Genomic DNA, 56,335 nt, shown 5'->3' on the forward strand with positions numbered 1-56,335 from the left:
GCATGGCGCTCTCTCCAAAAATGCGATTGGGGGGTTGGCTGCACCTGCTTGGCCGTTGGCGGCTGAGTAAGGTGAGTACTTCGTGAATCGGTAAGGCTTAAATGCTCCAGCGAGCACTCAACAAACGTTCATTCAACACATGCGGGTCCAGCGGTTTCGGGCGACGGGCCATGGCGGCGTAGAAAGTTTCCAGAGCCTCGCTCAAGCGTTGTTCGAGGACCGGCACCAGTTGCGCCTGGGCACTGCCCTCGCCGTAAGCGATCTGGCTGTCTTCGGCAAAGATCCCGTGGAGCAATTCCTGGGCTTTGAGCGCCGACAGCACCGGCTTCAATGCGTAGTCCACCGCCAGCATGTGGGCGATGCTGCCGCCGGTGGCGATGGGCAATACCACCTTGTGGGCCAGGGCGCGTTCGGGCAGCAGGTCGAGCACGGTTTTCAGCGCGCCCGAGAACGAGGCCTTGTACACCGGCGTGGCGATCACCAGGCCGTCGGCATTGGCCACTTGTTGCAACAAGTCGATGACTTTGGGGCTGTCGAAGCGCGCATGCAGCAAGTCTTCGGCCGGGAAGTCCCGTATCTGATAACTCACCACTTCCACGCCCTGCTGTTGCAGCCACTGACGGGTTTTATCCAGCAAGACCCCGGAGCGGGAACGCTGACTGGGACTGCCTCCAAGTGTTACGACCAGCATGTAGGAAATTCCTTTAGCAAGTGTCGGCGGTTCGCTGTGTGGCGATGGCGCCAAGATGGAACAGACCATATCAGCAGATTTATATATCCATAAATCTTATTTTTTCATTTGTTTATTCCTTAAAAGAATAAACCATCCATCAATCGCCAGGCGAAAAAAAAGGCCGTCGAAACGGCCTCAAAACCCCTGCCATGTGAGTACACAGCGTCTATCTGTAGGAGCGAGCCTGCTCGCGAAAACCGTCAACGATGACGCAGGCTTTCTGGATGTCCGCAGTAACCGCGCATGCTTCGCGAGCAAGCTCGCTCCTACAGGTAATTCAGCGATTGGGTTGCGGTGTCAGCCGCAGATACGGCTTCACCGCCCGGTACCCTTTGGGAAAGCGTTTCTTGATTTCTTCCTCGTCCTTGAGCGACGGCACGATCACCACTTCATCGCCGTCCTGCCAGTTGGCGGGCGTGGCAACTTTGTAGTTGTCGGTCAGTTGCAACGAGTCGATGACCCGCAGGATTTCGTGGAAGTTGCGCCCGGTGCTGGCTGGGTAGGTGATCGTCAGGCGGATTTTCTTGTGCGGGTCGATCACGAACAAGGAACGCACGGTGAGGGTGTCACTGGCGTTCGGATGGATCAGGTCGTAGAGGTCCGAGACCTTGCGGTCGGCGTCGGCCAGGATCGGGAAGTTGACGACCGTGTTCTGGGTTTCGTTGATGTCTTCGATCCACTTGAGGTGCGAGTCCACCGGGTCTACCGACAGGGCGATGGCCTTGACGCCACGCTTGGCGAATTCGTCCTTGAGCTTGGCGGTGAAGCCCAGCTCGGTGGTGCATACCGGCGTGAAGTCCGCCGGGTGGGAAAACAGCACACCCCAGCTGTCGCCCAGCCACTCGTGGAAACGAATCTTGCCGGCGCTGGAATCCTGTTCGAAGTCGGGGGCGATGTCGCCCAGTCTTAGGCTCATGGTGTGGCTCCTGATGAGTGCTTATGGAGCCCACTGTGCATGGATTACGGATTATTTAAAAAGAATAAATATCGATTTATTTAGACGATATAGGAATATTAAAAATGTGTTCACTGGACCTTGAAACAGGCGAGAGTCAACATTCCGTCCAAGGTTCGAGAAGGCCTTGAGACGCTGTAAAAAGAGGGGTTCAGGAAGGGCTTGCGGGGGTTGAGCCCGACTTGAAAAGCAAGACACCTTGCCCGGCATTGCGCCGGGCAAGGTTTTACAGGCTTACAACAGTGGGATCGAGTAGCTGACGATCAGGCGGTTTTCGTCCTGGTCGCGAGTCGCAACGTCGGTGCGCCACATAGCGTTTTTCCAGGCAACACCGAGGTTTTTCAGTGGGCCTTGTGGAATAACGTAAGCCAGGCTGATGTCACGTTCCCATTCAGACTTGTCACCAGTGGTGGTCTGAATGTTGGTGCCTTTCAGGTAAACCACACCCGCGGTCAGGCCAGGCACACCCACTTGGGCGAAGTCATAAGCGTAACGCGCTTGCCAGGTACGCTCGCCGGCACGGGCGAACTTCTGGATTTGCATGTCGGTAGTGATGCTGGCCGACGAACCGTCACCTTGGTTCAGCCAAGGGAAGTCACTGTCACCCTTGGTGTACTGATAACCGCCACCGAAGGTGTGGCCGCTGACCGAGTACAGTGCCAGGTAGCTGTACAGGTCGTTGTCGACCTTACCGCTGGTAACCGGCTTGGCGCCATCGTTGTAGTAACCGCTGGTGTAGTACGCAGAGTTGTTAGCGTTCTCACCGTTGTCGCGGCTGCGGTAGTAGCGCAGGTCACTTTTCAGCACGCCCGGGCCGATTGCCCAGTTGTGTACCAGGCCCAGGAAGTTCTGGGAGTAGAAATCTTTCAGCTCGCCGAAGTAGTACGAAGCGGTCAGATCCTTGGTGATCTTGTAGTCGGCACCGGCGTAGTAGAACTTGTTGCTGAATTTGCCGGTGTCATAGTTGGAGCTTTTGTTCGCGCCAGCAATCGACAGGTTTTCGTTGTTGCTGGAGTTACGGCCCTTGGCCGACTCGATTTGACCAGCGGTCAGAGTCAAGTCTTTGATTTCGTTAGAAACGATCTCGCCGCCCTGGAAGGTCTGAGGCAACAGGCGACCGTCGTTGGTCTTGATCACCGGGTTGTTTGGCTGCAGGGTGCCCAATTTTGCCACGGTCTGGGAAATCTTGATCTTACCGGTCAGACCCAGGCTAGCGTAGTCGTCGACAGCCTTGTTGCCGTCGCTTGGGAAGACGGTGCCGCCGGACGCAGTGCCGGTGTAGTTGCCGTGGTCTGCGCGGCTGGAGTCCAGACGCAGGCCGTACAGGCCAATGGCGTCAACGCCGAACTGAACGGTACCTTGGGTGAAACCCGAGATGAAACGCAGATCGAAGCCTTGGCCCCATTCGGCGTTCTTGCTACGGGTGTTCGAGGTAGACGATGGCTGGCCATCACGGTTGTCAGTGTTGATGTAGAAGTTACGCAGGCCCAGTGTGGCCTTACTGTCTTCGATAAAACCGGCGGCGCCTGCATGCTGGGCGATTGCCCCGAGTGCTACAGCCAATGCCAAGGTGGACTTCTTCATGTACCGCTCCTCTCATTTCTAATTTTTGTATTTCTTTGGTCTCAGGTCTAACGCCGGAGATCCACAGATGCGCGATTAGCGCCAGATAGTGACCGCCAAGTCAATCGTAACCTTGTGTGTCTACTACCTTCGTCTAATCGCAGTTTGTTTGGTCCTTGCAGGGTAATGAATTTTTCATACACCCAAAAAGAATTATTTCATTCTTTTTCATATGCTTTTGGAATAAGTCTCTGCATAAAGCAAGACGCGTCAGCATAGACGAACCTTTGCACAAGCTAATTCCTAAAAGGCATTTCTTGATCGCTTTTTAGATCTTTTTAGCTGAACGCACCGTCACATACGTCACCCAGGATCAAAAAGGCGACGCCATCATGGCCAAACGCCCATCTTCCCGTCAATTTGTTACAGTTTTTGTATCGCTAATATTTCATGCCGGCCTGAGAGCCGCTGATCGAGCCGTCTGGCAGCGAAAGCTTCGCGCAATTTATCCCTCTACGCCTTGATCGTATCGGCTCAAAATCAAGAATCCTTAAACTTTAGTAGGGGGCACGGGTGGCACGATGACGCACCCCGGGGTTTGATCGGCCACGTCATCGCTACGCCCTTCGCCCGTGGGACGTACCGATCTTCGAAGTGACGAGCTGGTTTGGCGGCGAACGCATCACCTCGGGTTAACGCAACGACCGAGGCCTGCATCGCAGGCAAACCAGCTCAGAGGCTGGGAGGGCGGGGTATTACAGGGCCTTCTCGAAAATCTTCGAGTTACGCTGATAGTTGTACAGCGATGCCCGCGCCGAAGGCAGGCGATCCACGCTGCTGGGCACAAAGCCGCGCTCGCGGAACCAGTGCGCCGTGCGCGTGGTGAGCACGAACAGGGTCTTCAACCCCTGCGCCCGGGCGCGCGCCTCGATGCGCTCGAGCAGTTCATCGCCGCGCCTGCCGTGGCGATACTCCGGGTTGACTGCCAGGCACGCCAGCTCCCCCGCGTCCGAATCGGCGATCTGATACAGCGCCGCGCAGGCGATGATCATGCCTTCGCGTTCGACCACGCTGAACTGCTCGATCTCGCGCTCCAGCACTTCCCGCGAACGGCGTACCAGGATGCCCTGCTCTTCCAGCGGGCTGATCAGGTCGAGCAAGCCGCCGACGTCTTCGATCGCCGCCTCGCGCACCAGCTCGAATTGTTCCTGGGCCACCAGCGTACCGCCGCCATCACGGGTGAACAGTTCGGTGAGCAACGCACCGTCTTCGACATAGCTGACGATATGGCTGCGGCCTACCCCGCCCCGGCAAGCTTCGGCAGCCGCATCGAGCAATTCAGCCTGGTAGTTGCTGCCCAGGCGTTGCAGATGCGCCGGCACTTGTTGCGGGCGCAGTTCACGCACCAGGCGGCCATTTTCATCGATCAGGCCAGGATCGGCACCGAACAGCAGCAACTTATCGGCGGCCAGGTCGATGGCGGCGCGGGTGGCGACGTCTTCGCAGGCCAGGTTGAAGATCTCGCCGGTGGGCGAATACCCCAGGGGCGACAGCAGCACGATGGAGCGCTCGTCCAGCAGGCGATTGATGCCTTTGCGGTCGACCCGACGCACTTCGCCGGTGTGGTGGAAGTCCACGCCTTCGAGCACGCCGATCGGGCGCGCCGTCACCAGGTTGCCGCTGGCCACGCGCAAGCGCGAGCCCTGCATCGGCGACGAGGCCATGTCCATCGACAGGCGCGCTTCAATGGCGATGCGCAGATGGCCGACCGCATCGATCACACACTCCAGCGTGGCGGCATCGGTGATGCGCAGGCCGTTGTGGTAAACCGGGTTGAGCCCGCGCGCTTCAAGGCGCGCTTCAATCTGTGGGCGCGAACCGTGGACCAGCACCAGTCGCACTCCCAGGCTGTGGAGCAGCACCAGGTCGTGGACGATATTGCCGAAGTTCGGATGATCCACACCGTCGCCGGGCAGCATGACCACAAAGGTGCAGTCGCGGTGGGCGTTGATGTAGGGCGAAGCGTGACGAAGCCAATTGACGTAGTCGGGCATGGAACCTGGGCCTGTAATAAAAAGCAGCCGAAAAAGGATGAGTCGTGAAAACGCACAGCAGGCTGATGGTTATCGTCGGAACAGGCTTGGCAACACGCTCGCTCTCCTTATGTACGCATGGGCAGGGATTAATTTATGCAGGTGTCAGGCAGTAATGTTCGATCAGTTCCCGCAATAGACGCACTGTAGGCGTCAAGCGTGACATTTCGAGGTACTCGCCCGGCTGGTGGGCGCAGGCAATATCGCCAGGGCCAAGCACCAGGGTTTCACAACCAAGGCGCTGAAGATAAGGCGCTTCGGTGCCGAACGCTACTGCTTCGGCGCGATGACCGGTCAATTGTTCGGCGACCCGCACCAGCTCTGCGTCTTCGGCCTGCTCGAACGGCGGCACTTCGGCGAACAGCGGCGCATAGTCGATCTTCACCTTATGGCGCTCGGCCACTGGTTCGAGTTTCTGCCGGATCGCCGCGCGCAGCACCTGCGGGTCCATGCCGGGCAAGGGCCGCAGGTCGAACTCCAGGGAACACTGGCCGCAGATGCGGTTGGGGTTATCGCCGCCGTGGATGCAACCGAAATTCAGGGTCGGTTGCGGCACGCTGAACTGCGGGTTGCGGTACTCGCGCTGCCAGGCCAGGCGCAGGCCGCGCAGTTCGCCGATGGCATCGTGCATGGCTTCCAGCGCACTGTGGCCCAGGCGCGGGTCCGACGAATGACCGCTGCGGCCGAGGATGTCGATGCGCTCCATCATCACACCTTTGTGCAGGCGGATCGGCTTGAGGCCGGTCGGCTCGCCGATCACCGCCGCACGCCCCAGCGGACGCCCGGCCGCCGCCAATGCACGGGCGCCGGACATCGAGCTTTCTTCATCGCAGGTGGCAAGGATCAGCAACGGCTGCTTGAACGGTTGGTCGAGCAGCGGCAACACCGCTTCGATGGCCAGCGCGAAAAAACCCTTCATGTCGCAGCTGCCCAATCCTACCCAGCGACCGTCGACTTCCGTCAACTTGAGAGGGTCGGTCTTCCACAGCGCGGCGTCATACGGCACGGTATCGCTATGGCCGGCCAACACCAGGCCGCCGGGGCCCGTGCCGAAACTGGCGAGCAGGTTGAACTTGCCGGGGCTGACGGGCTGGATGTCGATGGCGAAGCCCAGATCGCCCAGCCAGCCGGCGAGCAGGTCGATCACCGGGCGGTTGCTCTGGTCGAGAGACGCTTGGGTGCAACTGACCGACGGTGTGGCAATCAAGGCGGCGAATTGCTCTTTCATGGACGGTAACGGCATGCGCGGTCTCCCTACTTCCCGGATGAACCTCACTATAGAGGCATCTGCACGACACAATAAACCGTTGCGGCGCGTTGCCGGGCTCAGTCCTGTACACTGCACGACCTTGGCAGCCACTCTTTTTCCCGGCTGCGCTCCCGATCCTGGATTTTCCGGCCATGCAGAAAGAAACCGAAATCAAGCTCCGCGTCAGCCGCGAAACACTCGCCGCGCTGCGTGAGCACCCGCTACTGAAAAAACGCAACAAAAGTGGCTGGGAACGCCGTGAGTTGATGAACCAGTACTTCGACACCCCCGAGCGCGACCTGGCCAAGGCCAAAGTCGCCCTGCGTTTGCGCAAGGACGGTGACGACATTATCCAGACCCTCAAGACCCGCGGCCAAAGCGTCGCCGGCTTGTCGGAACGTAACGAATACAACTGGGAATTGCCCAAAGCCAAGCTCGACGTGAAGAAACTCGACGGCGAATGCTGGCCCGAGGAACTCGCCGAGCTGGACAAAAAGACCCTCAAGCCGATCTTCACCACCGACTTCGTGCGCGAACGCGCCGAAATCGCCTGGGGCCGGGGCAAAGCCAAAGTGGTGATCGAAGCCGCACTGGACCTGGGCCATGTAGTGGCCGGCAAGCAGAAAGAAGAAATCTGCGAACTGGAACTGGAACTGCGCGAAGGCGAACCGGCCGCCCTGCTGGAACTGGCCGCCGAACTGGCCGCCACCCTGGCACTGATGCCATGCGACATCAGCAAGGCCGAACGCGGCTATCGCCTGTATGACGCCAGCAGCTACTCCCTGAGCCTGCCGGCGCCGCAACTGCACGCCGAAATGCCACTGGACGACGCCTTCGCCGCGATCATGTGGCACCTGCTGGGCAGCAGCCAGCGCCTGGCCGAGCAATACCGTTTCAATGGCCACTGGCGCCTGTTGCAGGACTGGGTCGACAACCTCGGCGAACTGCGCGCCCTGCTCGGCAGCCTCGGCCAGGCCGCGCCGCGTCAATCCACCAGCGAACTGCGCAGCGCACTCGATGCCCTGCTGGAAGACTGGCGCCCGCTGGTCCAGGCCGGTGACGACGATGAAGACATTCGCAAAGCCGCGCCGGAGCAATTCGCCGAAGAATTGACCGACGTGCGCTGGGGCCTGTTCTCGCTGAACACCTCCCGCTGGCTGCTGAACCGCACCTGGACCGCCGACCGCAACGTGCGCGGTAACCGTCAGGGCGCCGCGCAAATCACCAACTGGTTGCCACGCCTGCTGGCCGAAGACGCCGTCGCCCTGCAACTGCCGCGCTATCAGCAGCAACCGGAAGACCTCGCCGAGCAACTGCCGCGCATCGAGCGCATCCAGGCCTGGCTGCACCACGCACGCCAGGTGGTGGACATTGCGGAACTCGACCGCCTGTACGGTGAGCTGAACAAGCTGGCGCAACTGGCCAACCAGCCGATCACCGATGAATCGCTGGATGCGCGCATGCATCAGGCGATCGCGGTGTATCAGAACCGTGCCTGGAAGACCCTGCTGCGTCTGTAATATCGCCATCGGGAGTAAGCCACTTCCCACTCCAATGTGGGAGGGGGCTTGCCCCCGATGAGGCCAGCCCTGTCAGCCCAATACTGGCAGGCTAGTGGTGGACTTGATCTCCGACAACGCCACGATCGAATTGACCTCCTGAATCCCCGGCACCATCGACAACTTCTCGAAGAAAAACCGCTCGTAAGCCTCGATGTCCGACGTGACAATGCGCAGCAGAAAATCCACCGCCCCCATCAACACATAACACTCCAACACTTCCGGAAAACCGCGGATCGCCTCGGTGAACTCGGTGAAGTTGGAACGCCCGTGGGCATTGAGTTTGACCTCGGCAAAAATCTGCGTATTGAGGCCGATCTTCTTGCGGTCCAGCAGCGTGACCTGGCTGCGGATCACGCCCTCGTCCTTCAGCCGTTGGATACGCCGCCAGCATGGCGATTGAGACAGGCCGACCTGCTCGGCGATCTGCGCGCTGGAGAGCGAGGCATCCTCCTGCAGCAGGGCCAGGATACGGCGGTCGTAGACGTCCAGCTCGCTGCGCATAGAAATACCTTTAATACGGGTTGTCTTGAATTGATTTGTGCATCTATCGACGAATCAGGCTCATCTTAGATAAGAAATCTCCTTTCGCGAATGTAAGAATTTCTCCAATCGAATCTGGAGAGTCCGCATGCACGCCGTCGAAACCACCTGCCCTGTTACCCGCGTCGATGCGTGGGCCGTCGACAGTGCCCATTGCCAGGCCCATTACCAGATCGTCGCCGAGGCCGAACCCGATGTGCTGTGCCGGGTGCTCAACTATTTCGCGCTGCAGTTCCTGACGCCGCGCCAGGTCAGTGTGAATCGCCAGGACGATGTGCTGACCGTGGATATCGTGATGGATGGCGTGAGCTGGCACCGAGCCCAGGTGATCGGTGAAAAGATTCGAAACCTGATCAGCGTGTGCTCGCTGGAGATGTGGTCGGCTGATTCCGTGCGGCCTCAGGCGCTGGCGGCCGGCGCCCAGTAAAAGCCTGCAATACACGCGCAAGGCAGCGGGTCAGGGGCTGACTAGCCTGGGAATACACCCGGCGCCCCAGGAAAGCCTCAATGTCCGTTGACCAGCGATTGGAATTGCCCCCGTTGTTACCGGCCCTGGTCGAGCAGGGCGTGATCACCCTCGATGTGGCCCGGCGCTTGTCGACGCTGCCGGCCAGCCACACTCAGCATCCCCTGGAATGCATCGCGGCCCAGGGGCCTTGCCTGGAAACCCTGACGCAATGGCTGGCGCGGCACAGCGGGCAGCCTTACCTGCGTATCGACCCGCTGAAGATCGATGTGGCGACGGTGGTGCCGCTGATGTCCCACGCCTTCGCCCAGCGCCACGGCATTCTTGCGGTGGCCGTGGATGCGCAGAGCGTCACGGTCGCCAGTGCCGAGCCTTACGTCACTGCCTGGGAAGCCGGGCTGGCGCAGGTGCTCAAGCGTTCGATCAAACGCGTGGTCGCCAACCCACAGGCCATCCAGCGCTGCATCGGCGAGTTTTATCGCCTGGCGAAGTCCGTCAGCGGCGCCGATCAAACAACGCCCGCGCCGGCACATTTCGAGTTGCTCAACCTCGGCGCCGGCGACCAGGCGCCGGACGCCAACGACGCGCATATCGTCAATATCGTCGACTGGCTGTTGCAGTACGCGTTCGGCCAGCGGGCCAGCGATATCCATATCGAGCCATGTCGCGAGCAGGGCCGCGTGCGTTTTCGCATCGACGGGCTGCTGCATGACGTCTACCAGTTTCCGCCCCAGGTCACGATGGCGGTGGTCAGTCGCCTGAAAAGCCTGGGCCGGATGAACGTGGCAGAAAAACGCAAACCGCAGGACGGGCGAGTCAAGACCAAAAGCCCGGCGGGCGCGGAAGTGGAATTGCGCCTTTCAACCTTGCCCACGGCGTTCGGCGAGAAACTGGTGATGCGGATTTTCGACCCCCAGGTACTGCTCAAGGACTTCGACCAGCTTGGCCTGTCGGCCCAGGACCAGCAACGCTGGCACAGCCTGACCCGCCAGACCCACGGCATCATCCTGGTCACCGGCCCTACCGGCTCCGGCAAGACCAGCACCCTCTACACCACCCTCAAGCGCCTGGCGAGCCGCGAGGTCAACCTGTGTACGGTGGAAGACCCGATCGAGATGGTCGAGCCGGCATTCAACCAGATGCAGGTGCAGCACAATATCGACCTGAGCTTCGCCAGCGGCATCCGCGCACTGCTGCGCCAGGACCCGGACATCATCATGATCGGCGAGATCCGCGACCAGGAAACCGCCGAGATGGCGATCCAGGCCGCGCTGACCGGGCATCTGGTGCTGTCGACCCTGCACACCAACGATGCGCCGAGTGCGATCAGCCGATTGCAGGAACTGGGCATTGCTTATTATTTGATCAAGGCCACACTACTGGGAGTGATGGCGCAACGCTTGGTGCGGCTCTTGTGCCCACGCTGCAAACGCACAACCAGCAGCAACGACACTGAAGCCATCGGGTGCGCGGAGTGTCGTGACAGCGGTTATCGCGGGCGCGCCGGGGTCTACGAAATCATGGTGCTGGACGACGCGCTCAAGTCGCTGATCACCCCCGGCACCGACGTGCAGGCCTTGCGCCGGGCGGCGCTCCAGCAAGGGATGTGCAGCCTGCGAATGGCCGGCATGCACAAGGTCGAAGCCGGGTTGACCAGCCTGGCGGAAATCCTGCGCACCACGCCTGGGGATTCAGAAACAAATCCGTTGGCTGTCGGGCGGTGAAACCCTTCTTATCGCAGACAACCCCGTTACAATCGGCCGAACGTCGTTTCACTGACATCTTCAGATAGGGAATCGCTATGCAGATCGGAACCGTACTGCTTCTTTTCGTGGGATTGGCCATCGCCATCCTGTTCATGGGCTTCAAAGTGGTGCCCCAGGGCTATCAGTGGACGGTCGAGCGCTTCGGCCGCTACACCAATACGCTCAAGCCCGGCCTCAACATCATCATCCCAGTCATGGACCGCATCGGTCGCAAGATCAACGTGATGGAAAGCGTGCTGGATATCCCGCCCCAGGAAGTGATCACCGCCGACAACGCCACCGTGCAGATCGACGCCGTGTGCTTCTTCCAGGTGGTCAACACCGCCCAGGCCGCCTATGAGGTGAACAACCTCGAACACGCCATCCGCAACCTGTTGCAGACCAACATCCGTACCGTACTCGGTTCTATGGAACTGGATGCGATGCTCAGCCAACGTGACGGCATCAACGAAAAACTGCTGCGCACCGTCGACGAGGCCACGGCGCCGTGGGGCATCAAGATCACCCGGATCGAGATCAAGGACATCAGCCCACCCGCCGACCTGATGGCCGCCATGTCGGGCCAGATGAAAGCCGAGCGGATCAAGCGCGCACAGATCCTCGAAGCCGAGGGCCTGCGGGCATCGGCGATCCTGACCGCCGAAGGCAAGAAGCAGGCGCAGATCCTCGAAGCCGAAGGTGGACGCCAAGCCGCGTTCCTGGAGTCCGAAGCCCGCGAACGTCAAGCCGAGGCAGAGGCCCGCGCCACCCAGGTAGTGTCCGAAGCGATCGCCACCGGTAACGTGCAGGCCATCAACTACTTCGTCGCCCAGAAATACATCGACGCGCTGGGCAAACTGGCCTCGGCCAACAACAGCAAGGTGATCCTCATGCCGCTGGAAGCCAGCCAGGTGATCGGCGCTGTCGGTGGTATCGGCGAAATCGTCAAAGCGACTTTCGACAACAAGAAAGGCTGAGGCCATCGCCATGTGGGATTTCCTGCAGCATCTTTCGTTTTGGGATTGGCTGGCACTGGGCACAGTGCTGCTGATTCTTGAAGTGTTCGGCGCCGGCGGCTACCTGTTGTGGATGGGGATCGCCGCGGCCGCCGTGGGCGTGATCAAGTTCCTGGTACCGCCGCTCGGGCTGGAATGGCAACTGCTGCTGTTCGCCGTGTTGTCGATATTGACGGCGGTGTACTGGTGGAAACGCCAGCGCAGCAGCGCCAAGGCCAGCGACCAACCGGGACTCAACGAGCGCGGTTCAGAGTTGATCGGCCATACGTTTGTCGTGCATCAGGCAATTGTGGATGGTCGCGGCAAGATAAAAGTCGGTGATGGCGTGTGGATCGTGACCGGCCCGGACACCCCCGTAGGCGCTCATGTATGCGTGGTTGCACAGGAGGGGACGGTTTTGCAGGTTGAAACTGTTTAGTCAGTGATGGAACTCGATTGGGCTAACTACAATCATAGAGTACAGATAACCCACCCGGAGTCACCCGCCATGCGTCTCAAATATGCTGTCGCCACCCTCGCTGTGCTTTCCCTACCTGTCGGCTCAGCCATGGCCGACAGCTTCTGGCGTAATGTCATCTCGTCGGGCGCCACGACCGGCTCGACGTACCTGACCTTCAAGGACCACAAGCTGGTGGTTGCCGCCCAAGACGACGCAGGCAGCTTCGTTGCCAGCGACGGCGGCATCCGCGGCCCGTACCTGGAAGCCGCCATGCAGAAAGTCCGCGCCGATAACCCTGGCCTCCAGGCCACGGACATGGAATTGGCCAACGCCATCCTCGCGAAAAACGCTGTCACCGAGTAATCCTCGCCCCATAAAGAATGCCGCTTCCCAGCGGCATTTTTTTTGATCATTTCCTACAGTCATCGCCCCCGGGCACTACGCAGATAGTCTATTTTTTCCAGCCGCGGGCAGAGAAGTCCTGTCGAGCCCTCAAGAGCCAGGCAACAAGCTAAGGATTCCTTTTCCATCGAGCGAATCCCTTCCATGCAAAAACTCGCCTACGCGCTGCTGTTCTCTGTGTTCTTTACCCCCCATGCCCATGCAGAAAACGGGTACGGATCGTTGAAGCTCAACCACGCCCGTCAGAACCTCTCCAGCGCCCTGCTGACCAGCCCACGCGTCACCGAACGGGTGGAGGCGCCCGACAGCAGCAAGTCAATCGTCGCCTCTTTCGCCGTGGGTTATGCGTTTGCCGATGGCTGGCGCCTGGAAGGGGAATACACCATGCCGAAGCATTCGACCTTCAAATCCTACTGGGCGCCCTTCAATGCCAACGTCAACAGCCAACAGGTCCACAGCCAGCGCTTGATGCTCAATGGCTACAAGGACATCCCACTCAATGATTGGCTGTCGTTTTACGGCATGGCCGGCGTGGGGGTGGCGCGGATCGACGCCGAGGGCTACCAGACCAACGAGACCCGGCGCTTTGCCAGCCATCGCCAGCACAATTTCGCCTACAGCGTCGGCATGGGGCTGGAGGCCAAGGTCAGCGAACAACTCACCCTCGGCGCGGGTTACCGTTACACCGCCATGGGCGATGTGGAAACCGGCTACAACACCTTCGCCAACCGCGTGAACGCACGGGATGAGCAGCTCAAAGGCAAGCTCAAAGAGCAGAATATGTTTCTGGAAGCGCGCGTGTCCTTCTGACTCGCAGCAGAAAATGCCGCGCTCGATGCGGCATTTTTCATCGTTTGGGTGACGTTTCGTTCACAGAAGACAGGCTATATTCAGTCACGCCGTGCAACCATGCCGGTACTGATATGCCTTCTCTCATCGTCTATCTGAAACGGATGCCTTCGTCGTCATGAGCCAACAGCCCTTTCTGCCATTTTCCAAACCTACCATTGATGAAGCCACCATCTCGGCGGTCGGTGATGTACTGCGTTCGGGCTGGATCACCAGCGGGCCGAAAGTGCAGGCATTCGAAGCGCAACTGTCGGAATACTTTGGCGGGCGACCGGTACGCACCTTCAACTCGGGCACCTGCACCATGGAGATTGCCTTGCGCATCGCCGGTATCGGGCCGGGCGATGAAGTCATCACCACGCCGATCTCCTGGGTTGCCACGGCCAACGTGATTCTGGAAGTCGGCGCTACGCCGGTGTTTGCCGATATCGACCCGGTAACCCGCAATATCGACCTGGCCCAGGTCGAAGCGGCCATCACCCCGCGCACCAAGGCGATCATCCCGGTATACCTGGCCGGCCTGCCGCTGGATATGCCGATGCTTTACGCACTGGCCAACAAGTACAACCTGCGTATCGTTGAAGATGCCGCCCAGGCCCTGGGTTCGAGCTGGGACGGTGAGCGGATCGGCGCCACCGGCGACTTCGTGTCGTTCAGCTTCCAGGCGAACAAGAACATCACCTCTTCCGAGGGCGGCTGCCTGGTGCTGAACAACGCCGACGAAGCACGCCTGGCAGAGAAGTACCGCTTGCAGGGCGTGACCCGCACCGGCTTCGACGGCCTGGACGTGGATGTGCTGGGCGGCAAGTTCAACATGACCGACATCGCCGCCGCCATCGGCCTGGGGCAATTTGCCCATATCCAGGAGATCACCGCCCATCGCCAGAACCTGGCGCGGCACTACTTCAAGTGCTTCGGCAGTGATTTTGAAGAGCAATACGGTGCGCAACTGCCACCGGCGGATTTCGAAAACAGCAACTGGCACCTGTTCCAACTGGTCCTGCCGGAGCGCCAGGACGGGCTGCCGGCCCGCGCCACGTTCATGGAGCAGATGCAGGCCCACGGCGTCGGCATTGGCTATCACTACCCGCCAATCCACCTGTTGAGCCTGTATCGGGCACGCGGGTTCAAGGAAGGCATGTTCCCTGTAGCAGAACGTGTTGGGCGTTTGATCGTGTCGTTGCCGATGTTCACAGCAATGACAGAGGCAGATGTGGAACGCTCGGTAGCGGCGGTGAAGGCCGTGCTGAAGCGCTGAAAGGCTGTTGCAGGAGCCGGATGACCGGCTCCTGCAGCGGGATCACTCGCCGATGGCGGCTTTGTAGCCGGCGGCATCGAGCAGTTTTTCCAGGTCGGCCGGGTTGCTGGGCTTGAGCTTGAAGATCCAGGCGCCGTAAGGGTCGCTGTTCAACAACTCAGGGCTGCCGCTCAGTTCCTTGTTAACAGCAATCACTTCGCCAGCAACTGGCGAGTAGATGTCCGAAGCCGCTTTAACCGACTCCACGACACCCGCCGCGTCCCCCACCGCAAACGCTTTGCCGATTTCGGCCAACTCAACAAACACCACATCACCCAAGGCTTCCTGGGCATGGTCGGAGATGCCGACGGTCACAGTGCCGTCAGCTTCCAAACGGGCCCATTCGTGACTTTCGGCATAACGCAGGCCGGCAGGGATATCGCTCATAGTCTATGTCCTCAAGAAGAAATGTCAGCGGCCACTGGCCTGCCGGAATAGTTAGATCAAGGTTTTACCATGGCGCACGAAGGTCGGTTTGACCACTCGAACCGGATACCACTTGCCGCGGATCTCCACTTCGGCCCGATCGGCAGTCGCCGTCGGTACACGCGCCAAAGCAATGGATTTACTCAGCGTAGGAGAGAAACTACCACTGGTGATCTCCCCTTCGCCAACATTGGCGATACGAACCACCTGGTGAGCGCGTAAAACCCCACGTTCTTCCAGTACCAAACCGACCAATTTGGTCTGCACTCCGGCCGCCAGTTCGGCTTCCAGCGCGGCGCGGCCGATGAAGCGGCGCTCGGCCGGTTCCCAGGCAATGCTCCAGGCCATGTTGGCCGCCAGGGGCGAAACGTCCTGGTGGATATCCTGGCCATACAGGTTCATGCCGGCTTCCAGGCGCAGGGTGTCGCGGGCGCCGAGGCCGATGGGGGAAATCCCCGCGCCCACCAGGTCGTTGAAAAAACCCGGGGCCTGATCGGCCGGCAGGACAATTTCCAGGCCGTCTTCGCCGGTGTAGCCGGTACGGGCGATAAACCAGTCGCCATCGGCCTGACCTTCGAAGGGCTTGAGCTGGTGGATCAGGGTGCCACGCGACTGGGTCACCAGTTCGGCGATTTTCTGCCGGGCGTGGGGGCCTTGGATAGCGAGCATGGCCAGTTCGGAGCGCTCGTGCAGTTGCACCGGGTAAGAGCCCAACTGCGCCTGCATCCAGGCCATGTCCTGGTCACGGGTGGCGGCGTTGACCACCAGCCGATAACCGGCTTCGGTACGGTAGACGATCATGTCGTCCACCACCCCGCCGTGCTCGTTGAGCATGGCGCTGTACAACGCACGGCCGCAGCCGTGCAAACGGTCGACGTCATTGGCCAGCAGGTACTGGAGCCATTCCTTGGCCTGGGGGCCGGTGACATCGATCACGGTCATATGAGATACATCGAACACCCCGCAGTCGCGTCGCACCTGATGGTGTTCTTCAACTTGCGAGCCATAGTGCAGAGGCATATCCCAACCGCCAAAATCGACCATTTTCGCGCCGAGGGCGAGATGCAGGTCATACAAAGGCGTGCGCTGTCCCATGGGTTTCTCCTTCCGGGCTTGGCGAAGGTACGCAGGGCTGCAGGATGGGCTTAACCCCTTGAATCAAAGGGCTTACAGCCACATCCGACGAGCCGGTCCGAAACACGGAGCGTACCGAATGCCGCGCATTGTAGCCTCAAGCCGTAGGACTGGCACCTAACCGATTTGCCGAGCGGAACGTCGTATCAGCCCGACCACCGGCAACAGGCCCACCAGCACCAAGGTCAAGGCCGGCAATGACGCCCGCGCCCACTCCCCTTCACTGGTCATCTCAAAGATCCGCACCGCCAGGGTGTCCCAGCCAAACGGGCGCATCAGCAGGGTCGCCGGCATTTCCTTGAGTACATCGACGAACACCAGCAACGCTGCGCTCAGGGTGCCCGGCAGCAACAGCGGAAGATACACTTTGCAAAACAGTCGTGGACCGCTCACCCCAAGACTGCGCGCCGCTTCGGGCAACGATGGACGGATACGCGCCAGGCTGTTTTCCAGCGGCCCGTAAGCCACCGCCAGGAAACGCACCAGATACGCCAGCACCAATGCCGCCAAGCTGCCCAGCAACAAGGGCTTGCCCGCGCCACCGAGCCAGCCCGACAACGGCACCACCAGCTCACGGTCCAGGTAGCTGAACGCCAACATGATCGACACCGCCAGTACCGAGCCCGGCAACGCATACCCGACACTGGCCAGGCTGATGCCGGAACGAATTGCCCGGGTCGGCGCCAGGCGGTTGGCGAAGGCCAGTATCAGGGCCACGCTGACCGTGACCAGCGCCGCGATACCGCCCAGGTACAGGGTGTGGACGATCAGGCCGGTATAGCGCTCGTCCAGATCGAAACGGCCGCGCTGCCAGAACCAGGCGAGCAGTTGCAGCATCGGAATGACAAAGGCACAAGCAAACACCAGGCCGCACCAACCACTGGCCGCCGCCGCCTTCCAGCCGCGCAGGTGATACAGCGCCTTGCCGCGCGGCCGCTCATTGCTCGGCCGACTGGCACCGCGGGCACGACGCTCGCCGTAGAGCACCAGCATCACCACCAGCAGCAACAGGCTGGCCAGCTGGGCCGCGCTGGACAGGCTGAAAAAGCCGTACCAGGTCTTGTAGATCGCGGTGGTGAAGGTATCGAAGTTGAACACCGAGACCGCACCGAAATCCGCCAGGGTCTCCATCAGCGCCAGGGCCACGCCGGCGCCAATCGCCGGCCGCGCCATGGGCAGGGCCACGCGCCAGAAGGCTTGCCAGGGCGATTGCCCCAGCACGCGCGCCGCTTCCATCAAGCCCTTGCCCTGGGCCAGGAACGCCGTGCGCGCCAGCAGGTAGACGTAGGGATAGAACACCAGCACCAACACAATGACCACCCCACCGGTGGAACGCACGCGGGGCAGCCGCACGCCGCTGCCGAACGCGTCACGCAGCAGGGTTTGCACCGGCCCCGAGAAGTCCAGCAGGCCGACAAACACAAACGCCAGCACATACGCCGGGATCGCGAACGGCAGCATCAGCGCCCAGTCGAGCCAGCGCCGCCCGGGAAATTCGCAGAGGCTGGTCAGCCACGCCAGGCTCACACCCAGCAAGGTCACGCCGACGCCGACGCCGAGCACCAGGGTCAGGGTATTGCCCAGCAGGCGCGGCATCTGGGTTTCCCACAGATGGGACCAGATCTGCGCGTCGATGCTTTGCCAGGACAGCAACAGCACGCTCAGCGGCAGCAACACCAGGGCGGCGACGCTGAAGACCGGCAGGTACCAGCGGCGTTGGGCGGGGTGGGCCAAGAGCAAATTCCCTGGGAATGGATGATCTACAGACAGACACAAAACAGTGTGGGAGGGGGATTACTCCCTCCCACAGACACATTCAGTTCCAGCCGGCCCGATCCATCAGGCGAATCGCCTCGGCCTGGCGCTTGCCCGCCACTTCCACCGGCAAGGTGTCCGCCACGAACTTGCCCCAACTGGCCACTTCAGCCGACGGTGCCACCGTCGGGTTGGCCGGGAACTCCTGATTCACGTCGGCAAAGATCTTCTGCGCCTCAGGCGTGGTCATCCACTCCACCAGCGCCTTGGCTGCTTCCGGGTGCGGCGCGTATTTGGTCAGGCCGATGCCGGACAGGTTCACATGCACGCCACGGTCGCCCTGGTTCGGCCAGAACAGCTTCACCGCCAGGTTCGGCTTCTGCTTGTGCAGGCGGCCGTAGTAGTAAGTGTTGACGATGCCCACGTCGCACTGCCCGGCGTTGATCGCTTCGAGCACGGCGATGTCGTCGGAGAACACATCGGTGGACAGGTTATTCACCCAGCCCTTGACGATTTCTTCGGTCTTGGCCGCGCCATGGGTTTCGATCAGGGTGGCGGTCAGCGACTGGTTGTAGACCTTTTTCGCCGTGCGCAGGCACAGGCGGCCTTCCCATTGTTTGTCGGCCAGGGCTTCGTAGGTGGTCAGCTCGCCTGGCTTCACCCGGTCGGTGGAATAGGCGAGGGTCCGCGCACGCAGGCTCAAACCGGTCCAGGCGTGGGTGGACGAGCGGTATTGCAGCGGAATATTGGCGTCGATCAGCTTGGAGGTGAACGGTTGCAGGATGCCCATCTGCTCGGCCTGCCAGAGGTTGCCGGCGTCGACGGTGAGCAGCAGGTCGGCGGTGGCGTTCTCGCCCTCGGCCTTGATGCGCTGCATCAGCGGGGCTTCCTTGTCGGTGATGAACTTCACCTGCACCCCGGTTTTCTGGGTGTAGGCATCGAACACCGGCTTGATCAGTTCGTCGATGCGCGAGGAGTAGACCACGACTTCGTCGGCCGCCTGCACGGTGGTGCTGCCGATGAGGGTGAGTGCCAGGGCAGTCAGGAGGCGCTTGGGTGCCGACATGGGTGCGGTCTCTCGTGAACAAAAGAGTACAAATGATAAGGACTCACATTTAGCATCTCAATCACTCACTCGAGTAAGGCGTTACGAGATGTTGCAAAGCCGCGTTCGGCACTGCGACGTATCGCCTCATCGCGGGCAGGCCCGGGCTGCAGGGTGTGTCAGGGCCTGGCCAGTTCCGGCAGATCCCCGCTCAAGCCAAGGGCCTGGCGCACGAAGATCGCCTTGGCTTCCGGCATCTGGTCGACCACCTTCAAGCCGGCATTGCGCAGCCAACGCAACGGCAGCTGGTCGGCCTGGAACAAGCGCTCGAAACCTTCCATCGCTGCCATCAGCGCCAGGTTGTGCGGCATGCGTCGACGCTCGTAACGGCTCAGCACTTTCACATCCGCCAGGCGTTCGCCGCGTTCGCTCGCCGATAGCAGCACCTCGGCCAGCACCGCCGCATCGAGAAAACCGAGGTTCACCCCCTGCCCCGCCAATGGATGGATCACGTGGGCCGCATCGCCGATCAACGCCAGGCCTTCGGCCACATAACGTTTGGCGTGGCGCTGGCGCAGGGGCACACACACACGCGGGTCGGCGCTGAGCACCGTGCCCAGGCGCCCTTCGAAGGCACGCTCCAGCTCACGGCAGAAGTTTTCCTCATCCAACGCCATCAGGCGCGCGGACTCAGCCGGCGTGGTCGACCAGACGATCGAACACCAGTCCTCCTGCCCATCCCGCACCAGCGGCAAAAACGCCAGCGGGCCGGTGTCGGTAAAGCGTTGCCAGGCGGTGCGCCGGTGCGGTTGGCTGCTGCGCACGCTGGTGACGATAGCGTTGTGCAAGTAATCCCATTCGCGGGTCGCGGTGCCGGTCAGACGGCGCACCGCGGAGTTGGCGCCATCGGCGGCGACCACCAGCGGCGCACGCAGTGTGCGGCCGTCGGCCAGGGTCAGCAGCCAGTCATCGCCGGAGCGGCGCATCTGTTCCAGGCGCGCATTGGCCAGCAGGCCCAGGTCGCAGTCGTGCAGGCGATCGAGCAAGGCATCCTGGACCACGCGGTTTTCGACGATATGCCCGAGCACTTCGGCATGCACGCTGGCCGCCGAAAAATGGATCTGCCCGGTGCCGCTGCCGTCCCACACCTGCATCTCGCCATACGGGCTGGCGCGCCGTGCGACGATGCCATCCCACACGCCAAGGCGCTCAAGGATGCGCTGGCTGGCGGCCGACAAGGCGCTCACCCGCGGCTCGAAAGCCGCGTCAGGCTCGAACGGCTTGACGCTCAGCGGGCTGCCGTCGAGCAGCAGCACCTGCAGGCCACTGCCCTGCAACGCCAGCGCCAGGGCGCTCCCGACCATTCCGGCCCCGACAATCAGCACATCTGCGCGCATATCCATGCTTTAAGCCTGTCTCGCTGGCGGCTTGCGCCGCACGTAAAGGGTTAATCTCATCCCGTCCCGAACGATGTAGTCGCGGCTACGCATCGGGACGCGTGCCCAGGCCCATGGCTTGACGGGCGAACCAGCGTTTCGCCGGCGGCAGCAGGTCGAGGCCCAGCAGGCCCATGTTGCGCCCCAGTGCGACCAGCGGCTGGGCGCTGCCGAACAGGCGCGTGACCTGATCGGAGAAACCCACGGTCAGCGTTTGATCCATGCGCTGCCGCTCGCGATATGCCTGCAAGGTCGCCAGGTCACCCGGCACCGCCGGCCCGGCCAGCAAGGCCTCGGCCAAGGCATTCGCATCGCGCAGGGACAGGTTGAAGCCCTGCCCGGCAATCGGGTGCAGGCTGTGGGCGGCATTGCCGAGGATCGCCAGGTGCGAGCGCACTTGTTCTTCGGCTTCCACCAGGGTCAGCGGGTACAGATGCCGCGCACCGACCTGCTTCAAGGTGCCCAGGCGGTAGCCGAACACGCCCTGCAATTCACTGAGGAAACTGCGCTCATCCAGGTTGGCCAGGCGCTGGGCGTCCATGCCGGCACGGGTCCAGACCAGCGCGCAGCGGTTGTCCGGCAGCGGCAGCAGGGCCATCGGGCCTTCATCGGTGAAGCGCTCGAAGGCTTCGCCGTTGTGGGCTTCGCTCGGGGTGATATTGGCGATCAGCGCGCTCTGGTTGTACGGGCGGGATTTCACGCCGATCCCCAGTTGCTCGCGCAGGCCGGAGCGACCGCCGTCGGCCAGCACCGCCAGGTCGCACTCCAGCACGGTTTCGTCGTTGAGGGTCAGGCGATAGCCATCGGGCAGCGGCTCCATGCGCGTGACTTCGGCCGGGCAACGCCAACTGACCACGTCCTTATCCAGGCCTTGCCACAGGCATTGGCCGAGCCAGGCATTCTCCACCACGTAGCCGAGGGCCGGCACGCCCTCTTCCATGGCGGATAAGCGCGCGGTGGAGAAGCGCCCGCGGTCCGACACATGGATCTGCTTGATCGGCTCGGCGCGGCGGGAGATGGCCTGCCACAGACCCAGACGCTGATAGATCTGCCGCGCGCCATAGGACAGCGCCGAAGAGCGTGCGTCGTAGCTCGGCTGGTAGCTGTCGCCCGGTGCGAAGGGTTCGATCAGCAGGATCTTCCAGCCCCGCGCCTTGGCCCCGTCCTGCAGCGCCAACGCCAGGCTCGCGCCCACCAGGCCGCCGCCGATAATGGCCAGGTTGACCCGGCTCATCGGGCGGCCGCCATCAACGCTTCGATGTCGGCGACGGTCTTGGGCACGCCGCCGGTCAGAATGTCACAGCCTTGCTTGGTCACTACCACGTCGTCCTCGATGCGTACGCCGATGCCACGCCATTTCTTTGCCACGCTCTGGTTGTCCGGCGAAATATAGATCCCCGGCTCCACGGTCAACGTCATGCCGACCTCCAGCACACGCCATTCACCGCCCACTTTGTACTCGCCGACATCATGCACATCCATCCCCAGCCAATGGCCGGCGCGGTGCATGTAGAACGGTTTGTAGGCTTCGCCGGCGATCAGTTCGTCAACGTCCCCTTGCAGCAACCCCAGCCTCACCAGCCCGGCAGTGATGACCTGCACGGTGGCCTCATGGGCCTGGTTCCAATGCTTGTTCGGTGCAATCTCGGCGAAGGCGGCTTCCTGGGCGGCCAGCACGACTTCATAGATCGCCTGTTGCTCGGGCGAAAACTTGCCGTTGACCGGCCAGGTGCGGGTGATGTCGCTGGCGTAGCAGTCGATCTCGCAACCGGCGTCGATCAGCACCAGGTCGCCGTCCTTGAGCAGCGCGTCATTCTGCTGGTAATGCAGGATGCAACTGTTGCGCCCGGCGGCGACGATGGAGCCATAGGCCGGCATCTTCGCGCCGCCTTTGCGGAACTCGTAATCCAGCTCGGCTTCGAGGCTGAACTCGCGCAAGCCGGCGCGGCTGGCCTGCATGGCCCGCACGTGGGCGGCGCAGGAAATCCGCGCAGCTTCGCGCATCACCTTCACTTCCGCCGCCGATTTATACAGGCGCATATCGTGGAGCAGATGATCCAGGGCAACGAATTCGTTCGGCGGCTGGGCGCCCAGGTGCGCTTTGGAGCGGATGATGTTGATCCACTCCATCAGGTGCCGGTCGAACTCGGCATTGCTGCCCATCGCCGAATACACCCGGTCGCGGCCTTCGATCAGGCCGGGCAGGATGTCGTGGATATCGGTGATGGGGAAGGCATCGTCGGCGCCGAAATCACGGATCGCGCCTTCGGTACCGGCACGCAAGCCGTCCCACAGTTCGCGCTCGGCATTGCGTTCGCGACAGAACAGCACGTACTCGCCGTGCGGGCGACCGGGCATCAGCACGATCACCGCTTCGGGCTCGGGGAAGCCGCTCAGGTACTGGAAATCGCTGTCCTGGCGGTAGACATGTTCGACATCGCGATTGCGGATGGCCACCGCGGCGGCCGGCAGGATCGCGATACTGTTGGGTTCCATCTGCGCCATGAGCGCCTTGCGGCGACGGGTGTATTCCGCTTTCGGGATATGGATCATGGGCAGACGGGCTTCCTTTCTCAGTGCAGCGACGGCTTGGGGGTGGCCGGTTCAGCGGACTTCTTGGTCTCGGTGAACAGCAGCAGCGGCGCGACGCGCAGGTATTCCATGACTTCCATGTAGTCGCCTTCGCCGTCTTCGGATTCTTCCAGGGCATCTTGCACCTGGGAGATGGCCGCCAGGTCCTGCAGCACTTCCTTGGCGTCGGTGCTCAGCTCCAGGCCGCCGGCATTCACGCCAAAGCCATGGAGGAAGCCCTGGCACCATTGGCCCAGCGCGGCAGCACGTTCGGTGAGCGGTGCATCGTCGGTCGGCAGCAGCAGGACCACGGTGACGTCATCACCGGTCAGCTCGCCCTTGACCATTTCCTGCAGGCCGATCAGCGCGTTACGCACGTTCTCGGAGGGCTCGGTTTCCAGCAGTTCAGCCACATCGGCCAGCCAGTTGTCGGCGTCAAAGCCAACACCGGTGCAACTGCGGCCCAGCAACACGCCGTGCAGTTCGGCGGGCGAGCAAGGATGACCGCTGGAGCTCAGCAGTTTGGTAAAAGCATCGTACGGGGAGTTCTGAATGGGCATGGTGAGCTAGGCGCCAGACGGCGCAATGTCTAGAATGAAGCGCTGTATCCTAGCACCGGCAGACGCACCAGACTATCAAGGGCGTCAGATCGTTTATCCTGCAGTTGCCATTCATCAGACAAATCCAGTGGAACCCAATGGAAGACACCGACCTGCAAGCGCTGATGGCCAGACTCGAATTGCTAATTGATCGGGTCGAGCAACTAAAGAGGCAAAACGGACTCCTATTAGCTCAGGAAAAGACCTGGCGCGAGGAACGCGCTCACCTCATTGAAAAAAACGAAATCGCCCGGCGTAAGGTCGAGTCGATGATTTCGCGCCTGAAGGCCCTGGAGCAAGACTCATGAGTTCAAGCAATAGCGTCACCGTGCAGATTCTCGACAAAGAATATTCGATCATCTGCCCCCAGGAAGAGCGCAGCAACCTGGTGAGCGCCGCCCGCTACCTGGACGGCAAGATGCGTGAAATCCGCAGCAGCGGCAAAGTGATCGGCGCCGACCGCATCGCCGTGATGGCCGCGTTGAATATCACCCACGATCTGCTGCATAAGCAGGAGCGCCCGGACGTGCAGGCCAGCGGCTCGACGCGCGAGCAGGTACGTGACCTGCTGGAGCGTGTGGACCTGGCACTGTCCAACGATTCCGACACATCCAAGGGCTGATTGCCGCATCTGTTTAAGGTATACTCGCCCCACTCCCTGGCGTGCTTGCCAGTCGGCGATGTCCCGGAGCCGATTCGCACTACCCTGGAAGTTGCACGTTTGGCTGGTGTGCATGTCCGCTAGACGGAAAGCCTTAAAGCCTACTGCTTCTTCCACCTTGAACTTTCGGGTTCAAGGGCTTAGTCGACAGCGGTTCTGTCGGGGAGCCTGAATCCCAAACTCAATGCCAGTCCCAGGACTGGCATTGTTTTATGAGCCGAAAAACCATGACCGAACCTGCGCCGCTTTCCCGTCCGCAACTTCGACGCATGTTGCGCAACGCCCGCCGCGCACTCACGCCAAGCGAGCAGCGAAAAGCCGCCCAAGGCGTGTATCGGCAACTGGCACAGCACCCGCTGTTTCGCCGGGCCAAGCATATTTCCCTGTATCTGCCGACGGACGGTGAAATCGATCCGCGCTTGCTGCTGCGTGCGGCTCAGCGGCGGGGCAAGGCCACTTACCTGCCGGTGCTCAGCGCCTGGCCACGGACCAAGATGGTGTTCCAGCGCGTTCGCCCCGGGGAGAAGTTGCAGCCCAATCGCTTTCGCATACTTGAACCACGAGTGAATGTCCGCCGCCAGCGCAAGGTCTTGGCGCTGGACCTGGTGCTATTGCCGTTGGTGGGGTTCGATGACGCGGGGGGACGGCTGGGCATGGGTGGCGGTTTTTATGACCGCAGCCTGGCTTACCTGGCGCGCCGCCAGCACTGGCGCAAGCCGACGCTGCTGGGCCTGGCCCATGAATGCCAGAAAGTCGAACAGCTGGTGCAGGCGAGTTGGGATGTGCCGTTGGCGGGCACCGTCACCGATAAGCAGTGGTATATCGCACAGGCGTCGCTGGAACCCGCGACGCCCTGAAGAAGGGTTAACGCTTGAACGGTTGTAGCGGCTGCTGGGTCAGTTCAACGGGCGCATCGGTCTTGTTCGACCATAAGCTTTGCGCATACCCGGTGGTCACGACGCCCAGACCAAACAAAATAACCAGTATCCATAGTAAATCCGGTTTGCGTTGCATCGATTGCCCCCCTTCAGGCACCTCGTACACGATGACAACAACGTTCCAAAGTAGTCCGTTGCAGCTGCGTCAAGCTTAAAATCCCGGCATTCTGCGTTAACGTGAACCAACACGCAAACCTTGACGCCAACCGACCGTCGGTTTGTCATGCAATTGCCCCACAACCTGTCCAACGCCTTTTTCAGGAGCCCCCCAATGGCCTACTGGCTGATGAAATCCGAGCCCGACGAACTCTCCATCACCGGCCTGGAACACCTCGGCGAAGCGCGATGGGACGGGGTTCGCAACTATCAGGCGCGCAACTTTCTGCGTGCGATGGCGGTGGGCGATGAGTTTTTCTTCTACCACTCCAGCTGCCCCGAGCCTGGCATTGCCGGCATCGGCAAAATCGTCGTGGCGGCGTATCCCGACCCCACCGCGCTGGAACCTTCCAGCCACTATTTCGACGCCAAGGCCAGCCCGGACAAAAACCCGTGGAGCGCGATCGACGTGGCCCACGTCCAGACGTTTCCCAAGGTGCTCGGCCTGGGCTATCTGAAGCAGCAAATCGCCCTGGCCGAACTGCCCCTGGTGCAAAAAGGCAGCCGTCTGTCAGTGATGCCGGTGACCGCCGAGCAATGGTCGGCGGTCCTCGCGCTGGGCTGAACCGCAGAACCTTGCAGTCACGCGCCCGACGCATGCATCTGCAGCGCAACCGGGTTAGGCTTGCGCTTCATTTGACCCGCATCAAGCGCCCTCGGGCCGAACCCGTCAGACTAGGACGCTAACACCGCAGGAAGCATCTATGTCCACGAACCACCGCACCTCCCAGCTGTTTGCCACCCTCCTGATTGTGTTGCTGCTCGCCGCCGGCGGTTTCGGTTACTGGAAATCCACCCAGGACCGTCTGCCCGAAGGCTTGAGCATGGGTAATGGCCGCCTGGAATCCACCGAAGTGCAGATCGCCGCCAAGATCCCCGGGCGTCTGGAAGAAGTGCGGGTGGATGAAGGCGACAAGGTACTCAAGGGCCAACTGCTCGCGCGCATGGACACCCGCACCCTGGAAGCCCAGCGCGCCCAGGCCGAAGCCGAAGTGCTGCGGGCCAGGGAAAACCTCGCCGCCGCCGAGGCCAATGTGCAATTGCGTCAGAGCGAACAACTGCTTGCCCACCAGGAACTCCAGCGGACCCAGGAGCTGTACAAACGCGGCTTCGCCAGTGGCCAACTGATCGACCAACAACAGTCGCGCCAGAACACCGGGAATGCGGCCGTGGTCGCCGCCCAGGCCCAGGTCAATTCGGCCAAGGCCGCGATCGGCGCCGCCCAGGCCCAGGTGGCGCAGCTCACCAGCGAAATCGACGACAGCAGCCTGCGCGCGCCCATCGACGGCATTATCCAACTGCGCCTGGCCGAGCCGGGCGAAGTGCTCGGCGCCGGCGGGCGCGTATTGCTGCTGATCGACCCCGAGGATCAGTACATGAACCTCTACCTGCCCGCCTCGGTGACCGGCGCCCTGACCGTCGGCAGCGATGCGCGCATCCTCCTCGACGCGCTCCCCGGCCAATCGCTGCCGGCCAAAATCAGCTTCGTCGCGGCCAAATCGCAGTTCACCCCCAAAGAGGTGGAGACCCGCGATGAACGCCAGAAACTGGTATTCCGCGTCAAATTGCGCCTGACCCAACCCAGCGCCGTGCCGCAGGCCAAACCGGGCATGCCCGGCGCCGGCTACATTCGCACGGCTGACATCCCATGGCCGGCCAACCTGCAATGACCGATCTGGCGCTGCACGCCACCGGCATCCAGCACCGCTACGGCAAACAACAGGCGCTGGTCGATATCGCCTTCAGCCTGCCCGCCGGCACGCGCTGCGGGCTGATCGGCCCGGATGGCGCCGGCAAGTCGAGCCTGCTGGGCTTGATCGCCGGGGTTAAAAAACTCCAGGACGGCCAACTGGAGGTGCTCGGCGGCTCCATCGCCAACCGCCGCCACCGCAACAGCCTGTACCCGCGCATCGCCTTCATGCCTCAAGGCCTGGGCGGCAACCTGTACCCCGAACTGTCCATCCGCGAAAACATCCGCTTCTTTGCGACGCTGTTCGGCCTGTCCAAAGCCGATTGCGACCAGCGCATGCACAACCTGCTGCTGGCCACCGACCTCGAGCGCTTCGCCGAACGGCCGGCCGGCAAACTCTCCGGCGGGATGAAGCAGAAACTCGGCCTGTGCTGCGCGCTGATCCACGACCCGGACCTGCTGATCCTCGACGAGCCCACCACCGGGGTCGACCCGCTGTCCCGTCGGCGCTTCTGGGAGCTGGTCGAAACCGTGCGCAGCGAGCGCCCGCAACTGACGCTGCTGGTGGCCACGGCCTACATGGAAGAGGCCGAGCAGTTTGAGCATTGCCTGATGCTCGACCGCGGCAAACTGATCGCCGACGGTTTGAGCAGTGAGCTGGCGGCAGTGACCCCCAGCGGCAAACTGGACGAAGCCTTCACCCACTTCCAGGGCGACAGCGCCCACGACAATCAGCCGCTGGTCATCCCGCCGCGCGCAGGCAACAACACCGATATCGCCATCGAAGCCCACGACCTGACCCTGCGCTTTGGCGACTTCACTGCCGTCGATAAAGTCAGCTTCGCCATCGGCCGGGGCGAGATCTTCGGTTTTCTCGGCTCCAACGGCTGCGGCAAGACCACCACCATGAAAGTCCTCACCGGCCTGATGCCGGCCACCGAGGGCAGTGCCACGTTGCTGGGCAACCCGGTGAACGCCAAGGACCTGGCCACCCGCAAGCGTGTGGGTTTCATGTCGCAGAGCTTTTCGCTGTATGGCGAACTCAGCGTGCTTCAGAACCTGGTGCTGCACGCGCAGTTGTTCGATTTGCCCAAAGTCGACAGCGGCAAGCGGATCGACGAGCTGATCCAGCGTTTCGACCTCAGCGAGGTGGCCGAGCAGCCGTCGGGCGAACTGCCCCTCGGCTTGCGTCAGCGCTTGTCGTTGGCCGTGGCGGTGCTGCATCGTCCTGAAGTGCTGATCCTCGATGAGCCGACCTCGGGCGTCGACCCGGCGGCGCGGGATGACTTCTGGCGGCTGCTGATCGAACTGTCGCGCGAACAAGGGGTGACGATCTTTCTGTCCACCCACTTCATGAACGAAGCCCAGCGTTGCGACCGCATCTCCCTGATGCACGCCGGCAAGGTGCTCGCCTGCGACACGCCCGACGCGCTGCAGCAGCAATTCCACGGCGACACCCTCGAAGCCGCGTTCGTCACGTGCCTGGAGCAAGCCCAGGGCGAGGCCGAACCTACCGCGCCCACCGCCACCGTCAGCGAAACCAGCACGCCGCCGGTGAGCAAGCGCGGCTTCAGCCTGTCGCGCCTGCTGGCCGTGGCCAGCCGTGAAGGCAAGGAACTGCTGCGCGACAAGGTGCGTATGGCCTTCGCCCTGCTCGGGGCGATGTTCATGATGGTGATCTTCGGCTACGGCATTTCCCTGGACGTGGAAAACCTCGCCTTCGCCGTCTACGACCAGGACCAGACCCCGCAAAGCCGCGCCTACCTGGAGGCGTTTCGCGGCTCACGCTATTTCGCCGAACAAACGCCGATCCAGGATGCCAACGAGCTGCACCGGCGCCTGCAACGTTCGGAAATCAAACTGGCCCTGGAAATCCCGCCCGGTTTTGGTCGTGACCTCTACGCCGGCCGCCAACCCAGCGTGGCGGCCTGGCTCGACGGCGGCATGCCGTTTCGCGCGGAAACCAGCCGGAACTATGTAGAAGCGGTCCACCAGGCCAACCTGCAGCAACTGGCCGAGCTGAGCAGCCAGCCGCAGAACAGCCAAGGCGCGGCCAAGCTCGAAACCCGCTTTCGCTACAACCAGGATGTGGTCAGTGTGAACGCCATCGGCCCAGGCGTGATGGCACTGATCCTCGCCTTCATCCCGGCGATGCTCACCGCCCTGGGCATCGTGCGCGAAAAGGAGCTGGGTTCGATCACCAACTTCTACGCCACGCCCCTGACCCGCCTGGAATTCCTGCTGGGCAAACAGACCCCGTACCTGGCCGTGAGCCTGATCAACCTGGCGGTGCTGGTCGCGATGAACCGCTGGCTGTTCGGCGTGCCGTTCAAGGGCAGCGGCCTGACCCTGGCGTTCGGCGGCCTGCTGTACGTGCTCGCCACCACCAGCATGGGCCTGCTGATTTCCGCGTTCACCCGCACCCAGATCGCCGCGATCCTCGGCACCATGATCATCACCAGCCTGCCGACCATTCAGTTCTCCGGGCTGATCGTGCCGCGTTCGTCCCTGGAAGGCGCGGCGGCGGTGATGGGCACGCTGTTTCCGGCGGGGCACTTTCTCGATATTGCGGTGGGCACGTTCACCAAGGCCCTCGACCTGCGGCAACTGTGGCCGCAGTGCCTGGCGCTGTTCGGGTTTTTCCTCGGGTTTACCGGGCTTAGCCTGATCATGCTGAAGAAGCAGGAGGCTTGATGCATAAGTTCGCGCACATCCTGCGCCTGGGGATCAAGGAACTGACCAGCCTGCGCCACGACAGCGTGCTGCTGCTGTTTCTGTTCTACGCCTTCACGGTCGCGATCTACATGCCCGCGGCCGGCTCGGTGATTGGCGTACACAACGCCAGCGTGGCGTTTGTCGACGAGGACCACAGCGCGATCTCGCGGCAGATGGCCGAGGCGTTGCAGCCGCCCGAGTTCCAGTCACCCGTGCCGTTGGCGTATGACCAGTTGGATAAGGTCATGGACAGCGGCCAGTACACGTTCGTGATCAACGTACCGGCGAATTTCCAGGCCGACCTGTTAGCCGGTCGCGAGCCCGATGTGCAGGTGAACGTCGATGCCACGGCGATGAGCCAGGCGTTCATGGGCGCCGGCTACATCTCACGGATTTTCCAACGCGAGCTGCTGACCTACAGCGGCCAGGCCGACTCCGCCAGCAAAGCGCCGGCGTTGCTGACAACGCGGGCGCTGTTCAATACCAACCTGGAGGGCGGCTGGTTCCTCGCAGTCATCCAGATCGTCAACAACATCACCATCCTCGCCATCGTGCTCACCGGCACCGCGCTGCTGCGCGAGCGCGAACATGGCACCCTCGACCATTTGCTGGTGCTGCCGCTGACGGCGCTGGAAATCATGCTGGCGAAAATCTGGAGCAACCTGCTGGTGGTGGTGCTGTGTACCTGGGTGTCACTGGAAGTGGTGGTCAAGGGCATGCTCGGCGTGCCGCTGGCCGGGTCGCTGAGCCTGTTTCTGTTCGTGACCGCGCTGTACCTGTTTGCCAGCACCGCCCTGGGGATCTTCCTCGCCACCCTCGCCCGCTCGACGCCGCAGTTCGGCTTGCTGGCAATCCCAGTGATCATCCCGATGCTGTTGCTCTCCGGCGGCAGCACGCCGCTGGACAGCATGCCCGAATGGTTGCAGTGGGTGATGCAGGCCTCGCCGTCGACGCACTTTGTGAGCCTGAGCGCGGCGATCCTGTTCCGCGATGCGGGCATGAGCGTGGTGTGGCCGGACATGCTGGCGCTGGCGGGAATTGGCTTGCTGTTCTTTTTGGTGGCGCTGGCGCGGTTCCGCAAGAGCCTGGCGTCTTGAGGTGCCTGCCCGGCCGCTATCGCAGGCAAGCCTGCTCTCACAGGTGGAACGCATTCCCTTGTGGGAGCGGGCTTGCTTGCGATCGTCGCGCCGTGACTATTGGATGATCAGGTTGTTGAACAACAGGTCTTCCACCACCGGCTTGCCGGTTTCGTCGTTCATCACTTGCTGGGTCTGCTTCAGGGCTTCCTGGCGCAGTTTTTCCTTACCCTCAACCGTGCTCATGGTCTCGTTGGTTTGCTGGGTGAACAGCGCCACCAGTTGATTACGAATCAACGCATCGTTGGCTTTGATGGCGGCGGCCGCTTCGGTGCCGGTCACGCGCAGAGCGATATCGGCCTTGTACACCTTGAGCTTGGACGTACCGTCCAAGCCATAGTTGCCCACGAACGGCGGGGCCAGGCTGATATAGCTGACCTTCGGCGCCTCGCCTTCTTTCGCCTCTTGCGCCTGGGCCGCCATTGGCAAGGTCAGGGCCAGCATCAACAGAATCCACGCTTTCACAGTTCATTCCTCACATTCGGTAGCCCAGTAGCATAACGCTAGCAAGGCAGAGCACAAGCTTATGGCGACTTATCAGGCCCGGGCATGCTCGTTGACCCACGGGCATACCCTCCTACACTTATCGGCCACGACACCAAAAGGAATAGTCCGATGAAAGCTGTGCTGTGCAAAGCCTTCGGCCCCGCCGAAACCCTGGTGCTGGAAGACATCGCCAGCCCGGCGATCAAGAAGAACGAAATCCTGTTGGACGTGCATGCCGCCGGGGTCAACTTCCCGGACACGCTGATCATCGAGGGCAAGTACCAATTCAAGCCGCCGTTCCCGTTCTCGCCGGGTGGCGAAGCGGCGGGCGTGGTCAGTGAAGTGGGGGAAAAGGTCAGCCACCTGAAGGTTGGAGACCGCGTGATGGCCCTGACCGGCTGGGGCAGTTTTGCCGAGCAGGTCGCGGTGCCCGGCTATAACGTGCTGCCGATCCCGCCCAGCATGGGCTTCAACACCGCCGCCGCGTTCAGCATGACCTACGGCACCTCGATGCATGCGCTGAAGCAACGGGCCAACCTGCAACCCGGCGAAACCTTGCTGGTCCTCGGCGCCTCCGGCGGCGTGGGCCTGGCTGCCGTGGAAATCGGCAAGGCCATGGGCGCCCGGGTCATCGCCGCCGCCAGCAGCGCCGACAAACTGGCGGTGGCCAAGGCTGCCGGCGCCGATGAGCTGATCAACTACAGCGAAGCCAGCCTGAAAGATGAGGTCAAGCGTCTGACCGACGGGAACGGCGCCGACGTGATCTACGACCCGGTGGGCGGCGACTTGTTTGACCAGGCCATCCGCGCCATCGCCTGGAACGGCCGCCTGTTGGTGGTGGGTTTTGCCAGCGGGCGCATTCCGGAGCTGCCGGTGAACCTGGCGCTGCTCAAGGGCGCGGCCGTGGTCGGAGTGTTCTGGGGCGCGTTCGCCCAGCGCCAGCCGCAGGACAATGCGGCAAACTTCCAGCAGCTGTTTGGTTGGTATGCCGAGGGCAAGTTGAAACCGCTGGTGTCGCAGGTGTATCCGCTGGAACAGGCGGCCCAGGCGATCAATGACCTGGGGCAGCGCAAGGCGGTGGGTAAGGTGGTCGTGCAAACCCGCCTGCCGAGGTGAAATGCGCTTGAATGTGGGAGGGGCGGTGTCCTCGACCATCACCTGTCTATTCGCGACATGTTCGTAGAGAACATGCATTGGCTCATATTTCCTGCGTTTGGCGCGTTAATCGCCTGAGCAATCCTTGGCACAACGCTTGAGCCGCGCCTCCAGGTTTTTGTCTGGCATGGCGTGGCTGCGCAGGGCGTTGACGGTCTGCTCGACATAATCGCGCGTCGTGCCGTAACGCCCGCAAGCGCTTTGCAGCACGTGGCTGAGCACGATGTCGGGCAGATTGCCAGCGTAGCTCGGCAGGTGCCGCTCCAATACAAACCCCAATGCCTGCACCCGACTGCCATCTTCCAGACGGCAACTGAGCCAGTGCGGCCGATAGGAGGGGTAAGGCATTTCGCGCTGCCACAAGGCGTACAGCGAGGCTTCTAACTGATCTTCCGGCAGGCGGTAGGCAAACCCGCTGCACGAGCCGCCACGATCCAGGCCGAACACCAACCCGGGCAACTCCGGCGTACCCCGATGCTCGTGGGACCACAGGTACAAACCACGGTGATAGCCATGGACTCGCGCCCGAACCCGCTCGGTCGATGAACATTCCGGCCGCCAGATCAGCGAACCGTAAGCGAATAGCCAGACCGGCCCGCCCTTATGCCGGGCCATGGTGGCCTGCATCGAGTTCATCAACTGTTCGTGCGTGAGTTGCGGTCCCAGATCGAGCCGCGGAGGGTAAGCCAATTGCAAAAGATCGGATTCGATGGCGGTCATGGCGAAAAGTGGCTCGCCTCCTATGTGTTACCAATTGTTAGCAACTCTACCGTAATAAAACGCGCTGCTGTGACCATACGGCAAAAAAGTACAATAGGCTGAACGACCACCGCATTCTCCAGAAGCAATCCCAGTATTTTCAGCTCCGGTTCAGCCCGGCAAAGCGCTTGACCGTCAAAATAGCGCAGCTGGCACGACTCAGTCGGTCACCCCTCACACCGATTACTCGAGGTCGCACCTATGAAAAAATTACGATTGCCGGGCCTGCTGCTCCTGGCCCAGGCCACCACCGCTCTCGCTGTCGAAACCCCGCCCGTCGACGATGACAAGGGCTTCTGGTATGCGCAGACCAGCGTCTACACCCGGCACTTCTCCCCCGACCCGGACCACAACAACAACCAGGATTTGCTTGGCCTGGAGCGCAATGAAGCGTCAGGTTTGGTGTATGGGGCGGCGACGTTCCGCAACTCGTTCAGCCAACGCTCGTACTACGTCTACGCGGGCAAACGCTATGACATGACCGACTATCCGGTGTATCTGAAACTGACCGGCGGGGCGATCCAGGGCTATCGCGGCAAGTACCGCGACAAAATCCCGTTGAACCGTTTCGGCGTGGCGCCGGTGATCATACCGTCCGTGGGCACCCATTACGGGCCGGTGGCGGCGGAGTTGGTGCTGCTGGGGTTCAATGCGGCGATGATCACGACCGGCGTGCGTTTCTGACAGCAACGCCAGCTCCTCCACCAGAGCCGGCGTAGGTTTCAGGGCCGCGGGGCGTAGGCGAATACGTCGGCGCGCATCTGGTGTGCATCCATGCCCGCAGCCACCAGCGCATCCAATGTGCCGTAGATCATCGCCGGTGAACCGCTGGCGTAGACATGCACGCCTTTGAGGTCGTGGATGTCTTCGCACACCGCTTCATGCAACAGCCCACAGCGTCCTTCCCAGCCGCACAGGTCACTGACCACTTTGTGCAAGAACAGGTTGGGCAGCTGCTGCCATTGATCCCAATGCTCGATCTCGTAGAAATCTTCCGGACGCCGCACGCCCCAATACAGATGCACCGGGTGTTTGAAGCCGGTGGCGCGGCAGTGCTCGATCAGGCTGTGCATCTGCGCCATGCCGGTGCCCGCGGCGATCAGCACCAACGGCCCATCGGGCAGCTCGGCCAGGTGGGTATCGCCAAACGGCAGCTCAATGCGGGCCATCCGGTTGCGCTGCAATTGCTCGATCAGATTGCGCGCGCTGTCCTCGCGGGCCAGCACGTGCAGTTCCAGTTCGCGTCCGGCGTGGGGCGCCGAAGCCAGGGAAAACGCCGACTTCTCGCCGTTATCCCGTTCAATCATCAGGTATTGCCCGGCGTGGTAACGCACGGCCTTGCCGGCCGGGGCGAGCAAGCGCACGCGCCATACATCGCCACCGACTTGCACGCATTCACTCACTTGGCACGACAACTTGCGCAACGGCAACTCTCCCGGCGCCAGCACGCCATCCCACAACACCACACAATCCTCCAGCGGCTCGGCGATGCAGGTGTAGAACTCCCCGTGGTCGCGTATTTCACCGGACTGCCGCACCCGGCCGTCCACCAACAGCGCCGCGCACACGTGGCACACGCCATTGCGACAGGCTTGCGGGCATTCGTAGCCCAGGCGGCGCGCACCTTCGAGGATTCGCTCACCGGGGACCAGCTCCAATACGGCGCCGGAAGGTTGCAGGGTCACACGCATCAATCTATTCCCAACTCTTTCCAGATCGCATCGACACGCGCCGTCACGGCTTCGTCCTTGACGATCACCCTGCCCCACTCGCGGGTGGTCTCACCCGGCCATTTGTGCGTGGCATCCAGGCCCATCTTCGAGCCCAGGCCCGAGACCGGCGAGGCGAAGTCGAGGTAGTCGATCGGCGTGTTGTCGATCATCACCGTGTCGCGCTTGGGGTCCATGCGCGTGGTGATGGCCCAGATCACGTCGTTCCAGTCGCGGGCGTTGATGTCGTCGTCGGTGACGATAACGAACTTGGTGTACATGAACTGTCGCAAAAACGACCACACGCCGAGCATGACCCGCTTGGCATGGCCTGGGTACGACTTCTTCATGGTCACGATGGCCATGCGGTACGAACAGCCTTCCGGCGGCAGGTAGAAGTCGGTGATTTCCGGGAACTGCTTCTGCAGGATCGGCACGAACACTTCGTTCAGCGCCACACCGAGAATCGCCGGCTCATCCGGCGGACGGCCGGTGTAGGTACTGTGGTAGATCGGCTTGATCCGATGAGTGATGCGCTCGACGGTGAACACCGGGAAGCTGTCGACTTCGTTGTAGTAGCCGGTGTGGTCGCCGTAGGGGCCTTCGTCGGCCATTTCGCCGGGGTGGATCACGCCTTCGAGGATGATTTCCGCGGTGGCCGGCACTTGCAGGTCGTTGCCACGGCACTTCACCAGCTCGGTGCGGTTGCCGCGCAGCAGGCCGGCGAAGGCGTATTCGGACAGGCTGTCCGGCACCGGGGTCACGGCGCCGAGGATGGTGGCCGGGTCGGCGCCCAGGGCCACGGAGACCGGGAACGGCTTGCCGGGGTGCTTTTCGCACCATTCACGGAAGTCCAGCGCGCCGCCGCGGTGGCTCAGCCAACGCATGATCACCTTGTTGCGGCCGATCACTTGCTGACGGTAGATGCCGAGGTTCTGGCGATCCTTGTTCGGGCCCTTGGTGACGGTCAGGCCCCAGGTGATCAGCGGGCCGACATCGCCGGGCCAGCAGGTCTGCACCGGCAGCATGCCCAGGTCGACGTCATCGCCTTCGATGACCACTTCCTGGCACACCGCGTCCTTGACCACCTTGGGCGCCATGGCAATGATCTTGCGGAAGATCGGCAGCTTCGACCAGGCGTCCTTCAAGCCCTTGGGTGGCTCGGGCTCCTTGAGGAACGCCAGCAACTTGCCGATCTCGCGCAATTCGCTGACCGACTCGGCGCCCATGCCAAAGGCCACGCGATCGGGGGTGCCGAACAGGTTGCCGAGCACCGGGATATCAAAACCGGTCGGGTTCTCGAACAGCAGCGCCGGGCCCTTGTTGCGCAGGGTACGGTCGCAAATCTCAGTCATTTCCAGCACCGGCGAAACCGGCACGTGGATGCGTTTCAACTCTCCGCGCTGCTCAAGTTGCTGCACGAAATCCCGAAGATCCTTGAATTTCATTAACCATGCCACCCGTAAAATAGGCGTACATCCTACCTGCTCTGAGGACGGCTGGCAGCTTAATTGGCCGTCAGCCCCCGTGATTGCAGCGAACGGAACAGCGGTTCCAGGAACGCCTGGACGTGTCGCGCGCCGACGTCGGAGAGGTGGTTATCGTCGGTGTACAGCGCGCGGCCGTCGAGCTCGACCCGGCACAGGCCGTCGGCGCCGCACAGCAGGGGCGCGGGGTCCAGCACGGTGACGCCACTGTCGGCGGCGGCCAGCTCGTCAAACAGTCGAGTGATAAAGGCCTGGCGCTTCTCGTGCTCCGCCACGGGGAGCCCTTCGCCGTCCACCGGCCGGTGCATCATGGCCAGGCGACTGAGGCGGTACGGCACGATGATTTCCTGCAGCGGTGCTTCCTTGATCAGCCACACATGGTGCCCGGCGGCACGCAGCCCCTGGATGCGTTCACGCAGGCCCTGTTCGAAACGCTGCTCGGCCACGGCACGCACGTACTTGCCGGTGCCCGGGTCTTTGAGCGCATGTTCCTTGTCGCCCGATATCTGCCCATAGAGGTACAGGCTCCAGCGCGCCGCCAGCACCACATCGCTGAACGACTGTTCGGCCAGGGCCTGCTCGACGCGCTGGTTGAAATGCGCGCACTGGGTGATGTTCTCCAGACCGTCCAACGGTACGCAACCGGCGAAACTGGCCTGGACCAGACTGATATCGTGCCGTTTGGCCGCATCCTTCAGCGCCGGAATCAATGCGGTGGCGTGGCTGTCGCCCCAGACCAGCGCGGACACCGAGTGGCTTTGTGGGCCGAAATGGCAGAACAGCCGCTCATCCGGGGTGTTCTTGTCCGCCAGGCAGGCCGTCAGCTCCGGGCTCCACTTCTTCGCCTGGGCATAACGCAATGCCTGTTCGGACAGGCGCCACGGCACGCCATCAGCTTCCCGCAATGCCAGGCCAGTAAGGCCGAGACACAAAATGCCGGCCGCGGCGCCAGCCAGGATCGCCTTGCGCCCGGCCAGCAGGCGCTTTTCCCGGAACGGCGTCTCCACGAAGCGCCAGGACAAATAACCCAGCACCAGGCTCAGCAGCATCAACCCGGCCAATTCAGCCACGCTCAAGCCATCAACCGCTGCGTAGTTGGCGTACACGAACACCGGCCAATGCCACAGGTACCAGGAATAAGAAATAAGCCCCAGGCCCACCATCAGCCGCGAACTCAGTAGCCGCCCGACCCAGGTGGCTTGCTGCCCATTGGCCCAGATCAACCCGACCACGCCCAGCACCGGCAGCAAAGCGGCCGCGCCAGGGAACGGTGTATGCCGGTCGAAACCGAATATGGCGGCCAGGATCAATGCCAGGGAAGCCAGGCTGACCGCTTGCGCCAGGGGCGGCGAGGCGCGCCACTCAACCTTCGGCATGACCGCCAGCATGGCGCCGGCCAGCAATTCCCAGGCACGCATATGCAGCAGGTAGAAGGCTTTCTGCGGCTGATGGGAAACCGCCCAGACACTCATGCCAAACGACACCAGCAGCACCGCGAACAACGCCAGGCGCCAGTGTTTCAAACGGCTTGAAAGCAGGGCCAGCAGCAGCGGGAACAGGATGTAGAACTGCTCCTCCACCGCCAGCGACCAGGTGTGCAGCAAGGGCTTGATGTCGGAGGCAGCATCGAAATAACCGTGCTGGCGTGAAAACAGCAGGTTAGAGGTGAAGATCACCTGGTAGTGCGCCGACCGCCCCAGCTCTTCATAGTCCTTGGGCGCCAGCAAAAACCAGCCCACGGCCAGTGTCGCGGCCATCATCACGAACAACGCCGGCAAGATACGCCGGGCACGGCGCGCCCAGAAGCCCACGAAACTGAAACGCCCGGCCTGGCGTTCGCGCCAGATGATCGAGGTAATCAGGAAGCCGGAAATCACAAAAAAAACATCGACCCCCACAAAGCCGCCAGTAACACCCGGAACGCCAAAGTGGAACAGCACGACTGCGAGGACAGCGACAGCACGCAAGCCATCAATGTCTCTTCGGTAAGCAAGAATGGTCATAAATCCAGAGTCAGCCAGAAACGAATGGGAACGAGCGTAGCCTCGCTCATCCTTTTGTTTCTTAACTGACACTTTAAGCGCTCAAACCTCCCTTTCTAGATACAAAAAAAATGGCGCCCCGAAGGACGCCATTTTTTTGGACCTGAAACGTCGTATTACTTACGCTTCATCGACAGGAAGAACTCGTCGTTGGTCTTGGTGGTTTTCAGCTTGTCGATCAGGAACTCGATGGCCGCGACTTCATCCATCGGGTGCAGCAGCTTGCGCAGAATCCACATGCGCTGCAGTTCGTCGTCGGCTGTCAGCAACTCTTCACGGCGGGTGCCGGAGCGGTTGATGTTGATCGCCGGGAACACACGCTTTTCAGCGATACGACGGTCCAGGGGCAGTTCCATGTTGCCGGTACCCTTGAACTCTTCGTAGATCACTTCATCCATCTTCGAGCCGGTTTCAACCAGCGCGGTGGCGATGATGGTCAGCGAGCCGCCTTCTTCGATATTCCGCGCGGCGCCGAAGAAACGTTTCGGTTTCTCCAGGGCGTGGGCATCGACACCACCGGTCAATACCTTGCCGGAGCTCGGGATCACGGTGTTGTAGGCACGGGCCAGACGGGTGATGGAGTCGAGCAGGATCACCACGTCTTTCTTGTGTTCGACCAGGCGCTTGGCCTTCTCGATCACCATTTCGGCAACCTGCACGTGACGGGTTGGCGGCTCATCGAACGTCGAGGCAACCACTTCGCCGCGCACGGTGCGCTGCATTTCGGTCACTTCTTCCGGACGTTCATCGATCAGCAGCACGATCAGGTGAACTTCAGGGTTGTTACGTGCGATGTTCGCTGCAATGTTCTGCAGCATGATGGTCTTACCGGCTTTCGGCGGTGCGACGATCAGGCCGCGCTGGCCCTTGCCGATTGGGGCGCACAGGTCGATCACACGACCGGTCAAGTCTTCGGTGGAACCGTTGCCGGCTTCCATCTTCATTCGCACGGTCGGGAACAGCGGGGTCAGGTTCTCGAAGAGAATCTTGTTTTTCGCGTTCTCTGGACGATCGAAGTTGATCGTGTCGACCTTGAGCAGGGCGAAATAACGCTCGCCTTCCTTCGGAGGACGGATCTTGCCAACGATGGTGTCACCGGTGCGCAAGTTGAAGCGGCGGATCTGGCTCGGCGAGACGTAGATATCGTCTGGGCCGGCGAGATAGGAAGCGTCTGCAGAGCGGAGGAAGCCGAAGCCGTCCTGGAGAATCTCCAGCACGCCATCACCGGAGATTTCCTCGCCGCTTTTCGCGTGCTTTTTGAGCAAGGAGAAAATCACGTCCTGCTTGCGCGAACGGGCCATATTTTCTATGCCCATCTGTTCGGCCAATTCGAGCAGTTCGGTAATCGGCTTTTGCTTGAGTTCAGTCAGATTCATATAGGAATGACGTAATCATTTATGGAGGGGGGAAATTAAGCTTTTGGCTTAATGAGGCCGCGCCGCAGAGAAGGCGACAGGATCGCGTACTAATCGAAAAGGAATGCGTCGGCGACGGCTTGCAGGGGGCAGTGGAGAAACCAGTGCGGGGCCGAATGTACCACCTGAGTTTCGGAGCGTCTAGCCCTGTTTCACGAAAAAGCCCCGCAATTTGCGGGGCCTTTTTGACGACGCTTAGAGGTTCACGTCGATGAATGCAGCCAGTTGGGACTTCGACAGCGCGCCCACTTTGGTCGCTGCGACTTCGCCGTCCTTGAACAGCATCAGGGTCGGAATACCACGCACGCCATGCTTGGCCGGGGTTTCCTGGTTTTCGTCGATGTTCAGCTTGGCAATGGTCAATCTGCCGTCGTACTCGGTTGCAATGTCGTCCAGAACCGGAGCGATCATTTTGCAAGGGCCACACCATTCAGCCCAGTAGTCAACCAGCACCGGGCCAGCAGCCTTGAGTACTTCGGCCTCAAAGGTCGCGTCGGTGACGTGCTTGATAAGATCGTTGCTCATGGATGTCTCCGGATTGTAAGCAAAAAAAACGTGGCCCATCATAGCTGCCCTTCCCTCGTTCAGGAAGCCGCCTCTGATTGAGTCTTGCTATGGTGGCGCATGAGTTTGGGTATCGCCTCGCTCACGGCGCTACGGGAGTCACGAAAGCAATCCCGGTGCGCAACGCCGCATTACGTACATGTTCCTGCATGGTTTTCTGCGCCGCCGCGCTCGCGCGCCGGGCCAGGGCGCGCAAGACTCTGCGGTGCTCCTGCCAGGTTTCCATGGCCCGCTCTGGCCGGATGAACGGTAGCTTCTGGCTCTCCAGGAACACCTCGGCGCTGGCACTCAGGATGCTGACCATCGCCTGGTTGCCGCTGGCGAGGAGGATGCGCTGGTGGAATTCGAAGTCCAGCCGCGCGGCCGCTTCGAAGTCGCCGGCCTTGAGCACCTTGCGCATGGCTTCGACATTCTCTTCCAGGCTATCCAGTTCATCAATGGTCAGCGTAACGGCCGCCAACCCTGCCGCAAACCCTTCCAGGGCATAGCGCAACTGGAAGATATCCAGCGGCGTCGCCTGGGCCGCGAAGGGCCACGCAAACCCCGGCGGCTCCTGTGCCTCTTGCACGAACACGCCTTTGCCCGGCTGCACGCTGACCACCCCCAAGGCACTCAGGGACGACAACGCTTCGCGCAATGACGCCCGGCTCACGCCCAACTGCAGCGCCAGGTCGCGCTGGGACGGCAGTGCGTCGCCCGGCCCGAAGCCTTGCTCCTTGATCAGTTTGCGGATGGCCTGCAAGGCCGCTTCCGGTACCGCTTGGGCGATGGAATTCATAAAAAACTCAAGGTTCCAGACAACTGAGCGGCTAGTTGTAAAGCTATTCGTGCCCAGCGGCAAGCCACGCCCCAAAGGGGCTCGCGCGCTTTGGGCGGCGCTCGAAAAAGGTGCGAAAGCCGCGCTCACTGTTCAGACCAGTAAGACCACCGAAGCTCAACAAATCCCGGCCTTGCAGACGAACCGAGCCGGGATGGCATGGGCTGTGCACTGGGCAAAAACAGAATGCCCCTTCGCCCTTCTCGGAGAGTTCCCATGACCAAGCGCTACAGCGCCCTGCTCACCGCCCTGTTTGCCAGCCTGATGCTGAGCCAGGCACCCGCCCAGGCCAACGGTCTGGACGATATCGTTGCCCGCGGCACCTTGAAGGTCGCCGTGCCCCAGGACTTCCCGCCGTTCGGCTCGGTCGGCCCCGACATGAAACCACGCGGCCTGGACATCGACACCGCCAAGCTGCTGGCCGACCAGCTCAAGGTCAAACTGGAGCTGACCCCGGTCAACAGCACCAACCGCATCCCGTTCCTCACGACCGGCAAGGTCGACCTGGTGATTTCCAGCCTGGGCAAGAACCCCGAGCGGGAAAAGGTCATCGACTTCTCCAAGGCCTACGCGCCGTTCTACCTGGCCGTGTTCGGCCCGCCTGACGCCGCCATCAGCAGCACCGACGACCTCAAGGGCAAGACCATCAGCGTGACCCGCGGCGCCATCGAAGACATCGAGCTGACGGCCGTCGCGCCCAAGGAAGCCACGATCAAGCGCTTCGAAGACAACAATTCGACCATCGCCGCCTACCTGGCCGGCCAGGTCGACCTGATCGCCAGCGGCAACGTGGTGATGGTTGCGATCAGCGAGCGCAGCCCGAAACGCGTGCCGGCGCTGAAAGTGAAGCTCAAGGATTCGCCGGTGTACGTGGGCGTGAACAAGAACGAGCCGGCGCTGCTGGAGAAGGTCAACCAGATCCTGGTGGCGGCCAAGGCTGACGGCAGCCTGGAAAAGAATGCAATGCAGTGGCTGAAAGAACCTCTGCCTGCTGATCTCTGAAGCCCGCGACGGAGCTGATTCATGGCCTATCAATTCGACTTTGTGCCGGTGCTGGCCAATACCGACCTGCTGTTGCGCGGCGCCCTGTTCACCCTTGAACTGACGGCGATCGGCGCAATCCTGGGGGTCGCCCTGGGCACCGTCGGCGCAGTGGTGCGGGCGTGGAAAATCCAGCCGTTCGCCTGGTTCTTCGGGGTGTATGTCGAGTTGATCCGCAACACGCCATTTCTGGTGCAGTTGTTTTTCATCTTCTTCGGCCTGCCCTCCCTGGGGCTGAAAATCACCGAGTGGCAAGCGGCGGTATTGGCGATGGTGATCAACCTGGGCGCCTATTCCACCGAGATCATCCGCGCCGGCATCCAGGCGATCCCCAGTGGTCAGCTGGAGGCTGCCGCCGCCCTGGCGATGACGCGCTTCGAGGCGTTCCGCCATGTGGTGCTGCTGCCGGCGCTGGGCAAGGTGTGGCCGGCCCTGAGCAGCCAGATCATCATTGTGATGCTCGGCTCGGCGGTGTGTTCGCAGATCGCCACCGAAGAGCTGAGTTTTGCCGCCAACTTCATCCAGTCGCGCAACTTCCGCGCCTTTGAGACCTATGCCCTGACCACCCTGGTGTACCTGTGCATGGCGTTGATGATTCGCCAGTTGCTCAACTGGATCGGCCGCCGGTTTGTGATGAGGAACAGCCGATGAGTGATTTTTCCTTCTGGGACATCGTGCGCAACCTGCTCGTCGGCCTGCAATGGACACTGTTGCTGTCGCTGGTGGCGTTTGTGGGCGGTGGCCTGATCGGCCTGCTGGTGATGACGATGCGTATCAGCCGCAAAGCCTTCCCGCGCAATGTCGCCCGCACCTATATCGAACTGTTCCAGGGCACGCCGCTGTTGATGCAGCTGTTCCTGGTGTTTTTCGGCGTCGCCCTGCTCGGGGTGGATATCTCGCCCTGGCTGGCGGCGGCGATTGCCTTGACCTTGTTTACCAGCGCCTACCTCGCCGAGATCTGGCGCGGCTGCGTCGACTCCATCGCCCACGGGCAGTGGGAAGCCTCGGCCAGCCTGGCCCTGAGCCCGCTGGAACAGCTGCGCTACGTGATCCTGCCCCAGGCCCTGCGGATTGCCGTGGCGCCTACCGTGGGGTTCTCGGTGCAAGTGGTCAAAGGCACCGCGGTGACCTCGATCATCGGCTTCACCGAACTGACCAAGACCGGCGGCATGCTCGCCAACGCCACGTTCGAGCCCTTTATGGTCTACGGCCTGGTGGCCCTCGGTTACTTCCTGCTCTGCTACCCCTTGTCCCTCAGTGCGCGCTACCTGGAAAGGAGACTGCATGCCTCTGCTTAGAATTTCCGCCCTGCATAAGTATTACGGCGATCACCATGTGCTCAAGGGCATCGACTTGACCGTTGAAGAAGGCCAGGTCGTCGCGATCATCGGCCGCAGCGGCTCGGGCAAGTCGACCTTGCTGCGCACCCTCAATGGCCTGGAGTCGATCAACGACGGCGTGATCGAAGTCGACGGCGAATACCTCGACGCCGCCCGCGCCGACCTGCGCAGCCTGCGGCAGAAAGTCGGCATGGTGTTCCAGCAGTTCAACCTGTTCCCGCACCTGACGGTGGGCGAAAACGTCATGCTCGCGCCGCAGGTGGTGCAGAAAGTGCCCAAGGCCAAGGCCGCCCAGTTGGCGCGGCAGATGCTGGAGCGGGTCGGCCTGGGCGAGAAGTTCGACGCCTTCCCTGATCGCCTGTCCGGTGGCCAGCAACAACGCGTCGCGATAGCCCGCGCCCTGGCCATGTCGCCCAAGGTGCTGCTGTGCGACGAGATCACCTCGGCGCTGGACCCGGAACTGGTCAATGAAGTGCTTAGCGTGGTGCGCCAACTGGCCAAGGACGGCATGACCCTGATCATGGTGACCCACGAAATGCGTTTCGCCCGCGAAGTCGGGGACAAACTGGTGTTCATGCACCAGGGCAAGGTGCATGAAGTGGGCCCGCCCCAGGCGCTGTTCGCCAACCCCCGCACCCCCGAACTGGCCAACTTCATCGGCTCGGTGGGGCAGCCGGGCTGACCAGCTCGAAGGTGCCCCGCCCCTCCAGCCGCGTTTCATCGCGGACCTGCAGGGCATCGGAAGGCAGGTCGATATCGACATCGACCTGGGCCGTCAGGCGCTGGCCGACCAGCGCTTGACCTGCTGCGCGTGCCACCAGGACCTGGCCCGGCAACAACGCCCCGCTGACGGTTTCACCGGGCAAGTGCGCCACCCCCCACTCGACGGCGCGCCCATCGACCTGGGCATGCTTGAGACTCAGGCGCATACGCCCCTGGCGGTCAAACCGGAAACCTTGCCCATCCGCCGCACCGATGAAGCGCAACGCAATCATCGAAGGCTGCGTACACACGACGTTCAGGTGCAGCGTGCGGGTGCCGAGGGCCACGGAGGTGCTTTGGACGACGGCCTCCCTGCGAATGACGCCATAGTCGAGGCGCGGCTGGCTCACGGACAACCGGCAGTTTTCAGCGCGCACGCCCTGGGCCATCAACAGCGCGCAGAACAGGACGACGCCCGCGCTTCTCCACTTAGCGGCCATGGCACACCGCCGTCGTGGTCTCATAGAACTTGTCATGGTCAGGCTGGGTTCCGGGGTCAAGGCTCAGTTGGCAGGTGGAAGAGTCCGGCAACGAAACCCGCAGGCTTTGCGACTCATTGACGTCATTCAGGAAAATCATGCCTTCGCCCACCACGCTGGTGAGGAAGCGGCCATCCTGGCCGAACACCGACGCGCCCTGGGGCAACGGCTGACCGTGCTGATCGCTGGCGGTGAGCAACACGCGGCGCACTGTCACCACATCGAACGCGACGGTATTGAAGGACCCGCGACCGGCGGCGAGCACCTGGGTGCCGTTCTTCAGGTCAACCCGCCTGGGCAACGACTGCGTCTGCACTTCGACGCGGCTGTTGGCATACGCGGGCAAGCCGGCAATCACGGCCTGCCCGGTGAAGTCGGTCCACACCGGCCCCTGGGGGGTTTCGACTTTCGCGGAGCCGATATCCCCCACGGAGACGATGCCGAACGTGTCCTGCACGGGATAGGGCGAGAAGGTCAGGCCGTTTTCGTGCGCGACGATGCCGCCTTGCAGTTGCCCCGTATAACCGGTGCCCTGGGCATCTCGGCTGACGCCCAGGCCGACGCGGGTGTAGCGCGGCAGCAGGTCCACATGGCCGCGAACCGCTTGTTCGCGGGCGCTGAGGTCGCGCTCGACTCCTACCTCGTAATTCACATAGTCATTGACCCGTTCGCTGAGTGCCGTGCCAGCGCGGGACTGGTGACCACGCCGGCTGACGTAGCTGTTCACACGACGATCACCGCCCAGCGGCACGCTGATCTGTAACCGTACCGACAGATCATTGTCCACCGTGCTATCGCGCCGGCCGGCGGCAACGCTGGCGTCACGCCGTGGCCGCGTGCCGCCCACCTGCGAGTCGGCGATCAAAGCAACATCGACGTGACTGAACGACTTGTTCCACGAAGCAAACACATGTTCGGCCGTTTGCCGGTCAAATTGCGCGCTGCGCGAATAACCCAGGGAGAACGCGCCCAGGGTTGGATCGGCCCAGCTCATGCCCGCCGTGTACTGGTTCTTGAAGCGCGAACCCAACTCGTCGGCCTTGAACGAGCGGCCCGCTTCAAGCACCTCGCGATACCCCCGGGTCTGGGTGGTGGCGCTGAAGTTGACGTCTATATTGGCGTAGACCGGGCTGCTCACGGACACGCTGCTACGCGAACCCGACACCGCGTTACGGCCGTCTCGGGACACATTGTGGCGAGCGCCAACCGCAACCCGCTGGAAAAAGACGCTGCTCAGGGTGCCGCCTGCCGACCAGTATTCATCGGTGCTCAATAAGCCAAACCCCGCCGACGATTCACGCCCCAGGCCCCAGGTGCCGCTGCCCATGGCGACCACCGGCGACGGCGCCTGCGCGTCGCTGTTTTCGCGCACCTTGCCCAGCGAAAAATAATAGCCGGGCGCCGCCGGGGCTGCCCCCGCGAACGAAGCCGCCGGCACCACGAAACTGCGCTTGGCGCCGCGTACATCGATCACGCTGACTTCGAGGTCGCTGGTGCCATTGAGCAAAGGCAACCCGGTCAGCCGGAAGGGGCCTTCGGGCACCAGCGTGCTATGGATCAGCACGCCGGACTGGCGCACTTCAATCCGCGACTGACTCTGGGCCAGCCCCTCGACCACCGCATTATTGCCGCCCGCCGGCACCCGCGACTGGCCATCGGGGGAAAACTGCACACCGGACAACTGGATGCCGCCAAACAGCGGATTGTTGCTGGAGAGCTGGCCCACCTGGAACGTCGATCGCAGCGCAGCCAGATCCCGCTGGGCGAAGGCGTACAGGTGTTCGGTGCGCGCGTCGCCATTGTCGGACACATAGAATTGGCGGCTGCGGACAATCCAGTCGCCCAGGTTGAAGCCTGCTTCGGTGTAGGCCGACACGAACCGGCTGGACTCACTGCGCGAACGGTTGTCGAAACCCAGCACGTCATAGTTGAACATCGCCGCTGCGCCACCCTGGGCAAAGTCCCCGACCTCCCACTGGGGTTCACGCAATGACTGGGTCGGCACCACCAGTGCCACCTCATCGATGCCGGGCCGGAGCCGAACCATCGTCGTCGGGAAGGCGCCCAGGAAGTCATGGCAGGCCTGGTCCGGTGAGGCGCCTTTGCGGACAACGGCGCGGGGCTGCACCAACCCGGCTTTCTCGAGCAAGCCCGGGGTGAAACACAATTGCCCCTGTGCGTCGAACCGCGCATCGACTGACCCGAGCGGGTTCCCGTTGACCCGCAGCCCTACCACCTGGACGCCTTCGCGAAAACGCGCCGCACTGCGGAAGTAGTCGGAGACCTTCGGGTCAATACCGTGGGTGGTCAGTGCCGCGAGGTCGAAACCCTCGCCCAACTCGAGCGCTGGAGCCAGGCCGGGCAAGCTCCACAGGGTCGCAAACCCGATGAGCAGCGTGGGGCGGCGAGACCGGATGGAAACCGCAGGCGTATTACTCGACAGGTTTTTCATAAGCCGCTCAACCCCCATCGGTACTGATCGGGGCGCGGTAGCTGTCTACCGAAAACCCATAGACCGTGGCGGGCTGGATCTCGACTTCGGCCAAGCCGTCCAATGTTCCGTCAACCTTCGCCGTCAACGCCTCCCCCGGCAAAATGTAAGCACGCGGCAACGTCGCCAGAACCCGCTGGGGCAGCAACTGCACCTCCGGCGCCAGGCGCACCACATAAGCACTGTCGTTGTGAACAGCCAGCATCTCTCCTGCCCGCCGCCACTTCAGCAGCTCCCAGGGCGTGTGATGTTGAGGCAAGCCTTTGGGGTGCAGGATCAGCGGCAGATTCTGCCGAAGGGTGATACCGATGGTCGCACCCCCTGCGGCACGCGCCTGCGGAATACCCTCGAAGGACACACGCTTCAAGCGCTGGGTCTTCAGCGGTGCTTCCAAGGTGCTGATGAAACGCACCAACTGGGTTTCACCGGGTTCCACACGCGCAATAGGCGGCGTGACAATCAATAGGGGCTCTACGTCTTCGGGCACGTTCAGTACGACTGAATGAAGCAGCGCCGGCCCCGAATCGGTGTTCTTGATATTTATCGTGGCCTCGCCTTGTTCCTCATAAAGAACCACAACCGAGGTTTCCGGCAACATTCCGTCCGCCAATACCATGCCGGTAAAACACAGGCACACACTTGCACACAACAACAGCAGATTATTTATTACTGAAAGACTACGCACTCAGTGTTCCCCGCAGACCATGAAGTTGGCAATTGATAGCCAAGCACCCACATGAAAACAGCCGATCAGAACGCGTGCGTTCTTTGATCGGCTGTATTTCAGCCGCTTAGAGGTAAACCAAAGTAAGCGTTGCGCGACCATCAAGAGTAACGTCGCGAGCCAGGTTCAAGTCTTGGCCTTTGTTGATCACGGCCCGTACTGCGATAGTCCCGGTCAGTTGAGAGAGTTCGGCCGGAATGAGCGAAGTGCCACTGCGCCACGAAGATTGGTTAGGCGATTTCGCGACTTTGCCATCACTGCTCTGCCAGGCCGCGCCTTCGCCGACACGTGTAATAGCCGTCAGCGTTTTGCTCGGCGATCTGAGGTCCCTGAGCGTAACCGCATAACCACCGGTATTTTTGCCAGCGACCGAACCCAAGCCGAAGTTATGCACCTCGGTATAACCTGCGCCAAGGGCGCTGAGAATGCCCGTTACCCTGCTGCCGGCCTGCAGGTCGGTGAATGTCAGCCCGAACGGAGCGCTGCCGGTGCCGCAATTGACGGACAGGGGCGTGGTCATTTCCCGAAGCGGGTTGAACGCCGTCTGGGAGAGTTGGCCCGAAGGAATATCGCCGTAATTGATAATGCCGCCGCCAGTCATGCTGAGGTTGCAGGCAGCGGGTTTGATCGTGCCCCTGACGACCAGTTCGGCACTGGTGGATGCGTTAGCACTGATGGCCGCAGCCAGGCAAGCGAGACCGAGAGTCAATCCAACAATTTTTTTCATATTCGACCTGTCACTGAAAGTTATCAGGCGTTCTTTATTTATCTCTCGGCAAGTCCAGCGCCAAACGGCTTATTTCTCCGGACCTGCACGACTATAAATAAATAACACCCAGGCAATATTGCCGGATGACAGTCTGTCGCTTTGGCACTTCATTAAAGAATCAGATAACACATCAGTTAGTGTGGGAGCCGTAAAAACAAAGAGTCGCCTTTACCCGACCGCGAGGTAGTCCTAAACAAAAAAACCAAAGGAACATCAACAAGCACTCTGTAGGGAAAATCATAAAAAGCTTTACAACAACAACTAGTTAAAAACTCCTACAAAACTAAAACCCCATTCATTGGATATTTAGAAACCCACCCTACATTTCCCACAAGAATTCCTCGCAGACACCCTTAGGAAAATTACCGGAGCGCTACGCGTTGGCTCCAGCGGTCGATCGTGGCACGATGGTCAGGTTATCGACCGAGACCCTCTAACCATGCCGCAATCCCAAGCCAAGAATCTGTCCCTGATCGCCGCCATCGACCTGGGCTCCAACAGCTTTCATATGGTCGTGGCCAAGGCCCAGAACGGCGAAATCCGCATCCTTGAGCGGCTAGGCGAAAAAGTCCAACTGGCTGCCGGAATCGACGACGCGCGCCAGCTCAATGAAGAATCCATGCAGCGCGGGCTCGATTGCCTCAAGCGGTTTGCCCAGTTGATCAACGGCATGCCCCCGGGTGCTGTGCGAATCGTCGGCACCAACGCGTTGCGCGAAGCCCGTAACCGGGGCGAATTCATCCGCCGCGCCGAGGAGATCCTCGGGCACCCGGTGGAAGTCATCTCCGGACGCGAAGAAGCGCGCCTGATCTACCTCGGCGTGTCCCACACCCTGGCCGACACCCCCGGCAAGCGCCTGGTGGCGGACATCGGCGGCGGCAGTACCGAATTCATCATCGGCCAGCGCTTCGAGCCGCTGCTGCGCGAAAGCCTGCAGATGGGCTGCGTCAGCTATACCCAGCGTTATTTCAAGGACGGCAAGATCACCCCGGCGCGTTATGCCCAGGCCTACACGGCGGCGCGGCTGGAGATCATGAGCATCGAGCACGCCCTGCATCGCCTGTCGTGGGATGAAGCGATCGGCTCGTCCGGCACCATCCGCGCCATCGGCCTGGCCTTGAAAGCCGGCGGCCATGGCACCGGCGAGGTCAACGCCGAAGGCCTGGCGTGGCTCAAGCGCAAGCTGTTCAAGCTGGGAGATGCCGAAAAAATCGACTTCGATGGTATCAAGCCCGACCGCCGCACGATTTTCCCGGCGGGCCTGGCGATTCTCGAAGCGATCTTCGACGCCCTCGAACTGCAACGCATGGACCACTGCGACGGCGCCCTGCGCGAAGGTGTGCTTTACGACCTGCTCGGCCGTCATCACCATGAGGACGTGCGTGAGCGCACCCTCAGCTCGTTGATGGAGCGCTATCACGCCGATCTGGAACAAGCGGCCCGCGTGGAACGCAAAGCCCTGCATGCCTTCGACCAGGTGGCCGCGGACTGGGACCTGGAAGACGGTGTATGGCGCGAACTGCTGGGCTGGGCGGCCAAGGTGCATGAAGTGGGCCTGGATATCGCCCACTACCATTACCACAAGCACGGCGCCTACCTGATCGAGCACTCCGACCTGGCCGGTTTCTCCCGGGAAGACCAGCAGATGCTCGCGCTGCTGGTACGCGGCCATCGCCGCAATATCCCCAAGGACAAGTTCGCCGAATTCGGTGACGAAGGCATCAAGCTGATCCGCCTGTGCGTGCTGCTGCGCTTTGCGATCCTGTTCCACCACATCCGTGGCACCCAGGAAATGCCCCAGGTGACCCTGCGCGCCAGCGGCGACAGCCTCGACGTGGTGTTCCCGGAAGGCTGGCTGGAGGAAAACCAGCTGACCCAGGCGGACTTCGCCCAGGAAGCGGAGTGGCTGACGCGGGTGGGCTTCAGCCTGAACGTGCGCTAAAGAACACCGAAAATACATGTGGGAGGGGCGGTGCGACGATTCGACCTCCCGATGGCGGTGTGTCAGTCACTTGGTACTTTGACTGAACTGCCGCCATCGGGGGCAAGTCGAATCGTCGCACCGCCCCTCCCACATTAGGTCGGTTAATTCACCGCGAGAATCGGGCTACCCAGCCTCTCCAGCAAGGTGGCCTGGGCGCTGCGCGGGTTCTGGTTGCCGGTCGGCGTGTTGCGCACGTAGCGGCCGTCCGACTGCAGGCTCCAGCTGTGGGTGTTATCGGTGAGATAACTTTCCAGCTCTTTCTTGACCCGCATGATCAGCTTCTTGCCTTCCACCGGGAAACACGTCTCCACGCGCTTGTCGAGGTTGCGCTCCATCCAGTCGGCGCTGGAGAGGTACATCTGCTCCTCCCCGCCGTTGAGGAAGTAGAACACCCGCGTGTGCTCCAGGAACCGCCCGATGATCGAGCGCACATGGATGTTGTGCGAGACCCCGGCGATGCCCGGCCGCAGGCAGCACATGCCGCGTACCACCAGGTCGATACGCACGCCGGACTGGCTGGCCTTGTACAGCGCGCGGATGATCTTCGGATCGGTCAGCGAGTTGAACTTGGCGATGATGTGCGCCGGTTTGCCGTCGAGCGCGAACTGGGTCTCGCGGGCGATCATGTCGAGCATGCCCTTCTTCAGGGTGAACGGCGCATGCAGCAGCTTCTTCATGCGCAACGTCTTACCCATGCCGATCAACTGGCTGAACAACTTGCCGACGTCTTCACACAAGGCGTCGTCGGAGGTCAGCAGGCTGTAGTCGGTGTAGAGCTTGGCGTTACCGGCGTGATAGTTGCCGGTGCCCAAGTGCGCGTAACGCACGATCTCTCCGGCTTCGCGGCGCAGGATCAGCATCATCTTGGCGTGGGTCTTGAACCCGACCACACCGTAGATCACCACCGCGCCGGCCGCTTGCAGGCGGCTGGCCAGTTGCAGGTTGGACTCTTCGTCGAAGCGCGCGCGCAGTTCGATCACCGCGGTGACTTCCTTGCCGTTACGCGCAGCGTCCACCAGGGCGTCGACGATCTCCGAGTTGGCGCCGCTGCGGTACAGGGTCTGGCGCACGGCGAGTACATGCGGGTCCTTGGCGGCCTGGCGCAACAGGTCGACCACCGGGGTGAAGGACTCGAACGGGTGCAGCAACAGGATGTCCTGCTTGCTGACCACGCTGAAAATGTTTTCGCTGTTTTGCAGCAGTTTCGGGATCTGCGGCGTGAACGGCGTGTATTGCAGCTCCGGGTGGCTGTCCAGGCCGGTGATGCTGAACAGACGCGTCAAGTTGACCGGGCCGTTGACCTGGTACAGCTCGCTCTCGCCGAGGTTGAACTGCTTGAGCAGGTAGTCCGACAGATGTTTCGGGCAGGTGTCGGCCACTTCCAGACGCACCGCATCGCCGTAGCGCCGCGAGAACAGCTCGCCGCGCAGGGCGCGGGCCAAGTCTTCGACGTCTTCGGAGTCCAGCGCCAGGTCGGCGTTACGGGTCAGGCGGAACTGGTAGCAGCCCTTGACCTTCATGCCCTGGAACAGGTCATCGGCGTGCGCGTGGATCATCGACGACAGGAATACATAGTTATCGCCAGCGCCCCCCACCTCTTCCGGTACCTTGATGATCCGTGGCAGCAGACGCGGTGCCGGGATGATCGCCAGGCCGGAATCGCGACCGAAGGCGTCGATACCTTCAAGCTCAACGATGAAGTTCAGGCTCTTGTTGACCAGCAACGGGAACGGGTGAGTCGGGTCGAGACCGATCGGCGTGATGATCGGCGCGATCTCGTCGCGGAAGTAGCGACGCACCCAGGTCTTGATCTTGGTGGTCCAGTGGCGACGACGGATGAAGCGGACCTGATGTTTTTCCAGTTCCGGCAGCAGGATGTCGTTGAGGATCGCGTATTGGCGATCCACATGCCCGTGTACCAGCTCGCTGATGCGCGCCAGGGCTTGATGCGGTTGCAGGCCATCGGCGCCGGCTTGTTCACGGGCGAAGGTGATCTGCTTCTTGAGGCCGGCGACGCGGATCTCGAAGAACTCGTCCAGGTTGCTGGAGAAAATCAGCAGGAATTTCAGGCGTTCCAGCAACGGGTAGGACTCATCCAGCGCCTGTTCCAGCACGCGGATGTTGAATTGCAGTTGTGACAACTCACGGTGGATGTACAGGCTGCTGTCATCCAGGTTGGTCACCACGGCAGGCGCTGGCGCCGGGGCCGGCGCTTCGGCGACCACCACCGGCGGCGCCGGCTCCGGCACCGGCGGGGTCTCGGCGACGGATTCGACCACCGGGTGGGCGTCTTTTACGGCAACTTCTGAGAGTCCTTCGGTATTCATCGAGTGTTCCTGTGAGGGCTATTGTTGCTCTCTAAGCAATTGGGCAGCGCGGGCGGCGAAGTAGGTCAGAATGCCATCAGCGCCAGCACGTTTAAAGGCTGTCAGGGATTCGAGGATCACCCCTTCACTCAACCAACCATTCTGGATCGCGGCCATGTGCATGGCGTATTCACCGCTGACCTGATAGACAAAGGTCGGCACCTTGAATTCCTCTTTGACCCGATAAAGGATGTCCAGGTAAGGCATCCCGGGCTTGACCATCACCATGTCGGCGCCTTCGGCCAGGTCGGCGGCCACTTCGTGCAGGGCTTCATGGCTGTTGGCCGGGTCCATCTGGTACGAGGCTTTGTTGGCCTTGCCCAGGTTCAGGGCCGAGCCCACCGCATCGCGGAACGGACCATAGTAGGCACTGGCGTATTTGGCCGAGTAGGCCATGATCCGCACATTGACGTGGCCGGCCAGCTCCAGGGCTTCGCGGATCGCCTGGATGCGGCCGTCCATCATGTCCGACGGCGCGACCACCTGGGCCCCGGCGGCGGCATGAGACAAGGCTTGCTTGACCAGCGCGTCGACGGTGATGTCGTTCTGCACGTAGCCGTCTTCATCCAGGATGCCATCCTGCCCGTGGGTGGTGAACGGGTCCAGGGCCACATCGGTGATCACCCCCAATTCCGGGAAGCGCTCACGCAACGCACGGGTGGCGCGCTGGGCGATCCCTTGCGGGTTCCAGGCTTCGGCGGCATCGAGGGACTTGAGTTCAGCAGGCGTAACGGGGAACAGCGCCAGCGCCGGAATCCCCAACTCGACCCAGTTCGCCGCCTCTTCCAGCAGCAAATCAATGGTCAAGCGCTCGACACCCGGCATCGACGCCACGGCTTCCCGACGGTTTTCCCCGTCCAGCACAAAGACCGGCAGGATCAGATCATTCGTGGTCAGTACGTTTTCACGGACCAGACGGCGAGAAAAATCATCACGACGGTTGCGACGCAGACGGGTCGCGGGAAACAGGCGATTGGCAGGGGTAAAGCTCACGACAGACTCCTGAGCCCGCGTTTACGGGCGAGTGTTGCAGTTATAAGCGGCCATTATGACGAAGGTATGACAGTTGTGCTTAACGATGCGACCTGTAGTCGCATTCGGCGTTTCTGTAGGAATTGTTCACTTCGTGACACATCTCGATACTTTCACGAATGATCGCGAAGGCGTAGGCTGCGCGTTCATTTCGCCAGCACCCAGACCATGCTTCAACAATTTCTGCATGACTTCGGCTACTTTGCCCTCTTCCTCGGGACGTTCTTCGAAGGCGAGACCATACTCGTTCTCGCAGGCTTCCTGGCGTTCCGTGGGTACATGGATATCAACCTGGTGGTGGTCGTTGCTTTTTTTGGCAGCTACGCCGGCGACCAGCTTTGGTATTACATGGGGCGCAAGCACGGCCGCAAACTGTTGGCACGTAAACCGCGCTGGCAATTGATGGGCGACAAAGCCCTGGAACATATCCGCAAGCACCCGGATATCTGGGTGTTGAGCTTCCGCTTTGTCTACGGATTGCGCACGGTGATGCCCGTGGCGATTGGCCTGTCCGGCTATCCGCCCTTGCGCTACCTGTTACTCAACGGCATTGGCGCGGCGGTCTGGGCGGCGGCACTCGGCGCGGCGGCGTACCATTTCGGCGCGGTGCTGGAAGGCATGCTGGGCAGCATCAAGAAGTACGAGCTGTGGGTGCTGGGTGCGTTGTTACTGCTGGGCCTGGTTCTCTGGCTGCGGCGGCGGTTCAAGAACGCGCGCATCGCCCGTCAAGCCTGTGCCGACGCCAAGGCCCGACTGGCGGCCGCACAACTGAGTGAGACCAGCCCGGCCGAGCCGCCTAAGACGCCAGTCGAGTAAGCCGGCCTCGGCAGCAGTAGAGGCCAATCAGGCTCAGCAAGCTGTAGCTCAACAGACCCGGCCAGCCCAGGTGGCTGGCCGGCCAAAGCCCGACCAGCGGCGCCAGCCATACCAACGGCACATTCAGGCCCAGGCGCACCAGTTCCGCCTTCAACGCCCACGGGCGGTTCTCCAGGGCGACGCCCAGGCTGAACAGGCCCAACGCCATTGCACTCCAGCCCAGCACCAACGCCGCCGTGGGCAGCCCTTCGCCGACGTTCATCAGATAACTGCCAAACCCCACATACACCGCGAATTGCAGGGCGACGTACACCTGTTGCCGCGTATCCAGCGGCACCTCGAATTTGCGGAACTGGCTCAAGTCCGGCTTGGTCAACGGGTAGTTGGCCTTCACGTCGGCCGGCCGCCAGCCGGTACGCATGAACCAGATGCGCAGCTTGTCCCAACGGCTTTGCGTGCGCCGCGCGTCACTCCACAACTGCGCATAGAACTGCAGGTTGGCCCACAGCGGGTTCCAACTGGCCAAGGGGGTGGTGACGCCAAAGATCACCGGCTCGTTTTCGTCTTCTTCCTGAAACGAGCCAAACAGCCGGTCCCAAATAATGAACACCCCGCCGTAGTTGCGATCCATGTAGAGAGCGTTCTGTGCATGGTGGGCCCGATGATTGGACGGGGTGACGAAGAACCACTCGAACCAGCCGAGCTTGGGCACATGGCGGGTGTGGACCCAGAATTGATACAGCAGGTTGAGCGAAGCTACGCTGATGAACACCACCAGCGGCACGCCGAACACGGCCAGAGGCAGATAGAAGATCCAGCTCAGCAGAAAGCCGGTGCTGGTCTGGCGCAAGGCGGTGGTGAGGTTGTAGTCCTCGCTCTGGTGATGCACCGAATGCGCGGCCCACAGGATATTGCGCTCGTGACCG

The 56,335-nt window shown here is 61.8% G+C and carries 54 protein-coding genes and 1 other RNA gene (2 of these 55 only partly in view); 24 read left to right on the plus strand and 31 right to left on the minus strand.

From position 1 onward, the window contains the following. From TU80_RS05385 to argE, 6 genes are all read right to left on the minus strand, one after another. Positions 1–4, minus strand: the 5' portion of a protein-coding gene (locus TU80_RS05385) for a sulfonate ABC transporter substrate-binding protein (RefSeq protein ID WP_046381711.1). 965 nt of this gene lie to the left of the window's left edge; the window shows 4 of its 969 coding nt (coding positions 1–4); it begins with the start codon at positions 2–4; the stop codon falls past the left edge of the window. Between the two features lie 93 nt (positions 5–97). Next, a complete protein-coding gene (ssuE, locus tag TU80_RS05390; RefSeq protein ID WP_017845090.1) occupies positions 98–691 on the minus strand; it encodes an NADPH-dependent FMN reductase in 594 nt (197 codons plus the stop codon). A gap of 319 nt (positions 692–1,010) precedes the next feature. Continuing rightward, the gene (locus tag TU80_RS05395) at positions 1,011–1,649 is read right to left on the minus strand and encodes a peroxiredoxin (RefSeq protein WP_046381710.1); all 639 of its coding nucleotides are present in this window, start codon (positions 1,647–1,649) and stop codon (positions 1,011–1,013) included. A gap of 273 nt (positions 1,650–1,922) precedes the next feature. Beyond that, positions 1,923–3,272, minus strand: a complete 1,350-nt coding sequence (locus tag TU80_RS05400) for an OprD family porin (protein ID WP_057003984.1) — start codon at positions 3,270–3,272, stop codon at positions 1,923–1,925. Between the two features lie 734 nt (positions 3,273–4,006). Continuing rightward, on the minus strand, positions 4,007–5,305 hold the full coding sequence (argA, locus tag TU80_RS05405; RefSeq protein ID WP_017845093.1) for an amino-acid N-acetyltransferase: 1,299 nt from the start codon (positions 5,303–5,305) through the stop codon (positions 4,007–4,009). A gap of 133 nt (positions 5,306–5,438) precedes the next feature. Continuing rightward, positions 5,439–6,587, minus strand: coding sequence for an acetylornithine deacetylase (gene argE, locus TU80_RS05410; protein WP_057003985.1), 1,149 nt, complete (start codon positions 6,585–6,587; stop codon positions 5,439–5,441). 158 nt (positions 6,588–6,745) lie between these two features. Here argE and TU80_RS05415 point away from each other — a divergent pair, with 158 nt between their 5' ends. After that, complete coding sequence (locus TU80_RS05415; RefSeq protein ID WP_017845095.1) at positions 6,746–8,113, plus strand: CYTH domain-containing protein; 1,368 nt, start codon at positions 6,746–6,748, stop codon at positions 8,111–8,113. A gap of 72 nt (positions 8,114–8,185) precedes the next feature. On the opposite strand, the gene TU80_RS05420 is transcribed toward TU80_RS05415, so the two are convergent. After that, complete coding sequence (locus TU80_RS05420; RefSeq protein ID WP_046381706.1) at positions 8,186–8,656, minus strand: Lrp/AsnC family transcriptional regulator; 471 nt, start codon at positions 8,654–8,656, stop codon at positions 8,186–8,188. A gap of 127 nt (positions 8,657–8,783) precedes the next feature. Between TU80_RS05420 and TU80_RS05425 the strand changes: the two genes are divergently transcribed. From TU80_RS05425 to TU80_RS05455, 7 genes are all read left to right on the plus strand, one after another. Further along, positions 8,784–9,122, plus strand: coding sequence for a hypothetical protein (locus TU80_RS05425; RefSeq protein WP_017845097.1), 339 nt, complete (start codon positions 8,784–8,786; stop codon positions 9,120–9,122). Positions 9,123–9,202: 80 nt separating this feature from the next. Next, the gene (locus tag TU80_RS05430; protein ID WP_057003986.1) at positions 9,203–10,885 is read left to right on the plus strand and encodes a GspE/PulE family protein; all 1,683 of its coding nucleotides are present in this window, start codon (positions 9,203–9,205) and stop codon (positions 10,883–10,885) included. Between the two features lie 77 nt (positions 10,886–10,962). After that, entirely contained in the window at positions 10,963–11,883 is a 921-nt protein-coding gene (locus tag TU80_RS05435; protein WP_046381704.1) for an SPFH domain-containing protein, read from the plus strand. A gap of 10 nt (positions 11,884–11,893) precedes the next feature. Next, complete coding sequence (locus TU80_RS05440; protein WP_017845100.1) at positions 11,894–12,340, plus strand: NfeD family protein; 447 nt, start codon at positions 11,894–11,896, stop codon at positions 12,338–12,340. A gap of 69 nt (positions 12,341–12,409) precedes the next feature. Then, positions 12,410–12,724, plus strand: a complete 315-nt coding sequence (locus tag TU80_RS05445) for a DUF2388 domain-containing protein (RefSeq protein WP_003176799.1) — start codon at positions 12,410–12,412, stop codon at positions 12,722–12,724. Positions 12,725–12,907: 183 nt separating this feature from the next. Further along, entirely contained in the window at positions 12,908–13,573 is a 666-nt protein-coding gene (locus TU80_RS05450) for an outer membrane protein (RefSeq protein ID WP_046381703.1), read from the plus strand. Between the two features lie 157 nt (positions 13,574–13,730). Further along, positions 13,731–14,870 (plus strand): DegT/DnrJ/EryC1/StrS family aminotransferase, encoded by a 1,140-nt coding sequence (locus tag TU80_RS05455; RefSeq protein ID WP_017845102.1) that lies wholly within the window; start codon positions 13,731–13,733, stop codon positions 14,868–14,870. 42 nt (positions 14,871–14,912) lie between these two features. On the opposite strand, the gene gcvH is transcribed toward TU80_RS05455, so the two are convergent. The 8 genes from gcvH to TU80_RS05495 all read right to left on the minus strand — a co-directional run bounded on the left by gcvH (position 14,913) and on the right by TU80_RS05495 (position 23,836). After that, positions 14,913–15,296, minus strand: a complete 384-nt coding sequence (gcvH, locus tag TU80_RS05460; protein ID WP_057003987.1) for a glycine cleavage system protein GcvH — start codon at positions 15,294–15,296, stop codon at positions 14,913–14,915. A gap of 51 nt (positions 15,297–15,347) precedes the next feature. Beyond that, positions 15,348–16,430, minus strand: a complete 1,083-nt coding sequence (gene gcvT / locus TU80_RS05465) for a glycine cleavage system aminomethyltransferase GcvT (protein ID WP_046381701.1) — start codon at positions 16,428–16,430, stop codon at positions 15,348–15,350. A 156-nt stretch (positions 16,431–16,586) separates the two neighbouring features. Continuing rightward, positions 16,587–18,203, minus strand: coding sequence for an ABC transporter permease (locus tag TU80_RS05470; protein WP_017845105.1), 1,617 nt, complete (start codon positions 18,201–18,203; stop codon positions 16,587–16,589). 82 nt (positions 18,204–18,285) lie between these two features. Then, positions 18,286–19,290 carry an extracellular solute-binding protein gene (locus TU80_RS05475; RefSeq protein WP_057003988.1) on the minus strand — a complete coding sequence of 335 codons (1,005 nt, stop codon included), beginning with the start codon at positions 19,288–19,290 and terminating at the stop codon, positions 18,286–18,288. Between the two features lie 158 nt (positions 19,291–19,448). After that, entirely contained in the window at positions 19,449–20,666 is a 1,218-nt protein-coding gene (locus TU80_RS05480) for a 2-octaprenyl-3-methyl-6-methoxy-1,4-benzoquinol hydroxylase (RefSeq protein ID WP_164887041.1), read from the minus strand. 85 nt (positions 20,667–20,751) lie between these two features. Further along, complete coding sequence (gene ubiH / locus TU80_RS05485) at positions 20,752–21,939, minus strand: 2-octaprenyl-6-methoxyphenyl hydroxylase (protein ID WP_046381698.1); 1,188 nt, start codon at positions 21,937–21,939, stop codon at positions 20,752–20,754. After that, entirely contained in the window at positions 21,936–23,258 is a 1,323-nt protein-coding gene (gene pepP, locus TU80_RS05490; RefSeq protein WP_046381697.1) for a Xaa-Pro aminopeptidase, read from the minus strand. The genes ubiH and pepP overlap by 4 nt, the downstream gene beginning before the upstream one ends. A 20-nt stretch (positions 23,259–23,278) precedes the next feature. Beyond that, a complete protein-coding gene (locus TU80_RS05495; RefSeq protein WP_017845110.1) occupies positions 23,279–23,836 on the minus strand; it encodes a YecA/YgfB family protein in 558 nt (185 codons plus the stop codon). 137 nt (positions 23,837–23,973) lie between these two features. Between TU80_RS05495 and TU80_RS05500 the strand changes: the two genes are divergently transcribed. The 4 genes from TU80_RS05500 to TU80_RS05510 all read left to right on the plus strand — a co-directional run bounded on the left by TU80_RS05500 (position 23,974) and on the right by TU80_RS05510 (position 25,393). Beyond that, complete coding sequence (locus TU80_RS05500; protein WP_017845111.1) at positions 23,974–24,183, plus strand: TIGR02449 family protein; 210 nt, start codon at positions 23,974–23,976, stop codon at positions 24,181–24,183. Continuing rightward, complete coding sequence (locus TU80_RS05505) at positions 24,180–24,497, plus strand: cell division protein ZapA (RefSeq protein WP_017845112.1); 318 nt, start codon at positions 24,180–24,182, stop codon at positions 24,495–24,497. Before TU80_RS05500 ends, TU80_RS05505 begins: the two co-directional genes overlap by 4 nt. Before the next feature lie 30 nt (positions 24,498–24,527). Then, a non-coding RNA gene (gene ssrS, locus TU80_RS31335) (6S RNA) lies at positions 24,528–24,706 on the plus strand. A 57-nt stretch (positions 24,707–24,763) separates the two neighbouring features. After that, a complete protein-coding gene (locus TU80_RS05510; protein ID WP_057003989.1) occupies positions 24,764–25,393 on the plus strand; it encodes a 5-formyltetrahydrofolate cyclo-ligase in 630 nt (209 codons plus the stop codon). Positions 25,394–25,400: 7 nt separating this feature from the next. On the opposite strand, the gene TU80_RS33010 is transcribed toward TU80_RS05510, so the two are convergent. Next, the gene (locus tag TU80_RS33010) at positions 25,401–25,550 is read right to left on the minus strand and encodes a hypothetical protein (protein ID WP_090234720.1); all 150 of its coding nucleotides are present in this window, start codon (positions 25,548–25,550) and stop codon (positions 25,401–25,403) included. Positions 25,551–25,745: 195 nt separating this feature from the next. Here TU80_RS33010 and TU80_RS05515 point away from each other — a divergent pair, with 195 nt between their 5' ends. The 4 genes from TU80_RS05515 to TU80_RS05530 all read left to right on the plus strand — a co-directional run bounded on the left by TU80_RS05515 (position 25,746) and on the right by TU80_RS05530 (position 31,132). Continuing rightward, positions 25,746–26,195 carry an EVE domain-containing protein gene (locus TU80_RS05515; protein WP_057003990.1) on the plus strand — a complete coding sequence of 150 codons (450 nt, stop codon included), beginning with the start codon at positions 25,746–25,748 and terminating at the stop codon, positions 26,193–26,195. Between the two features lie 139 nt (positions 26,196–26,334). Beyond that, the gene (locus TU80_RS05520) at positions 26,335–27,300 is read left to right on the plus strand and encodes an HlyD family secretion protein (RefSeq protein WP_057003991.1); all 966 of its coding nucleotides are present in this window, start codon (positions 26,335–26,337) and stop codon (positions 27,298–27,300) included. Continuing rightward, entirely contained in the window at positions 27,297–30,014 is a 2,718-nt protein-coding gene (gene rbbA / locus TU80_RS05525) for a ribosome-associated ATPase/putative transporter RbbA (RefSeq protein WP_057004028.1), read from the plus strand. The genes TU80_RS05520 and rbbA overlap by 4 nt, the downstream gene beginning before the upstream one ends. Next, entirely contained in the window at positions 30,014–31,132 is a 1,119-nt protein-coding gene (locus tag TU80_RS05530; protein WP_057003992.1) for an ABC transporter permease, read from the plus strand. Before rbbA ends, TU80_RS05530 begins: the two co-directional genes overlap by 1 nt. 96 nt (positions 31,133–31,228) lie before the next feature. On the opposite strand, the gene TU80_RS05535 is transcribed toward TU80_RS05530, so the two are convergent. Beyond that, complete coding sequence (locus tag TU80_RS05535; RefSeq protein WP_046488859.1) at positions 31,229–31,636, minus strand: flagellar basal body-associated protein FliL; 408 nt, start codon at positions 31,634–31,636, stop codon at positions 31,229–31,231. A 150-nt stretch (positions 31,637–31,786) separates the two neighbouring features. Between TU80_RS05535 and TU80_RS05540 the strand changes: the two genes are divergently transcribed. After that, positions 31,787–32,773, plus strand: coding sequence for an NADPH:quinone oxidoreductase family protein (locus tag TU80_RS05540; protein ID WP_017845120.1), 987 nt, complete (start codon positions 31,787–31,789; stop codon positions 32,771–32,773). A 105-nt stretch (positions 32,774–32,878) separates the two neighbouring features. Here the strand turns inward: TU80_RS05540 and TU80_RS05545 are convergent, their stop codons facing one another. Continuing rightward, on the minus strand, positions 32,879–33,532 hold the full coding sequence (locus TU80_RS05545) for a gamma-glutamylcyclotransferase (RefSeq protein ID WP_017845121.1): 654 nt from the start codon (positions 33,530–33,532) through the stop codon (positions 32,879–32,881). A gap of 240 nt (positions 33,533–33,772) precedes the next feature. On the opposite strand from TU80_RS05545, the gene TU80_RS05550 reads away from it, so the two are divergent. Continuing rightward, the gene (locus TU80_RS05550; protein ID WP_017845122.1) at positions 33,773–34,255 is read left to right on the plus strand and encodes a hypothetical protein; all 483 of its coding nucleotides are present in this window, start codon (positions 33,773–33,775) and stop codon (positions 34,253–34,255) included. 38 nt (positions 34,256–34,293) lie between these two features. Here the strand turns inward: TU80_RS05550 and TU80_RS05555 are convergent, their stop codons facing one another. The 6 genes from TU80_RS05555 to TU80_RS05580 form a co-directional block, all read right to left on the minus strand. Next, positions 34,294–35,262, minus strand: coding sequence for a CDP-6-deoxy-delta-3,4-glucoseen reductase (locus tag TU80_RS05555; RefSeq protein ID WP_057003993.1), 969 nt, complete (start codon positions 35,260–35,262; stop codon positions 34,294–34,296). After that, a complete protein-coding gene (gene ubiD, locus TU80_RS05560) occupies positions 35,262–36,728 on the minus strand; it encodes a 4-hydroxy-3-polyprenylbenzoate decarboxylase (protein WP_046381692.1) in 1,467 nt (488 codons plus the stop codon). The genes TU80_RS05555 and ubiD overlap by 1 nt, the downstream gene beginning before the upstream one ends. A gap of 59 nt (positions 36,729–36,787) precedes the next feature. Further along, positions 36,788–38,770 (minus strand): acyltransferase family protein, encoded by a 1,983-nt coding sequence (locus TU80_RS05565; protein WP_057003994.1) that lies wholly within the window; start codon positions 38,768–38,770, stop codon positions 36,788–36,790. A 155-nt stretch (positions 38,771–38,925) separates the two neighbouring features. Then, positions 38,926–40,185 carry a transcription termination factor Rho gene (rho, locus tag TU80_RS05570; protein ID WP_017845130.1) on the minus strand — a complete coding sequence of 420 codons (1,260 nt, stop codon included), beginning with the start codon at positions 40,183–40,185 and terminating at the stop codon, positions 38,926–38,928. Between the two features lie 234 nt (positions 40,186–40,419). Next, entirely contained in the window at positions 40,420–40,749 is a 330-nt protein-coding gene (gene trxA / locus TU80_RS05575) for a thioredoxin TrxA (protein WP_057003995.1), read from the minus strand. A gap of 121 nt (positions 40,750–40,870) precedes the next feature. Next, positions 40,871–41,566 (minus strand): FadR/GntR family transcriptional regulator, encoded by a 696-nt coding sequence (locus TU80_RS05580; protein ID WP_017845132.1) that lies wholly within the window; start codon positions 41,564–41,566, stop codon positions 40,871–40,873. Positions 41,567–41,821: 255 nt separating this feature from the next. On the opposite strand from TU80_RS05580, the gene TU80_RS05585 reads away from it, so the two are divergent. From TU80_RS05585 to TU80_RS05600, 4 genes are read left to right on the plus strand one after another with little or no spacing between them, the layout of a single operon-like run. Continuing rightward, complete coding sequence (locus TU80_RS05585) at positions 41,822–42,607, plus strand: transporter substrate-binding domain-containing protein (RefSeq protein ID WP_046381688.1); 786 nt, start codon at positions 41,822–41,824, stop codon at positions 42,605–42,607. Positions 42,608–42,628: 21 nt separating this feature from the next. Next, positions 42,629–43,297, plus strand: coding sequence for an amino acid ABC transporter permease (locus TU80_RS05590; protein ID WP_046381687.1), 669 nt, complete (start codon positions 42,629–42,631; stop codon positions 43,295–43,297). Next, positions 43,294–43,944: an amino acid ABC transporter permease gene (locus tag TU80_RS05595; protein WP_046381686.1), complete on the plus strand. Its 651-nt coding sequence runs from the start codon at positions 43,294–43,296 to the stop codon at positions 43,942–43,944. Before TU80_RS05590 ends, TU80_RS05595 begins: the two co-directional genes overlap by 4 nt. After that, positions 43,931–44,668 carry an amino acid ABC transporter ATP-binding protein gene (locus TU80_RS05600; protein ID WP_017845136.1) on the plus strand — a complete coding sequence of 246 codons (738 nt, stop codon included), beginning with the start codon at positions 43,931–43,933 and terminating at the stop codon, positions 44,666–44,668. Before TU80_RS05595 ends, TU80_RS05600 begins: the two co-directional genes overlap by 14 nt. Here the strand turns inward: TU80_RS05600 and TU80_RS05605 are convergent. From TU80_RS05605 to TU80_RS05620, 4 genes are all read right to left on the minus strand, one after another. Next, entirely contained in the window at positions 44,640–45,188 is a 549-nt protein-coding gene (locus tag TU80_RS05605) for a DUF1120 domain-containing protein (RefSeq protein ID WP_057003996.1), read from the minus strand. The genes TU80_RS05600 and TU80_RS05605 overlap by 29 nt on opposite strands. Further along, a complete protein-coding gene (locus TU80_RS05610; protein WP_057003997.1) occupies positions 45,178–47,679 on the minus strand; it encodes a fimbria/pilus outer membrane usher protein in 2,502 nt (833 codons plus the stop codon). The genes TU80_RS05605 and TU80_RS05610 overlap by 11 nt, the downstream gene beginning before the upstream one ends. A 7-nt stretch (positions 47,680–47,686) precedes the next feature. After that, on the minus strand, positions 47,687–48,403 hold the full coding sequence (locus TU80_RS05615) for a fimbria/pilus chaperone family protein (protein WP_169796380.1): 717 nt from the start codon (positions 48,401–48,403) through the stop codon (positions 47,687–47,689). A gap of 106 nt (positions 48,404–48,509) precedes the next feature. Beyond that, on the minus strand, positions 48,510–49,169 hold the full coding sequence (locus TU80_RS05620) for a DUF1120 domain-containing protein (protein ID WP_046381682.1): 660 nt from the start codon (positions 49,167–49,169) through the stop codon (positions 48,510–48,512). A gap of 481 nt (positions 49,170–49,650) precedes the next feature. On the opposite strand from TU80_RS05620, the gene ppx reads away from it, so the two are divergent. Beyond that, complete coding sequence (ppx, locus tag TU80_RS05625; protein ID WP_017845141.1) at positions 49,651–51,153, plus strand: exopolyphosphatase; 1,503 nt, start codon at positions 49,651–49,653, stop codon at positions 51,151–51,153. A 143-nt stretch (positions 51,154–51,296) separates the two neighbouring features. On the opposite strand, the gene ppk1 is transcribed toward ppx, so the two are convergent. Together ppk1 and hemB are read right to left on the minus strand one after the other, a co-directional pair. Continuing rightward, on the minus strand, positions 51,297–53,522 hold the full coding sequence (gene ppk1 / locus TU80_RS05630) for a polyphosphate kinase 1 (protein WP_046381681.1): 2,226 nt from the start codon (positions 53,520–53,522) through the stop codon (positions 51,297–51,299). A gap of 18 nt (positions 53,523–53,540) precedes the next feature. Further along, positions 53,541–54,554 carry a porphobilinogen synthase gene (hemB, locus tag TU80_RS05635; protein ID WP_057003998.1) on the minus strand — a complete coding sequence of 338 codons (1,014 nt, stop codon included), beginning with the start codon at positions 54,552–54,554 and terminating at the stop codon, positions 53,541–53,543. A 207-nt stretch (positions 54,555–54,761) separates the two neighbouring features. On the opposite strand from hemB, the gene TU80_RS05640 reads away from it, so the two are divergent. Beyond that, on the plus strand, positions 54,762–55,409 hold the full coding sequence (locus tag TU80_RS05640) for a DedA family protein (RefSeq protein ID WP_017845144.1): 648 nt from the start codon (positions 54,762–54,764) through the stop codon (positions 55,407–55,409). Here the strand turns inward: TU80_RS05640 and TU80_RS05645 are convergent. Next, on the minus strand, positions 55,390–56,335 hold the 3' portion of the coding sequence (locus TU80_RS05645; protein ID WP_057003999.1) for a sterol desaturase family protein. 290 nt of this gene lie beyond the right edge of the window; 946 of the gene's 1,236 nt are visible here — the last part of the coding sequence; its start codon lies beyond the right edge, outside the window — the gene reads right to left on this strand; the stop codon is at positions 55,390–55,392. The two genes, TU80_RS05640 and TU80_RS05645, sit on opposite strands and share 20 nt — an antisense overlap.

Origin of the sequence: Pseudomonas veronii (assembly GCF_001439695.1) — a bacterium.
Lineage (GTDB): Bacteria > Pseudomonadota > Gammaproteobacteria > Pseudomonadales > Pseudomonadaceae > Aquipseudomonas > Aquipseudomonas veronii.

Coding starts and splice junctions, on each gene's coding strand:
- ssuE (WP_017845090.1), bottom strand. CDS start 691: ATGCTGGTCGTAACACTTGGAGGCAGTCCCAGTCAGCGTTCCCGCTCC.
- TU80_RS05395 (WP_046381710.1), bottom strand. CDS start 1,649: ATGAGCCTAAGACTGGGCGACATCGCCCCCGACTTCGAACAGGATTCC.
- TU80_RS05400 (WP_057003984.1), bottom strand. CDS start 3,272: ATGAAGAAGTCCACCTTGGCATTGGCTGTAGCACTCGGGGCAATCGCC.
- argA (WP_017845093.1), bottom strand. CDS start 5,305: ATGCCCGACTACGTCAATTGGCTTCGTCACGCTTCGCCCTACATCAAC.
- argE (WP_057003985.1), bottom strand. CDS start 6,587: ATGCCGTTACCGTCCATGAAAGAGCAATTCGCCGCCTTGATTGCCACA.
- TU80_RS05415 (WP_017845095.1), top strand. CDS start 6,746: ATGCAGAAAGAAACCGAAATCAAGCTCCGCGTCAGCCGCGAAACACTC.
- TU80_RS05420 (WP_046381706.1), bottom strand. CDS start 8,656: ATGCGCAGCGAGCTGGACGTCTACGACCGCCGTATCCTGGCCCTGCTG.
- TU80_RS05425 (WP_017845097.1), top strand. CDS start 8,784: ATGCACGCCGTCGAAACCACCTGCCCTGTTACCCGCGTCGATGCGTGG.
- TU80_RS05430 (WP_057003986.1), top strand. CDS start 9,203: ATGTCCGTTGACCAGCGATTGGAATTGCCCCCGTTGTTACCGGCCCTG.
- TU80_RS05435 (WP_046381704.1), top strand. CDS start 10,963: ATGCAGATCGGAACCGTACTGCTTCTTTTCGTGGGATTGGCCATCGCC.
- TU80_RS05440 (WP_017845100.1), top strand. CDS start 11,894: ATGTGGGATTTCCTGCAGCATCTTTCGTTTTGGGATTGGCTGGCACTG.
- TU80_RS05445 (WP_003176799.1), top strand. CDS start 12,410: ATGCGTCTCAAATATGCTGTCGCCACCCTCGCTGTGCTTTCCCTACCT.
- TU80_RS05450 (WP_046381703.1), top strand. CDS start 12,908: ATGCAAAAACTCGCCTACGCGCTGCTGTTCTCTGTGTTCTTTACCCCC.
- TU80_RS05455 (WP_017845102.1), top strand. CDS start 13,731: ATGAGCCAACAGCCCTTTCTGCCATTTTCCAAACCTACCATTGATGAA.
- gcvH (WP_057003987.1), bottom strand. CDS start 15,296: ATGAGCGATATCCCTGCCGGCCTGCGTTATGCCGAAAGTCACGAATGG.
- gcvT (WP_046381701.1), bottom strand. CDS start 16,430: ATGGGACAGCGCACGCCTTTGTATGACCTGCATCTCGCCCTCGGCGCG.
- TU80_RS05475 (WP_057003988.1), bottom strand. CDS start 19,290: ATGTCGGCACCCAAGCGCCTCCTGACTGCCCTGGCACTCACCCTCATC.
- TU80_RS05480 (WP_164887041.1), bottom strand. CDS start 20,666: ATGCGCGCAGATGTGCTGATTGTCGGGGCCGGAATGGTCGGGAGCGCC.
- ubiH (WP_046381698.1), bottom strand. CDS start 21,939: ATGAGCCGGGTCAACCTGGCCATTATCGGCGGCGGCCTGGTGGGCGCG.
- pepP (WP_046381697.1), bottom strand. CDS start 23,258: ATGATCCATATCCCGAAAGCGGAATACACCCGTCGCCGCAAGGCGCTC.
- TU80_RS05495 (WP_017845110.1), bottom strand. CDS start 23,836: ATGCCCATTCAGAACTCCCCGTACGATGCTTTTACCAAACTGCTGAGC.
- TU80_RS05500 (WP_017845111.1), top strand. CDS start 23,974: ATGGAAGACACCGACCTGCAAGCGCTGATGGCCAGACTCGAATTGCTA.
- TU80_RS05505 (WP_017845112.1), top strand. CDS start 24,180: ATGAGTTCAAGCAATAGCGTCACCGTGCAGATTCTCGACAAAGAATAT.
- TU80_RS05510 (WP_057003989.1), top strand. CDS start 24,764: ATGACCGAACCTGCGCCGCTTTCCCGTCCGCAACTTCGACGCATGTTG.
- TU80_RS33010 (WP_090234720.1), bottom strand. CDS start 25,550: ATGCAACGCAAACCGGATTTACTATGGATACTGGTTATTTTGTTTGGT.
- TU80_RS05515 (WP_057003990.1), top strand. CDS start 25,746: ATGGCCTACTGGCTGATGAAATCCGAGCCCGACGAACTCTCCATCACC.
- TU80_RS05520 (WP_057003991.1), top strand. CDS start 26,335: ATGTCCACGAACCACCGCACCTCCCAGCTGTTTGCCACCCTCCTGATT.
- rbbA (WP_057004028.1), top strand. CDS start 27,297: ATGACCGATCTGGCGCTGCACGCCACCGGCATCCAGCACCGCTACGGC.
- TU80_RS05530 (WP_057003992.1), top strand. CDS start 30,014: ATGCATAAGTTCGCGCACATCCTGCGCCTGGGGATCAAGGAACTGACC.
- TU80_RS05540 (WP_017845120.1), top strand. CDS start 31,787: ATGAAAGCTGTGCTGTGCAAAGCCTTCGGCCCCGCCGAAACCCTGGTG.
- TU80_RS05545 (WP_017845121.1), bottom strand. CDS start 33,532: ATGACCGCCATCGAATCCGATCTTTTGCAATTGGCTTACCCTCCGCGG.
- TU80_RS05550 (WP_017845122.1), top strand. CDS start 33,773: ATGAAAAAATTACGATTGCCGGGCCTGCTGCTCCTGGCCCAGGCCACC.
- TU80_RS05555 (WP_057003993.1), bottom strand. CDS start 35,262: ATGCGTGTGACCCTGCAACCTTCCGGCGCCGTATTGGAGCTGGTCCCC.
- ubiD (WP_046381692.1), bottom strand. CDS start 36,728: ATGAAATTCAAGGATCTTCGGGATTTCGTGCAGCAACTTGAGCAGCGC.
- TU80_RS05565 (WP_057003994.1), bottom strand. CDS start 38,770: ATGACCATTCTTGCTTACCGAAGAGACATTGATGGCTTGCGTGCTGTC.
- rho (WP_017845130.1), bottom strand. CDS start 40,185: ATGAATCTGACTGAACTCAAGCAAAAGCCGATTACCGAACTGCTCGAA.
- trxA (WP_057003995.1), bottom strand. CDS start 40,749: ATGAGCAACGATCTTATCAAGCACGTCACCGACGCGACCTTTGAGGCC.
- TU80_RS05580 (WP_017845132.1), bottom strand. CDS start 41,566: ATGAATTCCATCGCCCAAGCGGTACCGGAAGCGGCCTTGCAGGCCATC.
- TU80_RS05585 (WP_046381688.1), top strand. CDS start 41,822: ATGACCAAGCGCTACAGCGCCCTGCTCACCGCCCTGTTTGCCAGCCTG.
- TU80_RS05590 (WP_046381687.1), top strand. CDS start 42,629: ATGGCCTATCAATTCGACTTTGTGCCGGTGCTGGCCAATACCGACCTG.
- TU80_RS05595 (WP_046381686.1), top strand. CDS start 43,294: ATGAGTGATTTTTCCTTCTGGGACATCGTGCGCAACCTGCTCGTCGGC.
- TU80_RS05600 (WP_017845136.1), top strand. CDS start 43,931: ATGCCTCTGCTTAGAATTTCCGCCCTGCATAAGTATTACGGCGATCAC.
- TU80_RS05605 (WP_057003996.1), bottom strand. CDS start 45,188: ATGGCCGCTAAGTGGAGAAGCGCGGGCGTCGTCCTGTTCTGCGCGCTG.
- TU80_RS05610 (WP_057003997.1), bottom strand. CDS start 47,679: ATGAAAAACCTGTCGAGTAATACGCCTGCGGTTTCCATCCGGTCTCGC.
- TU80_RS05620 (WP_046381682.1), bottom strand. CDS start 49,169: ATGAAAAAAATTGTTGGATTGACTCTCGGTCTCGCTTGCCTGGCTGCG.
- ppx (WP_017845141.1), top strand. CDS start 49,651: ATGCCGCAATCCCAAGCCAAGAATCTGTCCCTGATCGCCGCCATCGAC.
- ppk1 (WP_046381681.1), bottom strand. CDS start 53,522: ATGAATACCGAAGGACTCTCAGAAGTTGCCGTAAAAGACGCCCACCCG.
- TU80_RS05640 (WP_017845144.1), top strand. CDS start 54,762: ATGCTTCAACAATTTCTGCATGACTTCGGCTACTTTGCCCTCTTCCTC.